Source organism: Ornithinibacillus halotolerans (genome assembly GCF_014637405.1).
Taxonomy (GTDB): domain Bacteria; phylum Bacillota; class Bacilli; order Bacillales; family Amphibacillaceae; genus Ornithinibacillus; species Ornithinibacillus halotolerans.
Map to the genome: position 1 here is coordinate 173015 of NZ_BMEY01000002.1, position 57671 is coordinate 230685.

Here is a 57671-nt window from a genome sequence, read left to right on the forward strand (position 1 = left end):
CTTGAGCAGTCTAACGTAGATGCCGTGCAGACGATGACCCAAATGATGGATGCATATCGTTCATTTGAATTAAATCAACGTGTATTAAAAGCATATGATGAAAGTTTAGGGAAAGCGGTCAGTGAAATAGGCCGTATTGGATAAAATTCATAAGGAGGGATCGTCATGTCGAGAGCAATGATTCAAGCAGCAGTTACGATGAATCAACTTCAACAAAAGATGGACTTAATTGGAAATAACTTAGCCAATAGCCAAACAACAGGCTATAAAGCAAAAAACGCTGAGTTTGCCTCGCTTTTATTCCAACAAATTAATAACATGAACGATCCTAACAATGATGTTGGAAGATTAACACCTGGTGGAGTTCGAGTTGGTTCAGGTGCAAAACTTGGGTCAACAAATATCGACCTGACCCCAGGGGCATTGAAAGAAACAGGACGTGCACTCGATCTTGCACTGCTGGAGCCGAATCATTTATTCCAAGTATCTGTAACCGAGAATAATGTGACGGAAACACGCTATACGAGAGATGGGGCTTTTTATTTAAGCCCACTGGAAAATAATCAAGTAATGCTGACGACAAGTGATGGTCATCCAGTACTTGGAGTGAATGGACAAATTACTTTTGCAGATGGATTTGATTCACTGCATGTTGCTGATAATGGTTTCATTACTGTACAGCGTGGAAATAACACGGAAGTTGTTGGGCAATTAGCAGTTATCGAAGCAGTCCGTCCTAGAGTTCTGGAAGCAGCCGGTGCGAATCAATATCGTTTACCGAATTTAGCAGACCTTGGGTTGAACCAGGCAGATGTTATTCAAGCGGTTCCAGCTTCACTGACTAGTGGTACTCTTGAAATGTCTAACGTGAATATGGGGAAAGAACTAACCGATTTGATCACTGCACAACGGGCATATCAGTTTAATGCTCGAACCATTTCGATGGGTGACCAAATGATGGGGTTAGTTAACCAATTGCGTACATAATGGTAAAAGGTAATTGACGGATGCATTTCGATAAATTATAGTAGAAACAGAAACGAATGTATGGAAATAGGTGAACGATGTTATGTCCACGACAAACCAATACACAAAAACGAACGAAGAAACGGTTCCAACGGAGGAACGTATCAATAATACACCTGAAAATAAACAGGTAGAAGTTGAAGTGAAGAAAGCTATTAGCCCCGTGCCAAAATTGAAAAAAGACGAGGAAAAACGTTCGGTGAAAGAAGAGTCCTTAGAAAAGGAAACAGCAAGTGAAACACCAAAAACTACACCGGAAGTTTCTGAAGAAAAACAACGCCGCAGAAAAAGGTCCGAGCAAGCTGAATTGGAAATGACTGAGTCCATGAAGCTGACGAGAAGACAACAAAAGAAAAAGCAAAAAGCAGAAAAGCGGAAAAATAAAAAGCCTAGATTACGAATTTTTCCAATCTGGCTACGTATTATCGTTGTTAGTGCCCTGTCTATTGCGGCATTAGCACTTGGGTTAATGTTTGGTTTTGGTGGACTAGGTGATGGCGAACCACGTGATGCACTCGAATGGGAAACGTGGCAACATGTTATTGATATTATATTTAAAGAGAGATAAACCTGTTGTTCTGAAAAGAAGGCGGGTTTTTTATTTGACTATAAATTTATATCAGATATTAAGAGCAAATACTAATATGTAACGCTATTTTCTGATATAATAAAAAAATAAAAGAAAAAGGAGTGTATACTCTTGGATATCAATGAAATTAAAAGTACAATTCCTCACCGTTACCCATTTCTATTAGTGGACAAAGTATTAGAAATGGATGAAGGTAAGCGTGTTGTTGGGCTGAAAAACGTATCTGCCAATGAACCGTTCTTCCAAGGGCATTTTCCAGAATATCCGGTCATGCCAGGAGTGTTAATTGTAGAAGCATTAGCACAAACTGGTGCCATTGCGATGCTTGGAAAAGAAGAAAACAAAGGGAAGATTGGCTTTTTAGCTGGTATTGATAAATGCCGATTTAAGCGCCAAGTAAAACCAGGAGATCAATTAAAGCTAGAAGTAGAAATCATCCGAGTAAAAGGTCCTGTTGGTAAAGGAAAAGGAATCGCTACCGTAGATGGTGAACTAGCTTGTGAAGCAGAAATTACTTTTGCGATAAAATAATGAATGACAAATATGCTGCCATGATAAATGGTGGCATTTTTTTGTTGCATGAGCGTAAATCTATTTCACTACACCTTATAAATTATCCACGAACATATTAAAATTATCCCTTCCAGAATCATCCAATACCGTCTCCATCTTATCCCAAAACAATTTTCTACAAAAAATTAGTATTACATGGATTACAAACGGGTAAGCTAATTGCGAAATATATTATTTTAAGGAGGATTTCTTATGAATAAGAAATGGCTTATAAAGATTGGTACATCCGTACTTGCCTTATCACTAATGGCAGCTTGTGGAGACGATGATCAAGAAGATCCGATCGAAGACCCAGCTGGTGATGAAGCGCCATTAAATCAAGAAGATGATAATGGTGTGGAAAACGATTTAGAAAACGGAAATAATGGTGATGATGGGCTAATGGATGACCTTGAAGAGGATCTAGAAGATGATCTAGATGATGACGATGGAAATGATGCCGATAATAATGATGGATTAATGGATGACGAAGATAACAAATAATAAAGAAGAATGGCCCCCCTGTAATATAACAGGGGATTTTTTTATAAGTAGGGATGTTCCATGAAATGAGTTGAAAATTGTCGAATTGCAATTTTAACCTTATAATTACTTTTAAACGAATCGCCATTCTATCGTATAAGAACGAACAGAAGAGCGAAAGTTAGATGTAATGAGTTTTATAATAAAAGGAATGGTGAGACAACTTGGACATCCCACTGGTATCGATCAGTATTGTTCTTATTTTAATTATAGCGAATGGTATTTTTGCCATGACAGAAATTGCAATTGTCACCTCGAGAAAAGGTCGATTAGAAAAGATTGCTGAGAATGGAGATAATCGTGCTACGTTTGCTTTAAAACTTGCAGAAGAGCCAAATCAACTTTTATCAACGATCCAAATCGGTATAACGTTAATTGGGGTTGTAACTGGTGCATTTGGTGGTGCGACCATTGCGAGTGATTTAACCCCTGTTATTGCAAAAATAGAAATACTTGCTCCATTTAGTTCGCAAATTAGTTTATTTATTGTCATTGCAATGACGACGTATTTATCATTAATTATTGGTGAGTTAGTTCCGAAACGAATCGGGTTAAATGATCCGGAAAAAACGGCGCTAAAAGTAGCAAAACCGATGTACTATTTCTCCAAAGTAGGAAAGCCACTTATCTGGGTATTAAGTAAATCAACTGAATTTGTTCTGAAACTATTTGGAATTAAGAAAAGCAACGAACCAGATGTGACAGAAGAGGAGATAACTCAACTAATTGAACAAGGTGTATACAGTGGGGTTGTGGATGAAATAGAACATGAGATGGTCGAGCAGATTTTTTATATGGGAGACCAACGATTAGGAGATATTTTAACACCACGAACGTATTTAGAGTGGATTGACTTAGAAGATCCACTGGAAGAAAATTTACAGTTGATGAGCGAAAGTATTCATTCTGCATTTCCGGTTGGAGCAGGGAGTCTCGATAATTTTCGTGGCATTATTCATAAGAAAAATGTTTTTACTAGACTCATTAAAGGTGAGTCATTCCAATTAAATGATTGTGTGGAAAAAGCGCTCGTGTTACCAGAAGCAATGATGGCGTTTCAAGCGTTAGAGAAAGTAAAGGATTCTGGTATGCATCAAGCAGTCGTTATCGATGAATATGGTGGAATTGAAGGATTTGTAACGTTACATGACTTTATTGAAAGTATCGTAGGGGAAATGCCATCACTAGAAGATATTGACCCACAAATCGTGCAACGAGATGATAACTCTTGGTTAGCCGACGGATTAATTGGAGTAGAAACGTTTAAACGATATTTTGATATTGATGAATTAGAAGAATTAAGAAGTGAAGCACATACACTTGGTGGATACATTACGACCTATTTAGGAGATATTCCAAAAGTCGGTGATAAGATCCTAATAGAAGAATTCATTGTTGAAGTCGTAGACATGGACCGTGTCCGTGTGGATAAAGTAATGATTACAAGAGAAGTGAAAGAGGAAGAGGAGAAGGAGTAAACAAGCTCCTTTCCTTCACCTGATGGACTATAATTGTGTCCGTTTCTTTTTCCCAGTTGTTTTTATAATAATTTGATTAATGACTTCCGAAAACATAAGCCCCATCGCAATGCCTCCTGCAAGTAACATGACTTTCGCAGAGTACTGAACCGCGTTTATATAATCATGTTGAACAAAACTCCGCATCGCATTATATGCCATTCCACCAGGTACGAGTGGAATAATTCCCGACACATTAAAAATGATAATTGGTGTTTTATATCGTTTAGAAAAGAAACGACTAATGATAGCTACTAGCATGGCTGCAAGTATCGTTGCTGGAACGGAATCCATTCCTTCTTGCACAAGCAAAAAGTAGACAATCCACCCAGCCATTCCATTAAATCCACATTGGATAAGTACATTTTTTGGTGCATTGAATAAAATACCGAAAGCTGCTGACGCGATAAAACTAGTAACGAGCTGAGCGGCAATCTCCATGTCGAAAACCTCCAATTCACGTTCACCATTAATGAATCCTATTGTATACGAAATCTATCGACTCCTGCAATTGCAAATCAGTTTTTCATGACAAAATAGGCTAAATCCGAATATTCTTACCAAATACTGGAATATAGTTCCTTTTTTGATATTTCGAATAACGAAATAAAGCCGAAAAATTACGAAAACTGTTTGAAATAAAATGCCTTTATACTATAATTTAGATAGAAATGTATACTCTTTCATTTACTGTTCAAAGGAGAGCTATCATGGTTAAGACCGAAACGAATCTATTAAGATTGCTTTTTCAGCAGAATAGCTCCAGAAACGACATTAGTCGCGACGATGCTATGAATCTATTGAATTATTACGCGTCACTAGGCAATAACACTCCGCATATTCTCATCGTGTTGTCTCTAGAGGGAGAACGATTAGCAACAAACACAACGCGACTTCATGCGATGGCAGATTTTTCGAATCTAGTAGAGTTAAAAGAAATCGTACATAAAAATTCATATGATAACATACAAAAAGCATTTCAAAAGAGTGTCCAAGGAAGCCAAGCCCACTGTGAGGTTGAATTTATTCATAACAAAACATATGTTAATATGCAGTTTATCCCAATAAAAGGGGAACATGAGCAAGTCAATGGGGTTGGGCTAATTATTCAGGATCAGACGATTCAAAGATTAGAACAATTAGCAATGAAAAGTGAAAACAAAGGATTTAAATTAATCTTTGATCATTTACATATTGGTGTTTGGGTAAGTGAAGTGAAAAGTGGCAAGCTCGTGTATGCTTCTAAGGGATTAGCAGACCTCTATGAATATCCATTTGAAACTTTTCACGAAGATCAGCTAGACATTAAACAAGTTATTAATCAATTCGTACATCAAGAAGATCGAAAAACAGTCTTAAAATCTGCAGTAGAAGCATTAAATAAATTGGAGCCAGTCTATATTCGCTACCGAATTACGTGCAACAATGGAACAGTTAAATGGCTGACATGCCACACCGCACCATACACAGATGAACATGGGGAAATTACCCATATTTTTGGTATGCAAACAGAGATTACTGATGAAGTAATGATGCAAGAGCAACTGAAGTATTCTGCTAACCATGATATTTTAACGACATTACCGAATCAACGAAGCTTAGATGAAAAGTTAGCTCATCTTTTCCGAGAGAAAAATCGTTTTGCATTACTGTTCTTAAATTTAGATCGTTTTTCCGTTATCAATGGTTCATTAGGGTATCAAGTAGGAGATGAAGTTTTAAAAACGATTGCAACAAGACTATCATTGATTCTACCTGATAATAGCTTTATTGCCCGGTTACGAAGCAATGATTTTATCATTCTTCTAGAAGATTATGAATCAAAAGATGCCATTATTTCGATAACAGAGAATTTAATTCATGATATTAAACAACCGTTACTAATTGATGAATACGAAATTAATATGACGACAAGTGTCGGAGTAAGTCTTTATCCAGAAGACGGGGATACCCGTGAAGTATTAATGGAAAAGGCACACACCGCATTAAGTCATGCGAAAAAAATTGGAAGAAATACATTCCGATTATACTCCTATTCCAAAGATACAGCCTTTCAACGGAAACTAGCACTTGAAAAAGATATGATAGCCGCATTGGAAAAGGAAGAATTTGAATTATATTACCAGCCACTTGTTGAAACAAAAACAGGAACCATCGTTGGTGCCGAGGCACTAATTCGCTGGAACCATAAAGAATGGGGCTTAATTTCGCCAGGGGAGTTCATCCCAATCGCGGAAGAAAATCACCTCATTAGTGAAATCAGTGATTGGGTCGTCCAAAAAGCATGCTGGCAAATAAGACAATGGTTAGATAAAGGATTAAACATAGCAACTGTTTCAGTTAATATCTCTCCAATTCGGTTAATGAAAAAGGGATTTACCGAATATGTGAAACGACAATTGGACCGATTCCATGTTTCCGCTAACTACTTAGGGGTTGAGATCACAGAAGGCTCTTTATTAAAAAGTGAAAAAGGTGTCCTCACCACATTAGCCGAATTGAAAGAGCTTGGGGTACGTGTCGCAATTGATGATTTTGGAACAGGCTTTGCTTCATTAAATTATTTACGTGAGTACCAAGCAGATACATTAAAAATTGATCAAGTATTCATTCAAAGTCGAGATGGTCAAGTGGAAAAAGATAATATCATTGTTGGTTCCGTCATGGAAATGGCAAAAGGACTAAGGATGAAAATCATCGCAGAAGGGGTAGAAGAATACGGCCAATACCGTTTCTTAAGAAACCGCCACTGTGACTTTATCCAAGGATACTTATTCTCTAAACCAGTTCCAGTTGCTGACTTTGAGAAATTACTTGTAACAGGTGTACTAGAGCCAGATCCAGTGAAGGTCGAGCAAGATCGGTTAATCAAAGGAAATAAAGTGAAATAAAGGAGAAATCCCAAGGGAAGGGGTTTCTCTTTTTTTGTTGGGTGTGGCTGGGGGCGAGGGAAGAGCGTGGATGTTGCTGATTGAGGTTATGAGTGCCGGTATGGAGGAGGAAAAGAGAAGTAACGGTCACTCATCGCGTTTATGATTGCCGGTAGGAGAAGGAAAAGAAGAGCAACGGTCACTCATTAGTGGTATGAGTGACGGTGGGAAGGAGAAAAGAGAAGTAACGGTCACTCATCAGCCCCATGAGTGCCCGTAGGAGAGAGAGAAGAAGAGCAACGGTCACTCATTAGTAGTATGAGTGACGGTAGGAAGCAGAAAAGAGAAGTAACGGTCACTCATCGCGTTTATGAGTGCCCGTAGAAGAGAGAAAAGAAGAGCAACGGTCACTCATTAGTAGTATGAGTGACGGTAGGAAGCAGAAAAGAGAAGTAACGGTCACTCATCGCGTTTATGAGTGCCCGTAGCAGAGAGAAAAGAAGAGCAACCGTCACTCATCAGCCTCATGAGTGCCCGTAGCAGAGAGAAAAGAAGAGCAACCGTCAGTCATCAGCTTCATGAGTGCCCGTAGCAGAGAAAAAAGAAGAGCAACCGTCACTCATCAGCCTCATGAGTGCCCGTAGAAGAGAGAAAAGAAGAACAACGGTCACTCATCATCCCTATGAGTGACCGTTGCAGAGATAAAAGAAGAGTAACCGTCACTCATCATCCCTATGAGTGCCCGTAGGAGAGAAAAAAGAAGAACAACCGTCACTCATCACCCCCATGAGTGCCCGTAGCAGAGAAAAAAGAAGAGCAACCGTCACTCATCAGCCTCATGAGTGCCCGTAGAAGAGAGAAAAGAAGAGCAACGGTCACTAATTAGTAGTATGAGTGACGGTAGGAAGCAGAAAAGAGAAGTAACGGTCACTCATCGCGTTTATGAGTGCCCGTAGCAGAGAGAAAAGAAGAACAACCGTCACTCATCAGCCCCATGAGTGCCCTTAGGCTAGAGAAAACAAGAACATCCGTCACTCATCACACAAATAAGTAACCAAAGGATAGAAAAACCAAGTCCGAATGCCTTTCATTCCTCCCCAACAACCACCAAATGCACGAAGACACCATATTAATAGCTCCGATTCTCTTCTACCCCATTAAAATATCCCTAACACAACCGCAATTCCAGCACCTATGGCAAAGGCGGTGAGTACGGCTTCTACGCCTTTGGAAACTCCAGCAAGTAAATGTCCGGCTAATAAATCTCGGACTGCATTTGTAATATGAAGCCCTGGCACAAGTGGCATAACGGCGCCAATAATAATCTTATCCTGTTCGACGCCAAGACCTGTTTCGATAAATAATACAGAAAGAAGGCCAACAATTAAAGCTGCAACAAACTCGGAAATGAACCTGATCTCCACTAATTTATCAAACCATAAAAAGCCGATAAACCCAATGCCACCAGCAACAAGAGAAGGAAGGAAATCTGCCCATAGTCCACCAAACATAATCGTAAAGCAACCACTAGCAATTGCTGCAATTAGGATCATAAGTGAGTTCGAGTAGAGCATTTTTTGCTTCTCCAGTTTTCTAAGGGAAGTAATAGCTTCCGTAATTGATAAATTTCCTGTAGCGATATTTCTCGAAATACTATTCACTTCTGCAATTTTATTCAAATCGGTTGTACGCTTTTCAATTCGCATCATACTGGCAGGCTCTGCTTGATCAATCGCAAAGGTGATACCAGTAGGTGTTACGTAACTTTGGGAGTTGGAAATTCCATAGGACCGCGCAATCCGATTCATCGTATCTTCCACTCGATACGTTTCTGCACTACTTTCCAACATAATTTTTCCTGCTAGCATACATACTTTAGTAACTTGTGCGTGTATATCCAACTTACATTCACTCCGAACATGTATTATCTTACTTATTATAGTAGGGTTTGTGTGAAGATGGAAGGGGGAGTTTTTAGGAGGATTTGCTATGCCAATATTTGAGTACAGCCTTGTGTGAGGAGTTCTTATGACAAACGACTCGTCCCACCAATAGAAAAAAACCTCCCCAAAAGGAAGGCTTCACTTATTACGGCATCATTAAAAATAAACAAGCTAAAGAAATAATTGGAATGGCATTTGCCATGGCGATACCGATGAACGAAAACGTGTTGATTGTTTGTTTTGCTTCTTCGGGAACTCCAACTGACTTTTGTAGCATAATGAAAAATGGTGCAAAAATCATCGAAAAGATAACAATAGCTCCTGGGATGTATAATTCCTCTATGGATGAGACGGTTTCAAGTCCCAGGAATCCGAGAATGATTAATACAATTGGAATAGATTCAGCGACAGCTACTCCGATGAAAAATCTTGTTTGTACTTGGCCGATTTGCTGAGGGTTTTCTTTCAGTTTTTCTACATTCAATTTAAAGACTAATAGAATTGCAAGGACTGCTAGAATGGCAGCAAGGGCAAAATAATATGCACTGGACATAAGTGTATTCCTCCATTCTGAAGATTTAATATCTTAAAAAAGCATAGCATAGTGATGGTAGTTCATCAAACAAAAAAAAGAGGATTCTAGAGAACCCTCTTTTTCACACAAACTTAATTTTCGATGAACCAATCGTACAATGCATTGGACTCGATTGACAAGTATGGTCCAAGCGTCTTGTTCAAACGAACGATTCCTTCTACTGATGTATCTACACTACTTGCTTTTACTCTCCACATTTGTGATTCGCTAGCGAAATATTCATGTTCGGTGTAGACTCTTAACCATCCATCGGCATCTTCTACTACTCGAATATCACCAACTTTTTCCTCAAATACACCATCAGCTTCACCCATGTAAATTTCAATTACTTTATAACCATCATCATTTACATAGAAATTCACTTCTTTATCGGTAGTTGTTCTTGTGGAGCCATTTGGTGTTGCTTTGAAAATGACTTCACCAGTGTAGTATGGTGGGCCCTCGGGCTCTTCTTCTGGATCTACTTGAGTAGCTACTACTTCTAGTGCGATATTTCCGGTTGCGCCTTGGAAGTCAATATCATTTTCAGAATGCTCCCAACCAACTAGTATTCTAAATTTCTCTGAGTCATAATCAGGTCTAAAATTCGTATCAAAATCAACCGGTACCCAATCGCCATCTACATTTCTTTCTAATTTTAATTGGATTGGTGAACTACCATCCGCTGGGAATAGGGCACCAGATGGATTTAATTTCACACTGTATGCTACAGGTAATTCGGTATTGTTTTTATTAATTTGGAAACTATATACTTCTTTTGGATCCATTCCAGGGTATAAGTCTTCTTCTAAATCAAAATCAGCATTACCAATCGTTTGTCCATTCGAATTGACTACATCGACATCAAATGTTGCGGCTGTCACAATATTATTATCACTTGTAAATTTCTTTGTAAAATAAGCTACCGTCATAGACACACTGAATGTTAATACTGCCGTAATTAGTACAATAAGTATCGTTTTTTTCTTCAATGTATATTCCTCCTAATAGATTGATAGATAAATATTTATTTGGGGATAAGTTGTTCGATTTCACCCCCCTCCAATCGACTTTCCCCAGCTTGTCCACCTGGGCTAAAAGACCTATAAAAGTGGACGGATTAATAGATTCGTTAAAAAGAATAAATTCTTAATAGAGAACATTCTAATCCATTATATTTCACTATTAAGAACTAGTCAATGACTAAAGTGCTATATAACGAACGAAGAGGTCGAGTATCCAAAACCATCTCCCTACAATTCGTTACGAACTTCGAAATAATTCGACATGAAGTAAGCAAATTCGAACCTTTTTACCTATGACTTTCGAATCTTGTCTGATTTTTAAGAACTATCTATTATTAGACTATTAAGTTTTTTTAAACTAAATTGATAGTTTAGTAGAAAAGACTTAAACCTACATACTAGAGGAGGCAGTTTATGAGTAAGATGTGGAAGAAAGTTTCGGTTTTATCGATCATTTTTTTATTAGTATTTAGTACAGTTATCCATGCTCAAGCTGGCGATATTGTCGTTAATAGTGAGCTGGAAAAAGGAACACTTTCTACAACAGATACAATTGAGCGATATGATGCGGATGAAGTAGTACGTGTCACTGTTGAAGTAGAAGGGGATGCACCGATCGAAGTAGCTACGAAAAAAGGAGTTAAGTTCGGTGACTTAAGTGTTTCAGAGAAAAAGAAATTATTAAATGAAGCGAAGGCAAAGAAAAAAGCTGCCAAAGCTGCAATAAAGAATAAGAAAATTGATGCAGAGGTTATTCAAGAATTTGATGCCGTTATGAATGGATTTAGTGCCGAAGTAAAATACGGTGATATTGAAGAAATCAAAGAATTACCTCAGGTAAAGAATGTTGTTATTTCTACATTATATGAAAAACCTATTGCTGAACCTGATATGGCTTATAGTAAAGAGCTAGTCGAAGCGCAATTAGCTTGGAACGAATATGGCTACAAAGGGGAAGGCATGGTTATTGGGGTAATTGACTCTGGTGTGGACCATGATCACCAAGATTTCGTACTTTCTGAAGGGACAGAAGTAGCGCTAACAGAAGCGGAAGTGAATGATTATATCGCTAAAGGAGAACTACCTGGTAAATACTATACCGAAAAAGTTCCTTATGGTTATAACTATTACGATCAAAACGATGAGTATACAGACTTTAACGGTTCTTCCGGTGCTCATGGAATGCACGTAGCAGGTACTGTTGGAGCGAATGGTGATGAGGAAAATGGTGGAATTACAGGAATTGCTCCAGAAGCACAAATTTTAAACTTAAAAGTATTTAGTAATAACCCTGCCAATGGCGGAACATATAGTGATATTTATGTCGCAGCAATTGATGATGCGATTAAATTAAATGCTGATGTGTTAAACATGAGTTTAGGTGCACCTGCTGGGTTTGTTGCACATGATTCACCAGACCAAGTAGCTGTTTCCCGTGCAGTGGAAAATGGAATTATGATGGCTATTTCAGCTGGTAACTCAAATATGCTTGGTGACGGATTCTTTTATCCATATGCATCTAATCCAGATTATGGGGTAAACGGATCTCCAGGGGTTTCTTATGACTCCCTACAAGTAGCATCTTTTGAAAACGCATTTAGTTCTGTTGATGAACTAGAATACTCTATTGATGGACAAGCTAGCGTACCTGCAGGCTTTATGTCAGCAAGCACAGTTGCTCCAACAGTAGGTACAACAGTTGAGCTAGTAGAAGCAGGACTTGGCTTCCCAGAGGATTTTGAAGGAAAAGATGTAGAAGGAAAATATGCACTAGTTCAACGTGGAGAATTAGACTTTATCTCCAAAGCATTAAATGCTCAAAATGCTGGAGCTGCTGGGGTCATCGTTTATAACAATACAGATGGTATGGTTAACATGCAAAGTGATCCAGCGATCCAAATTCCACAACTATTTTTAGCAAAAGTGGATGGAGATGTACTAAAAGAAGCATTAGTACAAGGTCAAACTGCAACGGTAACATTTAACGGTGGAAAAACATCCGTACCGAATACAGAAGCAGGTAAAATGAGTAGTTTCACTTCTTGGGGATTAACACCAAACCTAGATTTCAAACCGGAGATTACTGCTCCTGGTGGACAAATTTATTCGACGATTAATAATGGGGAATATGGAATTAAAAATGGTACATCGATGGCAGCACCACATGTAGCAGGTGGTAGTGCATTAGTGATGCAACGTGTTGATGAAGAGTTTGGCCTAGATGGACGTGACCGAGTAGAACTAGCTAAGAAACTACTAATGAATACTGCTAGTCCAGTAGAATTTGAAGGTGCTCCAGTTTCACCTCGTCGTCAAGGTGCTGGTCTGATGCAGCTTCATGCCGCATTATCAACACCAGTTGTTGTGACGGATTCTACAACAGATGAATCAAAGGTAGCGTTAAAAGAAGTAACAGATAATACTGTTACATTTGAATTAACGGCAACAAACTTCTCAGATGAAGCGGTTAACTATGAAGTAAGTGCGAATGCAATGTCAGATGTTCCAGTTAATGCAGGTGGATTTTTCGTAAACGTACCAAATCAATTTGGTTCACTTCCACTAGACGGAACAACAACCGTTGATGGACAAGCAGTAAGTACGATTGAAGTACCAGCGAACGGTTCGGTGACATTTGAAGTTACTGTAGATGTGAGCGCATGGGATGCAACATTAAACAGTTACTATGAAAATGGCTATTGGTTAGATGGATTCGTTACGTTAGAAGACCCAACAGATAATAATCCAACATTAACCGTTCCATATGCTGGTTTCAAAGGGGAGTGGGATAGTGCACCGATCTTTGATTTACCAAGATGGGATGAGATGTCTTATTACGGATTTACTGGTCTATGGACTGCAGTAGATGATGTGAACCTTCGTAGTTATGGAGAAACTGGTATCTTCTCTCCAAACGGTGATGGTAATTCAGATGAGATCGTTCCTATCATTTCGTTCTTAAGAAATGCACTTGAAGTAAATGTAAGTGTGTTAGATGAAAATGGGAATGTACTAGATGAAATCTATGAATATGATTATGTTCGTAAAGATTACTATGATAATGGTAGAGGTACTGCTTATAAAGAACTGGATAGTTGGGATGGAACGGTGAATGGTCAAGTTGTAGAAGATGGCCTATACTACATCCAACTCGATGCTGTCATTGATTGGGATGATGCGCGAGTGAATTCTATCCAATTCCCAGTCTTAGTAGACAATACAGCTCCAACAGTAGAAGCGGAAATTAACCGTGGGCAGCGTAAAGTGGCATTAGCGGTTGCGGATGAAGTTGGAGTAGCAGAGTGGGAAGTATACGTAAATGGGGAAAGAACGACAGAAGAACCAATTGTTGGTGAATACGAAGTGAACTTAACAGGAATTCACCCAAGTTCTGCTGTAAGAGTAGTTGTTACAGACGTAGCAGGTAACGTGACAGAAAAAGTTGTCATGGGACCACAAGGAAAAGCAAAAGGCAAGAAGAAGTAATAGGGGGACAGTCCCCACTTTAGTCCGCTAAAGTGGGGAGTCTCTCTATTTTTTATTTTTATTTTCATAAGCGGCTTTTAATTCTTTTTCAATCGTCTTTAAATCTTTTCCTTCTATATTAATGCCTAATTCTTTTGCCTTCTTTTTCAGTAAATCATTTAAAATATCCTCTTGAATTGCTTCCGTATCCTCACTGTCGGTTGAAACACCAAATTCCTTTGCTTTATCTTTTAATGAAGCTTCTCGGTTTCCGATGGAAAAGCGGAGCTCATTTTTGTCCATGGATTCAGCTTTCTTTTCTTCTGTTTCGAATTCTCCAATGGCTGCTTTAAATTCTGCCTCTAATTCAGCAGCGGTTTTTCCTTCTGTGGAGATCCCTAATTCATCTGCTTTTTCTTGGAGCAGTTTTTCACGTAGCTCCGATTGCACTTCATCGAGACTTTTTCCTTCGGTAGAAATGCCATGTTCTTTTGCTAGAGATTCAATTTGTTCGTTATTCCGGTCATCGTTTAGTTCCGCTCGTAAGTCATTCGTAGAAGTAGTTTCCTTCTCTTCTTTCTGTTCTGCCTCGTTAAATTCGGAAGCAATAACAGGGGCTATGCGTATTAACCCAACTACGACTAAAATCGCAACGATACTTATTACTATTTTCTTCATAATTTACCTCCTCCCAATATAATATTCGCTAATCTATCTTCATTATAACCGTTCTCTAAAAAGAATGTTGTCGAATGAAAATATTTTTTTCATTTTCTTCCATATTTACCTAGAATGGAATTTGATATACATGTGAGGGAGGAAGTGAGGGAGATTGGTGGCGGATGTATGATAGTGTGAAAAAGTAATTCGCTATGAGTATGTTAATGAACAAGTATTTTTATGTATAAAAGGAGAGGGGAGAGGAGATCTATTATTCTACAGGGATGGTAAAATACAACCACCTCATCAGCCCCGGAAATATACGGAGACTCCTGTGGGAGGAAAGGCATAGGTAAGACCCCGCAGTGCGAAGCACGAGGAGGCTTACCAGCCGCCCACGGCGAGGTAGACACTGCGATGGTACTTTCGAGCAGATGTCGCCCCGGTACTGGAAGTGAAAGCGAAGTATATTTCCGGGGCGGGTCATATGCACTTATAAAGTGCTTTAGCCCCCACCTTTACTCCACTTCATTCCTCAACTGTTGAACTCTCTGCTGAACTTCCGGATCTTCTCTCCTATTAAGTACTTTTTCATAAAGCAAAATCCCTTCCTGTTTCTTCCCTAAATTAATATGATCTTCCGCATCTTGTTTTAATTGATCAATAACTTCATCCTCACTAGCACAAGCGGAAAGCATCATAGCTGTCAGTAGCAAAATCAATAGCCGATATCGCATGAGTCCGTCTCCTTTATGTAGTATCTGTTCTTAGGATTACCATCGATAAGGAGGTCATACATGTTTTAAATAGAAACTTAGTTGAGTATGCGAACTAGTACACACATTTGCCAGCGTGTCGTTACTTCGATATAATTTTACATAGTAAATTTATCAAATTATATGGAGAATGCTATGTTTAATTATATCGATTTTGCAATTGCGTTTATCATAGCACTAATATCTACATTCTTATTGACATTTGTCGTGAAAAAATTTGCCATAAAAATTGGTGCCGTTGATTTCCCAAATAGTAGGAAAATCCATAAGAAGGTGACTCCTAGACTAGGGGGCCTAGCAATCTTTTTCGGTGCTTTTCTTGGTTTACTTTATTTACAACCACAGCATGAGCATTTAACTGAAATATTTTGTGGTGCTATCGTCATCTTAATTACAGGAGCACTCGATGATAAACTGACGATAAGGCCGATTGCTAAATTAACTGGACAACTTATTGCTGCCTCTTTCTTAATATCGGGAGGACTAATAATTGAACGCATCACATTACCGTTTATTGGACAAGTTGAATTAGGATTCTTTAGTGTACTTGTTACGGTATTATGGGTCGTTGGTATAACGAATGCGATCAATCTCATTGATGGGTTGGATGGATTAGCTACAGGTGTAACGACAATTGCTTTGATTAGTATTTTTATTATGGCTATTATTGATGCTCGTTTAATTGTTGCTTACTTTTGTATCGTACTGATTGGGGCTAATCTCGGGTTCTTATACCATAATTTTTATCCAGCGAAGATTTATATGGGGGATGCAGGGTCTAACTTTTTAGGCTATGTTATTGCGGTTATATCTATTTTAGGTTTATTTAAAAATATTGCATTACTAAGCTTTGTTATCCCAATTATTGTACTAGCTGTACCGATATTTGATACGCTATTTGCGATGTTAAGGCGATTGTTAAATAAACAGAATATCATGACGGCAGATAATAAGCATATTCACTATCAACTATTAAATGCTGGCTATAGTCACCGAAAAACAGTGCTTATTTTATATGGTATTAGTGCGATATTTGGTACATTAGCAATTATCTTTAATGAAGCGTCTATCACGACTAACTTGTTTGTTGTCATCATACTACTTTTCTTGCTACATATTTTAGCGGAGATTGTTGGTTTAGTCTTTGGCGGAAAGCGTCCGGTACTAGATTTGTTAGGTAAAATATTTAAGCGAAAAGTACGAGAACAAGAGTAGAATAACAAAAAGTCCCTTCAATCTGTTGGAGGGGCTTTTTTAATCTAGTATATCTAACACTTTTTTATTTGAGTTTTCTATAATATAATTTTTATAGAGGTGAGAGAGCCGATGGCACTAGATTATGTAAGTTCAATTCCTTTACATGTTCAATTAAAGCATAAAATAGAGGAAAAGATTATCAAAGGTGAATACACGAATAAAATTCCTAGTGAAAGAGAATTAATGGAAGAATATTACGTTAGTAGGAGCACGGTAAGGGAAGGAATCTCTCAGTTAGTGCGAGAAGGCGTTCTGGAGAAACGGCCAGGTAAAGGCACCTTTGTCAAACTGAAACCAATTAATGATTGGCTAGGGAGCTTAAGCAGCACCTCAGAGACCATTGAGCGAATGGGGATGGCCCCAGGTGCAAAACTTATCGAACATGAAATTATAAAACTAGATAATAGACTGAAAGAAGTAACTGGATTAGAAAATGCCTATTATTTTAAAAGAGTTCGTTACGCGAATAAAATCCCTATTGGTATTGAAAGGCACTATTACCCAATTCACATTGGGAAAGAATTAATTAAATATGACCTAAATAAAGAAGCGTTCTATGATCTACTTGAAAGAGAAGTAGGAGTTAAAACATTTGCTGCGGAACAAATAATCAAATCAAGTAAAGTATTAAAAGAAGATGCAAGCTTACTAGGTGTTTCTTCGACATTTAGTATGTTAAATGCAGAACGAAAAATAACCGATATCAATAATAATTTCATTGAATTCGAAGATGCCTATTATCGTTCGGATATGTATTCCTTTAAAATTAACTTATCTAGAAAGAGTAATTAGTATGGAGTTTGAGACATAACTCTATTCTAAATGGTCAAAATCGAACAAGTACTACACTAGCCCCGGAAATATACGGAGACTCCAGCAGGAGGAAAGGCTTAGGTGAGACCCCGTTGATGCACCTGCGTCTGCAAGTAACGCTACGAAGAAAGATTCCTCGGTGCAAGGCAGCAAGGAAGCTTATTCAAGTAGTAGCCTGGCTCATCGGCCGCCTGCGGCAAAGAAGACACCGCGATGGTTCTATCGAGCGGATGTCGCACTTGTACTCGAAAGTGCGAGGTAGACACTGCGATAGTACTTTCGAGCAGATGTCGCCCCGGTACTGGAAGTAAAAGCGAAGTATATTTCCGGGGCGGGTTTTATGCACCTACATTTCCTTCTAATTCTTCTTCAAGCTCTATCAAAAAATCCACTCTATCTTACATGAAAATTAACAAAAACCAACTCCAACAACCAATGGTACTAACTGGTACGGACGTTCGAACGTTCTTGTACCTATAAAATAAATAACTTAACATATAATATGTAAGAATTTATTCATCGAAGGAGAATGCTTATGGAGGAGAGAGCTTCATTAAATAGGACTCTTAAGCCGCATTGGGTTTGGGCGATCGCATTAGGGTCAGCAATTGGTTGGGGTGCTTTTGTTCAACCAGTTAACTGGATGTCTACTGCAGGTCCATTAGGGGTTATATTAGGATTTGTTATTGGTGCATTATTAATGATATTAATAGCTGTAAGTTATGGGTTTTTGATTAAATCCTTCCCAGTTTCTGGTGGAGAATTTGCGTATGCTTTTGCAAGTTTAGGTAGAACACATGCCTTTATTTGTGGTTGGTTTTTAACATTAGGATACATATGTATTGTGGCATTAAATGCTTCGGCACTAGCACTAATGTTTAAGTTTGTATTTCCAAAGTTCGTTGAGAACGTTCAACTTTACCAGGTTGCGAGTTGGAATGTATATTTACCAGAGATCATTATTGCAACGGTAGCATTAGCGATATTTGGTTACTTTAATGTTAAAGCTGCCTCGTTTTCGGGAAGATTACAGTTTATTTTTTGCTGTGTAATGATTGGGGCTATTGTCTTCTTAACATTCATGGTAGGTGCACAGCCTGGCGCAGGATTGTCGAACATTACACCACTTTTCCCTACAGATACAACTGCTTTTGCTGCGATTATTTCTATTGTTGCCATTGCACCATGGGCATATGTAGGGTTTGATAACGTTCCACAAGCTGCGGAAGAGTTTAATTTTTCCACTAAAAAAGCTTTTGGTTTAATTGTTTTTGCAATTATTGCTGCTGCAGCATTATACAGCTTGATGATTATTGCTACTGCAATGGCTGCTCCTTGGACAGGGTTAGTTGATGCAGGGTATATTTGGGGAACAGGAACTGCGATCCAGGAATTACTTGGAACGACTGGATTATTAGTATTAGTTATTGCACTTTCGATGGGGATATTTACTGGATTAAACGGATTTATTTTATCTTCCAGTCGATTATTATTTGCAATGGCTCGTGCGAAGTTTATTCCGGAGGCATTTGCTAAAGTGCACCCGAAATATAAAACACCATATTGGGGAATTATTTTTACGGTTATTATTGCTTTATTTGCCCCTTGGTTTGGGCGTGAAGCGTTACTTTGGGTAGTAGATATGTCTTCTGTTGGAGTAACGATTGCTTACTTTTATGCTTGTTATGCAGCTTTTTCATTCTTTAGAAGTAAAAATAGTAGTGGTTTTAATCCTGATATTCATACAGATTCACCGTTTAAGAAGGTTTTTGCTTTGTTAGGTATGGTTGCTAGCTTAGTATTCTTAGTTTTATTACTATTCCCTGGTTCACCAGCATTCTTAGGTGTTGAATCACGTATTGCACTTGTTGCTTGGATTGTCTTAGGTTTAATTTTCTATCTTATGAAGAGAAAACAAATTAATAATCTGTCACAAGAAGAATTGAACTATCTAATCCTAGGCGATAAAGAATTAAAAGCGAAAAAAGATTAATAAAAAACCTGTATGGAGATTTCCATACAGGTTTTCTGTTAGCTTTAAAGACTCCAGTAATGCATTCCTCTTGCTTGACATTCCTTCCGATCTAACACGCTCTTAATGTCTACTAATACTTTCTTATCATTACGGAATAGGCTTTCCAGTTTATCTAAATCGTATGTTTCCATATACACTTTATGTGGTACAGCGAATACAACACAATCTAGATCTTTTAACTCTTCTTCATTAATAAGTTCAATTTGGTATTCATGATATACTTCATCAGCTTCTGCCATTGGATCATGAACTAATACGTTTACCCCATATTCTTTTAACTCGTCCACAATGTCGATAATCTTCGTGTTACGAACATCTCCGACATTTTCTTTGAACGTTAGTCCAAGAATGGCCACTCGTGCTCCATCAATATCTTGTTTTGCTTTGATCATTTGTTTAATGATGTTACTTGCAACATATTTACCCATATCATCATTAATTTTACGGCCGGATAAAATAATCTGAGAATGGTATCCAAGTTGTTCCGCCTTGTATGTGAAATAATATGGATCGACTCCGATACAATGTCCGCCAACTAATCCAGGCGTGAATTTTAAGAAGTTCCATTTTGTACCAGCAGCTTCAAGAACGGCTTTCGTATTAATATCCATTTTATTGAACACCATGGAAAGTTCGTTCATAAATGCGATATTAATATCACGTTGTGAGTTTTCAATAACTTTAGCAGCCTCTGCTACTTTAATCGATTCTGCTTCATGTACACCAGCTTCGATAATGGAACTATACACATTGGAAATTTCCTTTAGTGATTCTTCATCAGAGCCAGAAACAATTTTAATAATTTTCGTTAATGTGTTTACTTTATCCCCTGGGTTAATACGCTCTGGGGAATATCCAACTTTAAAGTCCGTACCAAATTTTAAGCCAGATTCTTTTTCTAAAATTGGAATACAAACTTCTTCCGTTGTACCAGGATAAACAGTAGATTCGTATACAACGATAGAACCTTTTGTTAGGTTTCGTCCAACTGTTTCACTCGCACCAATGACAGGAGCTAAGTTTGGCGTTTTATCAATATTAATTGGTGTTGGAACAGCGACAATATGAAATTTACAATCTTTCAAGTCTTCTTCGTTACTTGTAAATTTCATCGTTGTATTTTTAACAGCTTCATCGCCAACTTCGTCTGTCACATCAATACCGCTTAGATATTTATCTAGCTTTGCTTGATTAACATCTAGTCCAACCACATCATATTTTTTTGCGAATTCGATTGCTAAAGGTAATCCTACATATCCTAAACCAATAACAGAGATTTTTTCTTCTTTTGCTTTAATTTTCTCATATAAACTCATTGTTTAGCCTACCTTTTTTATAGAGATTATAGTCATATAACTTTATAGTGACCATTCCACCTATATAATATTATACATTGTTTGAAAGGAGATTGCATTGTTAATCATTTCACGTAAAAATTGGACGGTCTTTCCGCTTATGATAAACTATATATATAGAAACTATAGCAGAGGAGTGCACGGAAATGAAAGTAAAAAAAGCGATAATTCCTGCAGCTGGATTAGGGACACGCTTCCTACCCGCAACGAAAGCACAACCAAAAGAAATGCTCCCAATTGTCGATAAACCGACAATTCAATATATTGTCGAAGAAGCGGTTGCTTCTGGAATTGAAGATATCATTATTATTTCTGGTAGAGGAAAACGAGCCATTGAAGATCATTTTGATATTTCGTATGAACTAGAGGAAAAGCTCCTAGCTAAAGGAGACGAAGAGACTTTAGAAATGGTACGTTCCATATCCGATTTAGCAAACATCCACTACATTAGACAAAAAGAACCAAAAGGACTTGGTCATGCGATCTATTGTGCACATACCTTTGTAGGCAATGAACCTTTTGCTGTTTTATTAGGGGATGATATCGTCGAGTCTTCAGAACCTACATTAAGACAATTAATTAATGTATATGAACAACATCAAAGCTCTGTCATTGGTGTCCATGATGTACCACTTGAGGAAATCTCCAAGTATGGTGTCATCAAACCGTTAGAACGGGAAAATAATGATCAATCAAGAATTACCCCAGTGGAAACGTTAATTGAAAAACCAGCGAAAGAGGAAGCACCATCTAACCTTGCCATTATGGGTAGATATGTTCTCTCACCAGCAATCTTTCCGATTTTGGAAGATCTTCCACCAGGAAAAGATAATGAAATTCAGCTAACAGATGCATTAGTTAAACTAAACGAAATCGAACAAGTATTAGCATATAACTTCGAAGGAAAACGATACGACGTCGGAAACAAACTAGGCTTCGTCCAAGCAACCATCGACTTCGCCCTAAACCGCCCCGACCTCCACAACGAAGTAAAAAAATATATGCAATGGAAGTTAGAGAATTTAGATAAGTAAATAAATGTGTAGTTAAAGAGGTTAGGACAAAAATAAATTTCTATTAGACGAACTAGCGAACACTAGCCCCGGAAATATACGGAGACTCCTGCGGGAGGATAGGCTTAGGTGAGACCCCACAGTGCGCCAGCACGAGGAGGCTCACCAGCCGCCCGCGGAAAGCGCAGTATATTTCCGGGGCGGGGTTAAAGCACCCAAATTCAAAGTTTAGTTCTTACTAATTTAAAAATGTTTTTTGTACTAGTCTCTTTTCTTTTCCCTTACAATAATTTATAAAATTCCCACCCTATGGTATAATTCCATGAGTATTCGCTATTATAAGCGACAAGAAACAGAAAGGCTGTTACTAATGAAAAAGAAAAAAGTCTTATTTTTCATTTACCAAATGGGAGCTGGTGGCGCAGCAAGAACGATATTAAATATCGTAAACCATCTAGATAGGAAACAATTCGAACCAATTCTAGTAACATTAAATTATAATGGAAGCTATGAAAGCTATCTCCATGACGATATAAAATTTATTAAATTACATACGAAAAGACTAAGATCCGCCATTATTCCATTAGCAAAACTAATTCGGAAAGAAAAAATAGACCTAGTGTTTAGTACGATTCCGAATTACAATATCGTAGCCATACTAGCAAGACTCCTTTCCTTTTCAAAAGCGAAAAATATTGTAAGGGAAGCAGCTTTTTTAGGTGGAACAACTCGTTCGAATCTGAAATTGAGATTCGTCGGTTGGATATATAAGTTTTCGAGTAGGGTTATCTCTTTATCAAAAGGGGTAAAAGAAAATATTATTGCCCGATATCATGTACCTGAAGAAAAAATAACCGTAATCTATAATCCTGTCGATATCGGTGTTATCGAGAAAAACATCGAAAACGGGCAAATTCATGACGACCATAAACATATTTTTGATGGTCAATCGAAAGTTATTATTACGGCAGGACGACTTGTTAACGATAAAGATCATCAAACATTAATCGAAGCATTTGCAAACGTTCAACCAAAACTAAATACGAAATTAGTCATTTTAGGTGAAGGTGAATTAGAAGCACAGCTGAAAAAACAAGTACAAGCATTAAACATAGAAGACCATGTATACTTCTTAGGGTTTATGGAAAATCCATATGTCTATTTTGCCCATGCAGATTTATTCGTCCTTTCATCCTTAAAAGAAGGGTTTGGGCATGTGTTAGCGGAAGCATTGGCAACCGGTGTGCCAATTGTATCGACAGCGTGTAGACCAGGTGCCGTCGAAGTATTAAATGATGGAGAATACGGTAAGTTATGTGAAATTGGAAATGCTAATGATATGGCAGAAAAAATGTATGACGTACTATCACTCACTAATGACGAGAGATTTGCGATGATTAATAAAGGACTAAGTAGAGCTAATCAATTTGCAGCGAGTGAGATCGTGAAACAATACGAGGAAGTATTCCGTCAAACATTAATGATGGAAAAAGAGATAGTAGCTAGGAGCTGATAAGATGAGTACTCCTAAACGAGTAGTACACTTAACAACAGTACACCATCCATATGATCCAAGGATTTTTCATAAAGAATGTAAGTCCTTAGCGAATGCGGGATTTGATGTGACATTAATCGCTCAAGAAGCAGATGAGCCGAAAAATAACAGCAATGTGAACCATGTACCGGTTAAGAAATATAACAGTCGATTAAAACGGATGACACTTGGTGTTTGGGATGCCTATCAAAAGGCAAAGAAATTACAAGCCGATGTCTATCATTTTCATGATCCAGAACTTTTACCCGTTGGCTGGTTACTAAAAAAAAAGAACAATATCGTTATTTATGATATACACGAGGACTATATTACCAGCATTTTACAGAAGGATTACTTAAGTAAGCCTGTCAAAAAGATAATTGCTAAAACGTATAAACTGATAGAGGGTATATTTAGTCGAAGATTAGAATTATGTTTAGCGGAAAAATATTATAAGGATATTTATCCAAGCGGGAAATGTATCTTAAATTACCCAACGATAAATGAGAATATTATCCAACACCGTAGGGATCATTCTACCCCGGTGAATGAGTTTATATATACAGGAAATGTCACCCATGTAAGAGGAGCACTGATCCACGCGAAATTACCATTAATTGATGAAACTGTTTCAGTTCAGTTTGTTGGGAAATGCTCTAGTGCCATAGCGAACGAAATGTATGAAGTGGCCAAGGATAAAAAAGACAACCTTCTCATCGAAGGATTGGATCAATTTGTCCAAAAGGAAAGAATAGAAGAACAGTATGTGAGTAAAAACTGGCTAGCTGGAATCGCATTATTTCCACCGACAGAACATTATATGAAAAAAGAGCTAACGAAGTTTTTTGAATATATGAGTGCCGGCCTTCCAATTTTATGCTCTGATTTTCCAGTGTGGAAGGCGTTTATGGAAAAATATCAATGTGGTATCGCAGTGAACCCATATGATAATGACGAAATTAAAGAAGCGATTGATTATTTAAAAACCCATCCAGAAGAAGCGAGAAAGATGGGAGAAAACGGAAAAAAAGCCGTTCTTGAACATTTGAACTGGAATGTAGAAGAAAGAAAGCTCATTAATTGGTATAATGAGTTATTGGATTAGTATTTATTTTTTTTCTTAATGAATCTAAATATAATAAAGAAAGAGAAAAGACTATCATGTAGGTAATAGAAATGAGGGGAGAAAATGTCTACTAAACGTAACCCTTTAATCTCTGTCATAACACCTGCTTATAATGCAGAAAGATTTATCCAAGAAACAATCCAATCCGTACTGGACCAGACTTATTCCAACTGGGAAATGATTATTGTCGACGACTGTTCCACCGACCGAACGGTGGAATTGGCGAAAAGCTATTCCGAGAAGGATAACCGTATTAAAGTCATTCAATTGGAAGAAAATAGTGGTTCAGCTGTTGCGAGAAATGTGGCGATGGAAAATGCATCAGGAACATATATTGCTTTTTTAGATAGTGATGATTTATGGTTTCCGGACAAGCTAGAAAAGCAACTTCACTTTATGCAAGAGAAAGATATTGCTTTCTCGTTTACGAAATATGTCCGTATGGAAGAAGATGGTACCGTTAAGGATGCGATTTCAAGAGCTCCTGAATCAGTCGGTTACCATGACTTAATGAAACATTGTGTTATTGGTTGTTTAACGGTGATGATTGACCGCGAGAAAGTTGGCAACTTGAAGATGGTTAACATTCGAACGCGACAAGATTATGCGTATTGGTTAGCCATTACGAAAATGGGCTTTAGAGCATATGGATTACCAGAAGTCCTTGCAAAGTATCGTAGCGTGGAAAATTCCATATCGAGTAATAAAGTAAAAGCGGCCAAGCGTCAATGGTATGTCTACCGTCATGTGGAAAAACAACCATTACTGAAAAGTGTGTATTACTTCTTGCATTATGCAACGAAAGGAATTCGTAACTTACTTAAATTTAAACTTTCTAAAAGGACAAATTAGTGTAGTTAGTTAGAAGAAAGGTGTCAAATTCTAATGAAATCCTATTTAAAGGAATTACTAAGCAGAAAAGATTTATTGTTGTATTTAGTAAAGTCAGGGTTAAAAGCAGAGCATCGAAATAGTTATTTAGGATATTTTTGGTGGCTCTTAGACCCGTTATTAAACGTACTTGTTTATTATTTTGTTGTTGTAATTGTATTAGGTCGTGGTGGTCCCAATTATGCAACCTATTTAGTAATTGGTTTAGTCGTTTGGAGATGGATCAGTTCATCGATTAATTCATCCGCACGAGCGATATTAAAATACAGGTCCATCATTAACCAAGTATATTTACCGAAATCTATTTTCCCACTTGCTTTTACACTGACACAGCTCTTTAACTTTGCGTTTGGCTTAGTTGTAATTGGTGTGTTTTTAGCTGTTTCAGGTGTTGTACCGGGGTGGGAATTGGCGTATTTGCCGCTAATCGTATTTATTACGTTAATTTTCTTACTTGCAATTGGTTTAGTACTCGGGTATTTCACTGTATTTATCCGTGATATTGATAACTTATTAACGTATATTACACGTATATTCTTCTACGCATCACCGATTATTTGGATGGATAGGGACCTTCCAGAAGGATATCAATGGGCAGTGGATTATAATCCGATTGGGATGATTGTAGAATCATACCGAGACATCCTCATGAGGAATACGAGCCCGAATATGATGGAACTTGGAATCATCTTTCTCATCTCCATCGTTGTAGTCGTCTTTATGCTTTATTATTTCTATAAAAATGAACATAAGATAATCAAAGCACTATAGAAGGACAATCTTGAATAAAGAGGGTTTTTAATTTGGAAAAGAACATTTCCATGCAACAAAACAAGGAAACAATCGTAAAGGCTAAAAATATAGGCGTCTCCTTTGAAACAGGTAAAAGAGATGATATTAAATCGATGGTCTTTGGTGCGATAAAAAATAAAGACAAAAAAGAAAAGAAAAATAAAAAAGTGTGGTCACTGAAAGATATAAGCTTTGATGGGCATCAAGGAGAAATTCTTGGCATCATCGGTTCCAATGGCGCAGGTAAAACAACGCTAAGTAAGATCATTGCTGGTATTTTGAGAGAAGATAAAGGAACAATCCATGTTAATGGAAAAGTGACAGCATTATTCTCTTTCGGTATGGGCTTTAATAAAGAACTTACTGGTCGTGAGAATGTCTATTTAAATGGCATGATGCTTGGAATCGACCGAAAAGTGATTAACGAGTACATCGAAGATATTCATGAGTTCTCTGAAATTGGTGACTTTATTGATCAACCGATGAAATATTATTCTAGTGGGATGCGTGCAAGACTAGGGTTTAGTGTTGCTGCCCATTTAGAACCAGAAGTTCTCATTTTAGATGAAGCATTAAATACTGGGGATGCCCGTTTTAGTAGAAAAGCTGCTGAAAAAATGAAAGACCTCGTGACGAAAGCCAAAATGGTCATTATTGTTACACATGGCCTGCGTTATGCTGAGCGTAATTGTGACCGTCTCATGTGGTTAGAAAAAGGGAAAGTCCGTGAAATTGGTGATCCGAAAGAGATTGTAGCGAAATATCGCGCAACCGTACCACCAAGACCATTACGTAAAAATCGAAATCTCCAGTTAAGTAAAACGGAGACGAAAATAGAAGACAATGTCATTATTGAGGCGAACAATGTTGGTGTTTCCTATCAATTAAATACGGGCGAATTTTGGGCGCTGAAAGATGTTAGCTTTGAAGTGAAAGAAGGAGAAGTAATCGGGATCATTGGCCATAACGGTGCTGGGAAAAGTACGTTATGTAAAGTGTTAACGAATATACTTGCACCTGATTCTGGAACGTTACAAGTTAATGGAAAAACTTCAGCATTACTTGGCTATGGAACCGGATTTAACGCGCAACTTACAGGTGAAGATAATATTTATCTAAATGCGATGTTATTAGGAATCTCCAAGAAAAAGGTAGAAGAAAAATTCGATAAAATTGTCGAGTTCTCCGAAATTGGTGATGCCATTCATAAACCAGTGAAGAACTATTCAGCTGGCATGAAATCGAGACTTGGTTTCAGTATTGCTGCTATTTTACAGCCGGATATTTTCATTATCGATGAAGCTCTTTCGACTGGGGATATCGCCTTCCAACAAAAGGCGAGTGAACGAATTCAAGATATGATGGAACAGGCAAAAGCTGTAATCATCGTGTCTCATAGTATGGGCTTTATTGAGAAAGTATGTACGAGAGCAATCTGGATGGAAAAAGGTCAAATTCGTTTCGATGGTAGTGCAGAAGAAGCAGTTGCGAAATACCGAGAAGTAAACGGAGCGAAGCGGAAGATTCAGTTAAAAGAGAATCAAAAGAAGAATAAGAACAATACAGGTAATCAAGCATAAGGCAAGTTAATTAGGTGGTGGAGGAATTGGGAATGAAAAAGGTAATAACGGGCCCGATCGATTGGTTTATATTTAATATAATGAACGAAAAGCAACGGAAGCGATTAGGCGACATCTTTTCAGATGAACAAAAAGAAAAATTAAAGCAAATTATTTTAGGTAAGCAACAATTAGAAAGACAACGATTAAAACAAATTCGCCACCATCTATATAGTTTAGGTTTTACAGATAAAGGGTTAACAGAGCTTAATCAGTTCTACGAAAATACGAAATATCCTTATTTGAAAAAGCTAGCAGCATGGGAATTAGCGCTTTGGTATGCCAATGATTACTCGGAAGAAGGCGCGAAGAAAGCATTACAGTACATTGCAGTTGCGAAAGAGAAAGAAAAGAATCTGGATCAAACGAGAAGATATGCGATTGTCGAAGCGGAATGTTATGACATTTTAGGAGAAAAGGATAAAGGGAAAGACGTATTACAGCAAGTGATAGAGCAACAACGTCATCCAGATTTATTTTTAGGTATGGCTAATCTCCATGAGTCCATCGAAGAACGAGTGACATGGATCAATAAGGCGATGACAAGTTATAATCTTGCTCCAATCTATTTTGAGAATGGAAATGACAGTACGTATGATGACCTTCGAACCGAGTCCATCAAAAACGTAATTACAGATGGTCCGAAAGTTTCAGTTATTTTACCAGCATTTAAAGCAGGGGACGGTATTCGAATTGCGATTGAATCGATTCTTTCCCAAACATGGACAAATTTAGAATTAATTGTTGTCGATGATTGTAGTCCGGACAATACGGCCGATGTGATTAAGGAATACGTGGAGAAAGATCCGAGAGTTACGTTGTTATCGACACCGGTGAACAGTGGCCCATATGTCGCTCGAAATATCGGATTAAAGCATGCAACAGGAGATTTTGTTACGGTCAATGATTCCGATGACTGGTCCCATGCCGAAAAGATTGCGATTCAAGCACGTCATCTTATGCAACATGATTCCATCATCGCCAATACTTCCGAACATGCCAGACTGACGGAAGAAATTAAATTATACCGTCGAGGAACTCCAGGGAAGTATATATTCCCGAATATGTCCTCGTTAATGTTCCGCCGTGAGCCCGTTCTTGAAAAAATCGGTAACTGGGATAGTGTTCGCTTCGCAGCTGACGGTGAATTTAAACGAAGATTGATTAAAGTGTTCGGTAAGAATAAATATGTAGATTTACATTCTGGTCCATTGTCCTTACCAAGACAATCGGTTAATTCTTTAACTGGAAGTTCCGCTTTCGGGTATAATGGATTCTTTATGGGCGTACGGAAAGAATATGTGGAAAGTCTGTCATTCTACCATCAATCCGGGAACACTCTATATTATCCGTATCCAATGGAGAAACGACCATATCCAGTACCAGAACCAATGTGGCCGAAACGAGAAGATAAACCGATGGGAAGTAGACAGTTTGATATTGTCATAGCTACTGATTTTCGTAACGTCTCTCAAGATTTAGTAACGAAAATAAAAGCATTAGCTGAAAATGATTCTACAATTGGACTTGTACAGATGAATACATTTAATTTGAAACTATCGAATGAAAAAGTCGATATTCGAATTCGCGAGCTAATTGATGGGGAACAGATTCAAATGCTTGTTTTCGGGGAGAACATTATGGCGCAAGAACTCATTATCCCGCATAGTGCCGTATTACAAGATAAGCAGCGCTATGTTCCGAAAGTGACGGCAGATCGTATAAAAGTAATTATCGATGATGTAGAGAACGTGGAATTAGATACCTTTAAGAACCATGCTACAGACTACTTCTCAGGAAGACAAGAGTGGTTTGGCGCGGATGATGATATCGTAAATTATGTGAAGAAACAGTACCCTGAAGTTGATTTCCATCTAATAGATGAGGATTGGAAGATGCGGAATGAGCAGTGAAATAGATAAGCTAATGAAACAAAATGAAATACTTCAAGATACATTACGCCAACTCGATCAGACTTGGCGAGAAAAGAAATCCCTTAGGGAGGAAGTAAGCAAAAAGCGTACGATGTTGGAAACAGAACTTCACATCATTAAACATAGTACAGCTTATAAATTGATGAAAACTCCTCAGAAAATGAAGTCCTTTGCCAAAGAATCAGGGGCTTATGTTCTTGGTAGAAGAGATAAGCGTCAATTATATAGTAAAGCTTATCGCCAAAAGAAAGCATCGAATGCATTAAAAAATGAAAAATACCATCTATATACACTTGGGTTTATAGAGAAGAGCCTTCAAAATTTAGAAGAGATCTATCGACAAACAGAGAGTAGTTATTTGAAGCAAGCGGCCGCATGGGAGCTTGCTCTTTGGTATGCGAATAAATATACCGTAATGGATGCAGCAATTGCTTTACGTTATTTGAAGTCCATCGCAAACTTACGTGACAAAGATGGGCAAAGAAAGCTAACGATTCTGTTAGCGGAATGTTTAGAGCGATGCGGCGAACGATTCGAAGCTAAAGAAGTCATTCATAAACAGTTGGCAAACGAGAAACATCCAGATTTATATGCAGCATTAGCCAATACAGAAACAAACGATACGGAAAAGTTACAGTGGATTAATCACGTACTTTCCCATTATGGACTAGAAAGAGTTGGCTTACATAACAATGAGGAAACAGTTCCTTACAATAATTTATATACCATTTCTACTAAAGAAAAAATCATGGATGGTCCAAAAGTATCAATCATTATCCCAGCTTATAATGCAGCGGATGGAATTCATATTGCGATTGATTCAATGCTTACGCAAACATGGCAACAAGTAGAAGTCATTGTTGTTGACGATTGTAGTACAGATGATACAGTGAGAGTAGTAAAGGACATCATGAAGAAAGACCCAAGAGTGAAACTATTCTCAACGGGTAAAAATAGTGGTCCATATGTAGCTCGAAATATAGGATTAATGCAAGCAACGGGAGAATTTGTTACCGTCAATGATTCCGATGACTGGTCCCATGCAGAAAAAATAGAAATACAAGTGAAGCATTTAATAGAACATCCTTCTATCATAGCAAACACGTCCCAATTAGCTCGAATGACGGAAGATCTAACGTTCTACCGTCGAGGCAATCCAGGGGAATATGTATTTACGAACATGTCCTCGTTAATGTTTCGGAAAGAACCGATTCAAGAGCAACTCGGAGCGTGGGATAGTGTCCGTTTTGCAGCAGATAGTGAGTTTATCCAACGAATCATAAAAGTATTTGGTAAAAATAGTATCGTCAATCTATCAACTGGTCCATTATCGTTGGCGAGACAATCGGCTTCTTCGCTAACAGGTAGCTCGGTCTTCGGTTATAATGGCTTTTTAATGGGGATTCGAAAGGAATACCGTGATAGTTATCGTTATTATCATCAGCATGCATCATCACTTTACTATGATTTCCCGATGAAGAAACGTCCCTATCCGGTGCCAGAACCATTACGTTTAGAAAGAGAAAGCCGTCCAAGACAATTTGATGTCGTAATCGCTGCCGATTTCCGTTCAACAGGGCAACTGATCGAGTCTATTATCGAGGAAATTCAAGTTCATCAAGAACGTGGTCTTCGAACTGGGCTTATCCAAATGAACGAATATAACCGTACAGGGCCGAAAGACATCCATAACAAAATAAGAGAATGTATCAATGGGGATGATGTTCAATTTCTTGTTTACGGGGAAGAAATTCATTGTACCGTCTTATTAGTGAAAGACCCGACTGCTTTATCCGAAAAACAGAAATATATACCGAATGTGAAGGCTGATACGATTAAAGTCGTCATATATACCGATCCAATTCAACATAATAAGAAAACATATTCTTTACGAAAATGTTCTCAACACCTCGTTTCCTACTTTGATAACTTAGGCAGATGGTATCCTTACAGTCAAAAGGTGAGGGATAACTTGAAGAGACAAGCAAACAATGAACTTAAATATGTGAAGTTAACGAAAGAAAATTGGCAAGGTAAGTCGTATGACGAACGGTTAAATGACTGGCTAGTGGAGGACAATCCGTTTAATTTAGGAAAAGAAAAAGGGGACGGTTTCGTTGAGTAAACATGAACAACATCCAAGCATAAAAGAAAACACATCTGATGTTCAAAAACTAGAGCAGGAAAATGAACAATTGCTTCAGTCGATCATTCAAAAAGAGGCCTTGATTGAAAAAGAGACGAACGAAATGAAAAGAGATAAAAAGAAGATAAACCAAATCACAAACAGTAATACATATAAAATCTTTAAACCACTAGCTAAGACGAATCAGAAGGACAAAAGAATTGCGGAATTAGAAGAAAAGTTAACATTAGCACAGAATGAATTATATGAAACGAAGGAACAACTACAGGAGCTAATGCTTCATGACCGGAAGCTAAATAGTTTTAACATGAAAGATAGATTAAAGGAAATGAAAGCAGACGGCGACCTCCTACCATATATCGACAAAATCGTTGAACATAAAAAACAGCATGAAGCAAACTATAATAATGCATTAACCTATTCGGCAAGATTATTCATGAAAGAAAAAGAAACGTATCGTGATTATGTTTATCAAAAAGTTTTATCTGCTTTAAAAAATGAAGACATCCCAGAATTCATCGTACGAGAAGGAGTAAGGGAAGAACCGTTACAATTAAGACAAGTTTCCTCATTTAGAGGAAGTTTAAATACTCGAATGAGAAAAATGCAATTGAACGGTAATCTCCCAGAATGGAAACTGGATGATAAACGAGTTGCCTATTCGTTTCTAAATGAATTAGAAGTTCCGGTACCGTGGTTCTCTGAAGAAGTTTACACGACAAGTACCGTACCAAAGAAAGACGGAATCGTTATTAAACCGACTGATGGAGCAGGTTCTCGAGGAGTGTATCTCGTCTATTCGACGACCGATATATTTGATATTAAACGTTCGAAAACTCTTAAAAGTTGGGATGAATTAATCGAATCCATGAACCAAGATTTACACTCAGGATGGGTCGATAAGGATGAATGGTTCGTAGAGGAATTATTACTCGAGAATCGGGAAGAAAAAGTTCCTGCCCGTGATATAAAATTCTATTGCTTTTATGGTAAGGTTGGTCTTATATTGGAGATATCTCGCTATCCAGAATTGAAGTACTGCTGGTGGACAGCATCAGGTGAGCGAGTGGATACTGGTAAGTATAATAATGACTTATTTAAAGGGAAGGGATGTACAGAGGAGGAAATTAAGCTAGCTGAAACAATTAGTTTAACGATTCCTGCTCCATTTATTAGAATTGACTTCCTCCGTTCAAATAATGGTCTAGTCTTTGGTGAATTCACACCAAAACCAGGAAATTATGATGAATTTGATGAAGCCACTGATAAGTGGTTAGGAGATTATTTCTTGGAAGCAGAGGGGCGATTAGTTCAAGACTTATTAGATGGCAAGAAATTTAATCTTTTTGAGAAATTATAAATGGAAAATATAATGATGGTTTCATAAGGGAATTTTAGGAGGATATCTTGATGGAAGAAGACAAACAGTGGCTACCACACCTATCGAGTAAATTTGTTTCAGATGCACATGGTCATCTTTTAGATGCATATGCAGTTGCACTAGAAGGTTGGAGACGGGGATTAAAGCTAAGATGGCATGTGAAGGATTCGGAGAAATTTAAAGAAATGACGACTTGGTTTGTCGATAAACCGGGTCAACTATTTTCACTTAGCTCTGCCGATAAAACCCATTATTTCTTTAGAACTAGAGGAGATCTAGTAACTAATGAAGCAGTGGCAATTGGTAGAGATAAAGAAAAAACAAAAGAAGTATTGTCCAAGGCTGGGATCCCAATCCCAGAGGGGAAACAATTCACAGAAGATGTAGCAGATGAAGAGATTATTAATTATGCGAATGCTTTAGGCTATCCAGTTGTCGTAAAACCAACAGACGGGAGCTTCGGTAGAGGGGTCATTGCGAATATTACGAGTTCCGGTGAATTAGCATTCTCGCTTGAATATGTGCGCTCTGATTTAGGATTTAAAGATGTCATCGTCGAGCGATTTGTTTCCGGTGACGATTACCGAATTTATGTAGTGGATGATGCAGTAGTTGGTGCCATTAAACGTATTCCAGCAAACATAACTGGGGATGGAATGAATTCGATAAAAGCATTGATCGAATTGAAAAATGAGGAACGTAGTCTGAATCCTCGTTTGGTTAGTTGTCCAATTGAAATTAACCAAGAGTTAGCTGACTTTATTGGAAGAAAAGGCTATACCGTAGATACGGTCTTAGAACAAGGGGAGCAATTAATTCTTAGCTCGAAAAGTAATATCTCCTTAGGTGGGGACCCAGTCGACGTATTGGATGAACTGCCAGAACAAGTGAAAACAAATGCGGTAAATGCGATTAAAGCAGTTCCAGGTCTAATCCATGCTGCTGTTGATATTATGTACGATGAGAATGATTCGAGTAATCCAGCAGGTGTGGTGTTAGAAATTAACCCAACAGCACAATTAGGTGGAATCCTTTATCCGGTAAAAGGGGAATCGAGGGATGTACCTGCAGCTATTATTGATTATTACTTCCCAGAAACAAAAGATATTATCGAAAATAAAGGGAAAGTTTATTTTGATTTGCATGATGTGTTAGATCCATTAAATTCAAGACAAGCATTCATTACTACTGTAACACCACCTCCAAAAGGAAAAATAATAGCGAAGAAATATATCGTCTCTGGTGAAGTTCAAGATATTGGTTATCATCGTGGTCTTCGTAAGCAAGCATTTGAACGATACTTGCACGGATTCGTAAGTAATCTGGAAGATGGAGATATTGAAGTGGTTGTAGCTGGAACAGATGAAGAGATGGTCAATGATTTTAGAAATGCGTTATTAGAAGACCCTGAACGGTCTCATGTATTGGACATCCAAGAAGAAGTTTATGATGAACCGATTAAAGTAGGCTTTGATATTAAAGCAGATTTAAAAACGCAATTAGAGGAAATGAAGATAATCTTACAGGAAATGGAAGTAACGGAACTAGCACTGAAGAAGGCGGAAGTTCAAAACCGTAAATTTGAACAAAGCTTATCTTGGAGAATTTCCAAACCAATTCGTGTAGCAGGAGCTTTATTAAAGAAAATTAGATAATTTAACGGTGTTATAGGAGGAATACATCCATGAAAGAGGAACGGGGTATCAGCTTACCTCAACTACCAAATGAAATAGTAGTACATGCCCAAAAAACAAGACTTGACTCATTTGCCATCGCACTGGAAGGTTGGAGAAGAGGGCTTAAATTAAAATGGTATACGAAGGATTCGGAATATTTTCAGGATATGATTATATTCGGTGTAAATCCACCAGGACGATTATATTCGCTTAGCTCTGATGAGCGTACACATTACTTCTTCCGTTCACGAGGAGATAAAGTACCTAATTCAGCAGTTGAAATCGGTTCGGAAAAAGATGATACAAAAATCTGGCTAGAAAAAGCGGGAGTACCTGTACCGAGAGGGAAAGGCTTTGACGAAGATGCTACAGATGACGAAATCATTGAATTTAGTAGGACTATTCCTTACCCACAAGTACTGAAACCAACGAATGCTAGTTTAGGTAATGGGGTTGTCACGAATATAAGAAATGAAGCTGAGTTCCGAAAAGCTCTACATTATGTCCGAGTAGAACTTGGATACCCAGAAGTAATTGTTGAACAGCATGTTGCAGGAAAAGAGTATCGTGTATACGTTGTTGGTGATCAAGTAATCGCAGCATACAACCGAGTTCCTGCCAATATTATGGGAGACGGTACGCATACAATTGAAGAACTAATTGAATTGAAGAACTACGAACGAAGAAAAAATGCTCGTCTGAAAAGCTGTTTAATCGAAATGGATAAAGAGATTTTAGAATTTGTCCAAGAAGCTGGCTATACAATGCAAGATGTTCCAGAAAAAGGGAAATTAATTTATTTAAGAGAGAAGACAAATGTTTCTTCTGGTGGGGACCCAATCGATGTTACCGATACAATGCCTGACCATATTAAACAAATTGCAATTGATGCATTGAAAGCTGTTCCTGGATTATATCATGGTGGGGTTGATATAATTGTAAATGAAGATAAATCCATCAAAGATCCTGCCGTTGTTATCGAATTAAATCCGACTGCTCAAATTGGTGGAGCTCTATACCCGTTAAGAGGAAAAGCGCGAAATATACCTGCTGCAATTATCGATTATTACTTCCCAGAAACAAAAGGGATCGATACGACCAATTCGAAAGTGTATTTTGACATGACTACTGTATTGGAACCGTTAGAGAATCGCGCAGCACTAGAAGTAGAAGTAGCTCCAGCACCAATGGGAGAATTCTTTGCGAAGCGTTATGTCGTTTCTGGAGATGTGCAACGCCATAGTTATCACAAATGGTTGAAGAAACAAGCACTTGATAATGATTTACATGGCTATGTGAAAAATATGGTCTTTGATGAAGTAGAAATTATCGTTGGTGGCACAGATAAAGCTAAGATAAATGAATTTAAATCAATCATTAGTCAGTACAAAAATATTCATATTAAGAAAATTAAAGAAGAGATCTGGAAAGAACCAGTAATCGTAGGTTTTGAAATCGCTGAGAGATATAATACAAATAGCTTAAAATCAGTGAATTATGCATTAAGGAAAATGGATAAAGAACTACAATATTTAACTAAACGTAAGAATAGACTGGAAAAGGATAATAAGCATATTCTTAACAGTAGTTCTTGGAAATTAACTGCCCCAATTAGAAAAGTGAAAGAAATCGTAGTTGGTAAAAGATAAAGACCCAATAAGCAAATGATAATGTTCTTATGGAAGGTTGATAATTGATGTCTAGGTTAGAAAAAGAATGGTTGCCCCATCTGGAAGATAGTATACCTGATGAAGTGAATGGCGATAAATTAAGTATGTATTCAATCGCCTTAGAAGGTTGGAGAAGAGGGCTAACTACTAAATTCTATAATACGAAATATGGGAAAAAATATGAAATTAATTATTCCTTATCCAACAAGGAAAAAGAACTAAAATTTGCTGTGTCAAAAGGTCCTAACGTTTCAAAAGAAGCCATGAAAATATGTAAAAATAAAGTTCTAACGAAAGAGTATTTAAGTGAAGCTAATGTTTCTGTACCAAAGGGTAGAAATTTTAATAAAAACCACCCAAATGAAGAAATCATTGAATATGCAAAAACATTAGGCTTCCCAGTAGTTATTAAGCCTGTCGGAGCTAACCTAGGAAAGGGAGTAATCCCTAATATCAATAATATAAAAGAATTTAAAACGTCTCTTATTCAAGTAAGAGACGTTTTAGGATATCGAGATATTATTGTGGAACAACATATTTTTGGCGAAGAATATCGGGTTTACGTGGTTAATGATATGGTAATTGGAGCGATCAATAGATTACCGGCCAATGTCATTGGAGACGGCAAAAGTACAATTAACCAATTAATTAGGAAGAAAAATTACGAACGTAAGCAGAATCCTAATTTACGCGGAAGATCAATTAAAATTGACACAGAAGTAAAAAAGAATATTAAACAAGCGAATTACACATTAGATAGTATATTGAAAAAAGATGAATTACTTTATTTAAGACAAAACAGTAATGTATCTACAGGTGGAGAACCAATCGATGTAACGGGGCTGTTAACGGAAGAAATGAAAGAACTCGCTGTAAATGCTTGTCGTGCTGTCCCTGGACTATCCCAAGCTGGAGTAGATATATTATTTGATATAAATAGAAACCATGGAGTTGTTATTGAGTTAAATACACGTCCTGGAATTGGTAGCCATCTTTTCCCAGTAAAAGGACAAGCTCGAGATATTCCTAAAGCAGTTATCGATTACTATTTTCCTGAAACCATCGATTATGATAGAAAAACGCATAAAAATAAGATTTTCTATGATTATAAAGCTATTACAGAGCTATTAAGTAGTGGCATTGCTCAGGAAGTCGTTTTACCAGATTGTCCGCAATACGATATGGTGAAAAAACGATATACAGTGTCTGGACAAGTACAAAAAGTGGGCTATAGAAGATGGGTTCAACGCATGGCACTTAATAATCGACTAATAGGTACGGTGGAAAATCTGGATGATGGTACAGTATTAATCCATGTTGCTGGTAAAGAGTCTGATATAGATAACTTCCATTCTACATTGAATATTGATAAACCAAAGCGTGCCAAAGTGGATAAAGTAGTGGAAGAAGCTGATAATAGACCAATTTCTGCAATTGGTTTTGAAATCATCACGAAGAAAAAAGAAGCATCTGTATCATTAAAGAAAACAGATAGAAAAGCGATCACGAAATATGAGAATGAAATTCAAGAATTAAAGAAACAAAGAAGAGAAATTGAAAAGAAACATAACAACATCCTTCAAAGTAATTGGTGGAAGTATACTACTAAAGTGAAACAGCTTATTAAAAAGTAGAATTAAACGATTGTAGGTGGAAGAATGTCTTTGCACAGGCTAATGAACATAAGCGATGCCATTCCTAAAAGGGCACATGGAAATAACCTTAGCATGTACTCCATAGCTCTTGAAGGCTGGAGAAGAGGACTTACACTAAAATTTTACAACGCCTATCATAATGGGAATTTAGAAATTCAATATTCCCTAAGTGATCAGGAAGTTGTACATAAATTCCAAATATCCAAAGGGGATCAAGTTTCAGAACAAGCGGTAGAAATTTGTAAAGATAAAGATTTAACCAAGAAGTATCTCCTTGAAGCTGGAGTAACGGTTCCAGAAGGGAAAAGTTTTACAGAAGAAGTAAACAATGACACCATCCTTGCCTATGCATTGTCAATCGGTTTTCCTATTGTCATAAAGCCTTTAGATGGAAAGCTAGGTAGAGGTGTCATGTTAAACATTCAAACGAAGAATGAACTATTAGAGAAGCTACAACATGTACGAAATGAGTTAGGGTTCCATGCAGTGATAATAGAAAAATATGTCACTGGTGATGATTACCGAGTATATGTCGTAGATAACCGAGTAATTGGCGCAGTGAAACGGATTCCAGCACATGTGGTAGGCGATGGAGAAAGTACCATTGAATCGTTAATTAATGAAAAGAATAAAGAAAGAAAAAACAACCCGAACTTAAGTACAAGATTAATAACGGTCGACAATCATGCTCTATCTATATTAAAAGAAAAAGGATATACGCTTGATAGTGTCCTAACTAAGGGTGAGTATTTATTCTTAAAAGATACGGCTAATATATCTAGTGGTGGGGAACCAGTAGATGTTACGAACCAATTAACAGAGGAAATGAAACAACAAGCAATTAATAGTTTAAAAGCAATACCAGGATTGCCGCAAGCTGGTGTAGATATGATCGTAGATGAAATGAAGGGAACTTCTTATGTCATCGAGGTGAATACGAGAGCGGGAATTGGCTCACACTTATTCCCGGTGACTGGTGAAGCTAGAAATATTCCCAAGGCGATCATTGATTATTACTTTCCAAACTCAATGCAAACGAATGAAGAACAAGCCAATGTTAATTATTTGTTCGATTTCAAAAAAGTAACTGATCATCTTCGTGCTGGAAAGGTAAATGAAGTCGTTATTCCTACGTTAAACATAGAGGAAAAACACATTACAGACGCTTACGAAGTTTATGGAGATGTCCAAACGACAACCTATAAAAATTGGGTGCAAAAACAAGCACTTGCAAATAAAATAAGTGGTTACACCATCGACTTAGAAAATGGAAATGCATTGATAGTAGCAGCCGGTGAGGAAAACAATTTAAATACTTTTAAACAAGTCATACAATCAGGCAGTGCTATCATGAAGAATAGTACGATCATGGATCTGAATCCATATACAAATGGACCGATAGAATATGGCTTTAAAATAAATGTTCAAGTTCAGCCTAAAAAAAGAAACAAAAAACAAGCCAACAAACAAGGAAACCAATATTTACGTCAAAAGAAAGCAGAAGTAGAAAAAGAACGGAAGAAGTTAGAAACAGCGAAAAAGAAATATTCTAATTTACTTAATAGTAAATCTTGGCGATATACAGAACCTATGAGAAAAGTGATTAAAAAAATGAAGAATAGAAGTTAAGCTACAATCTATTAGGAGGTGTATAGCAATGAGCGAATCAAGAAAAATTACGCTAGCTGCCACAGGTGATATTCTACTACATGCACGATTATATAAAACGGCTCGCAAGAAATATGGATATGATTTTAACGAGAAGATCGAGAATGTTAGACATTTATTCCAAACAAGTGATTTAACGATTGTTAATCAGGAATCAATCATTGCTGGGAAGGAATTAGGTCTATCCTCCTTTCCACAATTTAATAGTCCGGAAGAAATTGGATATTTACTGAAAGATTTAGATGTGGATATGGTGACGATTGCCAATAACCATGTGCTAGATAAAGGGGAAGAAGGACTATTAAAGTCAATTAGTAACTTGAAAAAAATAGGACTTCCATATGTCGGTGCCTACGAATCAGAGGAAGATCAACAGACACTAAGAATCATTCATAAAAATGGCTTAAGAATATGTTTCCTTTCGTATACAAAAGGTACAGGGGTAGGGAAAGTCCCTACAGATAAACCTTACCTTGTCGATAAGTACCACCCTACAAAACTGAAACCAATTAAGGACAAAATAAAGCGAATTCGAAATAAAGACATGGCAGATATTATTGTCGTCTCTCTTCATTTTGGCAAAGAATATCACCTTTATCCAACTTCAGAGCAAAAAGAGGTTTCCAGAGATTTATCAGATGCAGGCGCAGATATTATTATCGGACACCATCCTCATGTCCTACAGCCAGTGGAATGGATTCTTAACTCCAGAGGAAAAAGAACATTTACGGCCTATTCGTTAGGTAATTTCTTTACGGGCCAAGAAGGCTTATATCGACAAATAGGTGGTTTCCAAACAATTGATATTGAGAAAAAAGATCCAAACAGTACGATGTTAGATATTAGTAATCCAAAGTTAAAGCTGACATTTGTCGATAGTACAAACAAAAAAGATTTTAAAATGTACTTATTGGAGGATTATTTGAAGGAAAATGAATATATCAAAACAGATATGGGTATATTCAAGTCTAGTGAAGTCTATGATGAAATAACAAGTCGTATGAGAACCTGGATGCCGGAATTAGATATCACTTAAATTAGTAAACCATAACAACACTGAGGTGACATTCTTAAATGAGTTTTAATGTAGAAGTAATCGAAGAAAAAAAGAGAATTCTCAAAGTAGGGAAAAACGTAGCAGAAAAACTAGGAATCCTTCACCTTCAACATTCCAATATTAGATTTGGATTGAAAGTGGCTGATGTAAATATCGAAATTGATGCTAATTTGGGTGATGATATTCATTTAGCACAGTCTATCGTTCATAGACTGAATCTACCTGTTGACTGTACGTATAATATTGCTGTATCAAATAATGAATTAGTTATTGGTCCCTTTATTGGAATCTATATGGGAAGAAAAGAAACGACCTTAATTAAGAAACTAAGAATCTTCCATACGTATGTTGCGAATTACAAAGATCTAAATGGTGTGATTTTTGCCTTTACATTAGATACCGTGAATAAAGCAGATTTAACAATGAGTGGATACTATTACAATCCGAAGAGAGATGTTTGGGAAAAAGCTACTCTACCATATCCTGCTTCTATTTTCAGAAAGAATACGTATAACACGGATTGGAAAGAACATTTTGGTTCGTTATATGGTGATAGAATCTATAACTACAAATCCATTAACAAGTGGGAAATGTATGATCGATTGAAACAATTCCCTGAAGTGATCAAATATTTGCCTCATACTAGTCTCTATCAAACAGTAGATGATGTTACAGAAATGTTAGACAAACATGGAAATGTGTATGTGAAACCGATTGAAGGGAAAAAAGGAAAAGGAATCTATAACATTATTTCTTCAAATAACGTTATTACGGTCAAAACTAGGGAGAAAAATGAAAATGTCGAGTGGACATTTACGAATAAAGATGATTTCTCATCCTTTTTATCCGTACATTTAACGAAAAGAAAATATATCATTCAAAAGACGGTAGAACTACAAATTGATAATAAAGTGGTAGACTTTAGAGTTGGCATGGACAAGGACCGACTAGGTAATTGGCAAAATTTTATGTTTGTCTCTAGAGTGAGTGGAGATAACAGTATCGTAAGTAATAGAGATATTAGTGGTGGAGAAACAAAATTAATTCCAGATGTGTTAAGAGACATATACTTCATGGATGAAGAAATGATTGAAAAACATACGAAAGAATTTGTTTCTGTAGCCCATACGATATCCAAAAGATTAGAAGAAACAGGTCTTAGTCTTGGAAAACTTGCATTTGATTTTGCTATTGATAAGAATAAAGATCTTTGGTTAATTGAAGTAAATAGTAAATTCCCAGACGATTCATTAATGGATGAGATTGATAATAAGGAAACATATTTCAAAATAAGACATACCAACATGGAATATGCCAAGATGTTAGCTGGCTTTAAACATGAAAATTATCATACACTATCCATTACAGACAATGTTCGTTTGGAACTGGATGAAAAAATCAAATTATATATTGCGATGCCTAAGAATGAGATAACAAACTATAGAGAGAACATTCTCGAAAAAACTAAAGTCAATGGATTGCATGTAACTAGCACGTATAACGAGAAATTGAAAAAATTTGTTGTCGAACTCGTGGGACAACGTGAACAAATTGATACGTACCTAGAAAACATAAAACAATATGACAAAATAAAACCAGTCGTTGGCTTGGTAAATATGACTGAAGAAGGTTAATATATATTACCTACTCTGGCTGGATGAAGACTGAGGTTGGGACATCATTCTATCAATAAAGGTAAAATACGAGCATGTAACATAAGCGCAGGAAAAGCTAATATTAATGTTCGGTTTTACCATAGATAGAAATACTTTTGTCCTAACCTCAGTTTATTTGTCCTCTATGTCAATTGGTAGAAATTTGCCATTTGAAAAACAGTACTTTTTATTAGATACTAATATAGAATTATATGAATTTAGAGGAGGTGAACGGATAGTGAAAATGATTAGAAGTATCCTCTTTGTAACGATTCTATTAATCTATTCTTTCATTATTAGCCCACAAATTATTGAAACAGAAGCAGCAACAAATGATACTGTCGATGATAACGTAGAAGGATTGGACGTTCTTGTAGACGAGGTAGAGGATCATGCTGACGATCAGGAAGTAGATATGACTACTGATGTTGAACTTGTTCAAGAAACTACAGAGGTAGAAGTAGGGTTGAATGATAATAACACGGATACTGTTATCGAGGAACAAGAAGTACCTTTAGTGGATACGTCTAAAGAGCAAGTAAATGAAATACATAACAATGAGATCCAAAATGAAGAAGAGGAAGAGCTATCCGAAGAACCGGAAAGTGATGAAGAAGAGGAAGAAACCTACTTTTCAAGAGGAATGACAGATCCTAGATTAATAGAGGTAAAGAAAGACCTCGCGGAATTAGGATTTGTAAGTTGGAAGAATGAACCAAATGGTTATTTCGGAGGTTCTACGGAAGAGGCAGTAATCGCCTTTCAACAAACGTTTGGTTTAGAGCCATCTGGAATAATTGACGATGTTACTTTAAATAAACTAAGTGAAGTGAAGGATAATCCTTTTCGAACAGGGAAAAAGCATGAAGAAACGATTGTGCTTAAGGAACATCTAGCTATTTTAGGTTATGTAAAGTGGAATAATCCACCAAATAATTATTACGGTTCCCAAACAGCAAGTGCAGTTTCAAAGTTTCAAAAGGATAATAGTTTACTAGTAACAGGTGTTGTTGACTCGATTACGAAAACAAAACTATCCGAAATGGCTACTGGCCCACTTCAGAATGGGATGTACCGAGAAGATGCAGTAGCATTTAAAGAAAACCTTGAAACATTAGGTTTTATAAAATGGAAAAACACGCCGAATGATTTCTTCGGTAGTTCAACGGAGAAAGCACTATTAAAACTTCAAGCCTATTATCGTATTCCAGAAACAGGAGTAGTTGATCAAGCTACATTAACTACAATTAATGAAGTTTTAGCTTCACCATTGCAAGTAGGTAATAGAGCGGATGCTGCCGTCCAATTGAAACTAGATTTAGAGACTTTAGGCTATGTAACGTGGAAAAATGCGCCAAATACGTATTATGGCTCAAGTACTAAAAAAGCAGTCGAGGCTTTCCAACGTGCTTATAAACTTCCAGTAAGTGGGATAGCAGAAGAATTTACATTAAATAAAGTCAACGAAATCCTACATTCTCCTAATCGATTTGGAACGAGAGAGAAGAGCAATATCCAACTGAAGAAAAACTTGGAAAGACTAGGTTTTGTAAAGTGGAAAAATGAGCCGAATAACTATTATGGTTCCAGTACCGAACAAGCCGTGGAACGTTTTCAAAAACATTTCGGTCTACCCGTGAGTGGAATTGCAGAAATATTAACATTGGATAAAATGGACAATGTACTGAATAGCCCTTTACAAAAAGGAATAAGACATGCCGATGCGAAACAATTAAAAAAGGACTTAGACATATTAGGCTATGCTAATTGGAAAAACACGCCTAATAATTACTTTGGAGATTCAACAGAGCAAGCAGTCAAACGTTTTCAAAAAGATAAGGGACTTCCGATTAGTGGTATTGTTGATGAAATAACATTAAAAGCGTTAAACAAAGCCAAAAAAGGGATTGTTAAAATCTTTCTAGATCCAGGTCACGGTGGGAAAGATCCAGGTGGACAAGGATTTGGATTAAAGGAAAAGAATATTGTGTTAGATATAGCATTACAAACCTTATCCTATCTAACGAGTAAGTATGTAGGTGTGGATGTGAAGATTTCACGATCAACAGATACATTTATTGAGTTAGAAGATAGAAGTAAAATGGCCAATAAATGGGGAGCAGATTATTTTGTAAGCTTCCACACGAATGCTTATTTAGGACTGTCCAAAGGATTTGAAACATATATCTATAACGGGAAAGTCTCGAACGAAACAAAAAATAGACAAAAAGATATTCACAATTATTTAGCTAAACGCATCGATGTGAACGATAGAGGAATGAAAACAGCGAACTTCAACGTCTTACGTAATACTAATATGCCAGCAATCTTATTAGAATATATGTATATTGATAATAAGGCGGAGAACAAGTTGTTAGCATCTAAAAGCTATCGAGCATACTTAGGTCGAATTACCGCCGATGCGATTGCACATTCATTTGGTTTGAAGAAAAGATAATAATCGATTAAAAAAACGGAAGAATTCTAGTTGATAGAATCTCCGTTTTTTTTTTGTAGTAAGCGTTGTCTAAGGATGAATACCTAATTTTTCACGTTATCGACATATTCTATTGAAAAATACTATAATTTATCAGATACTAGATTTGTGTGTAATTTTAATAGAGGAGGTGAAACTAAAGTGAAGATTAGACTTTTTATGGCCCTCTTGCTATTAATATCTGTTTTCCACTTTAGTCCACTTATCGTAGGAGCAACATCGAGTGGAGAGGAAGAAACAGAGGAACCTGTGGAAGAACAGGATCAAGAGAGTGAGGAGCCAGTTGAAGCCTTAAATCAATTGAAGGTAGCAAAAGCGGAAGACTATAGTGAATTGCAAAGTAATCTAGTAACACTTGGTTTTCTTACTGAGGACGGTGTCACTGGATCTCTTGATAATCAAACGAAAGAAGCACTAAGAAATTTCCAACAGTATTATGGATTAACAGTAACGGGCTTAGTAGATGAAGCCACTACAGCTAAAATAGATGAAATTTTAGCAAGTCCATTTCAAGATGGAAAAAGAGATTCAGAAACCATTATTCTAAAAGAATACTTAGTTATATTAGGCTATGCAACATTTGAAAATCCAACAAACTATTACGGAAGCCAAACAGCAGCTGCTGTTAGAGCATTCCAAAGTGATGAAGGATTAGCAGTTTCTGGTATCATCGAGCCTGTTACAAAAGCTAGATTAGTAGAATTGGCAACTGGTCCTTTACAAAAAGGGATGTATCGTGATGATGCAGTGCAATTTAAGCTTGATCTAGAGAAATTAGGCTTTATTAACTGGAAGAATATACCGAATAATTACTTTGGGCCTTCTACAGAAAGAGCAGTAATTAAATTGCAAAAATACTACGGTATTCAGCAATCAGGTAAGGCAGATCAAGACACATTAGATACGATTGCTGATGTGTTAGCGAGCCCATTCCAAAACGGTAAGAATCATAAAGAGACGGTGACTCTAAAAGAGCATCTGACACTTTTAGATTTTGCTAATTTCAACAATCCAACAACATTCTTTGGTTCTCAAACAGAAGCAGCTGTAAAAGCATTCCAAAAGGACCGAGGGTTACCGGTTTCAGGAATTATTGAACCGATTACGAAAGCTGAATTAATAGATTTAGCAACGAAACCATTGGAAAATGGGATGCGTCGTAATGATGCTATCGAGCTGAAGAAGAATCTAGAAAAATTAGGATTTGTAAATTGGAAGAATACTCCTAATAATTTCTACGGGCCTTCAACAGCAAGTGCTGTAATGGAACTTCAAAAGTATTACAGTGTTTATGGGCTAACTCCGTCAGGTAAAGCAGATCAAAAAACGCTAGATGCAATAGCAAATGTATTAGCACAACCACTTCAAAATGGAAATAGACATGAGGATGTAGTAGTCCTTAAAGAGATTCTGACTCTATTAGACTATGCTAATTTTGAAAACCCAACAACATTCTTTGGTCCACAGACAGAGGCTGCTGTTAAAGCCTTTCAAAGAGATCAAAGTTTACCAGTTTCAGGGATTGTAGAAATTGTAACAGAACTTAGAATGTCAGAATTAGCAACTAAACCATTAGAAAATGGTATGAGACGTAATGATGCTATTGAATTTAAGGAGAATTTGGAGAAATTAGGCTTTGTTTCTTGGAAGAACACTCCAACTAACTTTTATGGTCCATCAACAGAGCAGGCTGTTATTAAATTACAGAAATATTATGGACTTCCTCAAACTGGTAAAGGGGACGAAGCAACCATAAATAAAATGGAAGAAGTATTAGCTAGCCCTTACCAAAAAGGTAAAAGTAATGAAGGTTCTATCATCATCAAGCAGCAATTAGTCGATTTAGGATATTTAGATCTTAAAAATCCAACACCTCTATATGGATCACAAACAGAAAAAGCTGTGAAAGCCTTCCAAAGAGATTACGATTTAGTAGTATCCGGAATTGCTGAAGAAGTTACACTAACGAAACTGGATGAAGTTCTATCCAATTCCTTAAAAGTTGGCGACAAAGGTTCAGCAGTTATCGAACTAAAAGAACAGATGAACCGTCTTGGTTTTCCAATCAACAATACGACGAATACATTTGGGGTTGAAACAGAAAAAGCTGTTAATAATTTCCAAAAACATTATGGATTAATTGCTAGTGGTGTTGTCAATCCAAAAACGGTTAATAAGATTGAGTCGATATTAGCTAGTCCGTTTCAATACGGCGTTACGCATGAAGATTCCATTCAGCTTAAGAAGTATTTAGAGAAATTAGGCTATGTGAATTGGAAAAATGAACCGAATGGATATTATGGTCGCTCAACAGAAAATGCTGTGAAACGATTCCAAGAAGATAACGGTCTTCCGGTTAGTGGTATTATTGATGAAATCACACTAGAATTGCTCGTAGAAATGGCAAGTGTCAAAGAACTATTCCTTACCACTGAATATAATCTAACTTTACAAAAAGCTTTAGATATACAGATGAAGGTAAAACCACAGTCAGATCAATACTATTCCGGCTATGTAAGCAATACGTATTTAAAATTGTATGATGGTGGTTCGATTACTGGTTACTCTGTTAACTTACGTAAATCTCCATATTTATTATCAAACAATATATATGGTTCTGTCGTTGGCGGAACTACATTTAAAGTTTTAGATGATAATGTAGAAGGGGATATGGTTAGTCATAGTAAGAGATGGTTTAAAATTGAGTACCAAGGAGAAATTCTCTATGTCCATAGTTCTCTTGCTAATGCTAATATTAAGCTAGGTGAGACTACAGCAAGAGTGAATGTACGTTCTGGACAAGGAACAAGTTATCATATTTATGAAACGGTGGATAAAGGGACAGTATTTACCGTATCAAGTGTAGGGAATAACTGGCATAAAGTTAAATTGACCTACAAATGGAGAAATGCAACTTCAGCGGATACGAAAAAATATTTAGATCCGAGAAGTTATGTAGATGATGTAAATCAAAAATATCAATTTTTAGATTTACGTTACTTTACAGGTGCACCTGCTTCTGAATTGGATAAACTTCTAGAAGGCGCAGGTAAACTAGAAGGTAAAGGCGCAGTATTTAGAGAAGCAGCAAGATTAGCAAACATCAATGAAATTTATTTAGTATCCCATGCGATGTTAGAAACAGGTAGAGGAAAATCCCCTCTTTCTGATGGTAGTATTAAACATAATGGTAAATCAGTTTATAACTTCTTCGGAATCGGTGCTAACGATCATTGTGCAAAAGAGTGTGGCACACAAAGAGCGATTGAAGAAGGATGGTTTACAGTCGATGATGCGATAATCGGTGGGGCACAGTTTGCCGGTGAGAAGTATATTCATGTCGGACAACACACCCTATATAACATGCGCTGGAATCCATTAAATATGGAAGAAAGAGGCAAAGCAGAGCATCAATATGCAACAGATATCGGTTGGGCTTATAAACAAGTATATAATTACCAACGCATCTATGAAAAAGGAAACTACAACTTAATCTTTGATGTTCCTGTTTATAAATAATCTATGAGTCTAGTTCTTCATTTTATTGAAGAACTAGACTTTTTTGTATGAAAATGATGGATTACACTATAAAAATCGAGAATCATTTCGTATAATATGGTAAAATATCAATGATTATAAAAAAATGAAAATGAAGGTGCATTATGACTAATGTAGCGGATTTGTTAATTGCATTTTGTATAGCAGGTCTTACGACTCTTTTTGTTACACCATTAATTAAAAAAATAGCATTTAAAGTTGGAGCAGTAGATAAACCAGATGGTAATAGAAAAATGCATGATGAGGTAAAAGCAGGTCTTGGCGGACTCGCCGTCTTTATTGGAGTTGCAGCTGGATTTATTTATCTACAACCCTTTGAACAACATATGAATGCAATTATCATCGGGGCACTTATTATGCTTGTCACTGGGGTAGTCGACGATATCTTTAACATTAAACCGTTGTATAAATTAGCTGGTCAACTTGCAGCTGCAGGTGTAGTTGTCTCATCTGGATTAGTTATTGAAAAGTTATCCATTCCTTTTATGGGCTCGGTCTATATTGACAACTTTGGAATATTTCTAACGATCCTTTGGATTGTTGCGGCTTCCAATGCAATTAATTTAATCGATGGCCTAGATGGGTTGGCAACTGGTGTGTCGACCATTGGATTAATTAGTATATTAATTATGGGGATTATGGATGGACGAATGATCGTCGTAGCACTTTGTATGATTTTGATTGGAAGTTGTATTGGGTTCCTATTCCATAATTTCTATCCAGCGAAAATATTTTTAGGTGATACAGGTGCATTGTTTTTAGGCTATTCAATCGCCATTATATCCATGTTAGGTCTCTTTAAAAATGTGGCGTTCTTTAGTTTCATCATTCCAATTATTGTCATTGCTGTTCCTGTGTTTGATACGATTCAAGCGATGATTAGACGAATAATGAACAAGCAAGGGATTGCGACGGCTGATAGAAAACATATTCATTATCAGCTGATGGAGATGGGGTTTTCTCATCGAAATGCGGTGTTAGTCTTATATGGATTTAGTGCGTTCTTTGGTAGTATGGCGATTATATTCAATAGTATTCGATTACTAAGTTCGTTAGTTATCTTCTTGCTTATTATATTAGCTATACAATTAATCTCTGAATTAGCTGGGATTACGTGGAATAAGCGCCAGCCATTACTAAATAGTATGCGAAAAATTAGTGTTCGAGGAAGAATACACAAATAAAAAAACTGCTAATCTCTGAATGGGATTAGCAGTTTTTTTCTAGATTAATAATTTTTAACTAATTAATTGCATTAACTACTTCAGCACTATCTAGTTCTAGATGGTTTTTGAGTAGGTTGATGACTTCGGCTAGTTTGATTTCATCGAGTTTCCAGTAATATACTTTTCCTGGTTGATAGTTGGCGCCTTCTAATGTCATCGATTCGATATCTAATCCGCCACCATTTAGTCCATAGGATACTAAGCTTTTCATTTCATCAAAGGTCATATTCGTTGTCATATTGGATCCAACTGCATCGATTACATCACCGAGCTTGAATACTGAGCCGACAGATAACGATTTCTTAATCACTGCTTTAATGACTTCCATTTGACGTTTTCCACGTTCAATGTCATTGTCGAGCTTTCTCGTACGGGCGAATGCTAGTGCTTCTTCACCGTTTAATAATTGTTCACCAGGTAGTAGGTGAATGGAGTTCTTCTTATCATCCGAGTTCGATTCCCAGAATTCGTAAGGAACATCCACTTCAATTCCACCAATTGCCTCAACGACTTCAATAAATGCGTGGAAGTTTACTTTCACATAATAGTCCACAGGGATATTTAGTAAGTTCTCCACCGTTTCAATAGTTGCTTGTGGGCCACCAAAGAAGTGCGCGTGGTTAATCTTATCTTCATAACCAACCTCAGGGATATACACTAATGAATCACGTGGAATGCTAACGAGTTTAATACTTTTTTCTTCTTTATTTAATGTTGCAAGAATAAGTGTATCAGACCTCGAATTCCCTTCGTTGCCACGATGATTACTTTCATCTACACCGATAATAAGAATCGAGATATTGTCCACATTTGGATCAACCATTGCTTCTCTCAGCTTAGACTTTTCTCTGCCGTCATCTTCATAGGAATTACTAATTGCTGAATCAGCTTTAATATATAAGGATGCTGCATAGCCTAAACCAGCAAATACGATTATCAACGGAATTAATATAAAATAGACACGTCTGCGTAGCTTTCTTTTTTTCTTTCTTTTAACCATTCGTGACTGTTCAGAATGATTTTTAACCATTTTCTGTTTCCCCTTTAATGTTTAAAATATGAACGGAAATGCAAGTTTAATTTTACTACTAAATGGGTACATTCGCATATTAAGTCTTCATGACAATGACATAGGAATGTAAACACATATAGTTATTTTAGCATAGAAATGTATGGATAACCACTAGAGTCTAAGAGTACTAGATACGAAAAAATCCCTAATAAAAAGTTTATAAAGTAATTATTAGTATATAATGAAAATAAAGAATTCGAATCTGTCTAAGAAGGGACTTATACTGTGGTATTTAGTAACTTAGTATTTTTATTCGTATTTTTACCGATTGTACTTCTTGTTTACTATATCGTCGGTAACTCTGTTAAAAATTACGTTCTACTTCTCGCAAGTTTACTATTTTATGCATGGGGAGAACCAAAGTATGTGTTCTTAATGCTCTTTTCCATTGCGTTAAATTATATTTTTGGATTATTAATTGATACATATCGTAAAAATCTATCCCTAAAAAAGCTATTTTTAACAATTGCGATTCTCGGGAATGTATTGATTCTCGGGATATTTAAATATGCTAACTTTTTTGTTGATAATATCAATAATATATTCCACACATCACTGGAACTAGAACCGATTCCTTTGCCAATCGGTATTTCTTTTTTTACATTCCAGGCGATGAGTTATGTCATTGATGTATACCGAAAAGATGCAGAAGTACAGAAGAATTTATTTTCTTTATCACTATACATATCTTTATTTCCACAATTAGTGGCCGGGCCAATCGTTCGATATAATACGGTTGCAGAACAAATTAAGAAACGAATGGTCCATTTAGATAAATTTACAGAAGGTGTGAAGCGGTTCATCGTTGGACTAGCTAAAAAGGTCATCCTAGCGAATTCATTTGGCGAAGTAGCTGATGGAATCTTCAGCACCCCAGCAGGTGAGCTAAGTGTTGCGACTGCTTGGATTGGCATTATCGCTTATTCCCTACAAATCTATTTTGACTTCTCTGGATATAGTGATATGGCAATTGGTTTAGGGAAGATGTTTGGCTTTGATTTCTTAGAAAACTTTAATTACCCATATATCGCAAGATCGGTCTCTGAATTTTGGCGTAGATGGCATATATCATTAAGTACATGGTTTAAAGATTATGTCTATATCCCACTAGGTGGTAACCGAAAAGGACCAAATCGAACCATCATTAATTTGCTCATTGTCTGGACGATTACCGGATTCTGGCATGGTGCGAGTTGGACGTTCATGGCGTGGGGCTTTTATTTTGGAATCTTAATTGTGCTCGAGCGAATTGGACTAGCGAAAATTTTAGCAAAACTAAGCACCCCACTACAACATGTCTACTTAATTATTATTGTAATGATTGGTTGGGTATTCTTCCGGGCAGATAGTTTTTCCTATTCGTTTGCCTACTTAAAGACGATGTTCGGGATGAACGCTACAAGGTTTGTTGATGGACAAGCACTTATTTACGTGAATGATTACTGGATGATTTTTGCGCTCGGTATTATTTTTTCCATTCCGATCATCCCTTGGTTGAGGAAAAAGATAATATCGTTAACGAACTATGAAAAGGCCATCGTACCGGTCTTGTCTATTACGTTACCTGTTGTGTATATGATGTTAATGGTTGTTTGTATGATTCTATTAGTAAACTCAACCTATAATCCGTTTATTTATTTTAGATTTTAATGGAGTTGTTTTTGGATGAATCGATTTGGAAAAATCATGCTATCTGGGCTATTTATTCTATTTCTATTTATTTTTGGTATCTATATGATCCTGACGGAGGACCATCAAATTTCCCATATCGAAAATAGAACATTAGCTCAAACACCAGACTTATCTACCGAAAATATTATTACAGGCCAATATATGAAGGATGTCGAAACATATATTACCGATCAATTTCCTGGTAGAGATGTTTGGTTAAAAACGTACACGAATTACCAAGTGTTATCAGGTAAAACGTATGTGAATGATTACTATATTGGGGCCGAAGATTGGATTATGCCAAAACCGAGCCAGACGTTGAAGGAAAAGGGGATTAACAGTTCGTCGGAAACTATAAATGAATTGGCGCAGTTCCTACAAGAAGAGGAAATTGAATTTTACTATTTTATGGTTCCACATAAAGTGACGTTGTTTCAATCCATTTTTCCTGATTATATAAATGAAAGTAAGTCGGAGGAGAATAAGGACTACTTTTTGTCTAAGTTAGATGAGGACATCGTTACGGTTGATATGGCAAATGTCTTTCGTGATGAATTTACAAAAGAGGAAATCGAAAGCATGTACTTTAAAACAGACCACCATTGGAATGGGAAAGGGGCATTAGAAGCTTATAAACTAATGTCTAATACATTTAAAAAGCATTCCGATTCCATTCAAGTGAATGAAGAAAGTTTGAAGGAAACGTACTATCAAAAGGAATGTCTCTCCCCACCAACTGAATTTGTCGGCAGTTATAATCGGCAAATATATATGACCGTGAATTCAAATGATCATGAAAAGATGTGTGTCTACTTACAAGAAGCTTTTACCGAATATAAGGTCTATGCGAATGGGGAAAAGAAGAAACCGGAGCATATTTATTTTAATGTAAGTGCAAAGGATGAAGTATCGTACTCGGATTTATATACTCGGGATTTTAGTGAACTGACAATAATCAATCCCAATGTGAAAGCGGGCAAAATGCTAGTTATCAAAGATTCCTACGCGAATGCCTTAGTGTACCACCTTGCCCAAAACTTTCACCAAACAACTTTTTACGATGTCAGACATAATGAAGGTGAATCGGTGAGAGATTATATTTTGGAAAATGATTTTGATTATGTAGCGGTTATATATAATAGTGAGAATTTGAGTGGGAGTATATTTGAGTTTGGTAAAAGTAATTAATAAGTGACTGGGACAATTCACAATACAAAGTAGTAAAAAAAGAACAATCACTACATCAGCCCCGGAAATATACGGAGACTCCTTGAAAAAGAAGAACGCTTTTTCTACGTGCGATGTATCGCTGACGAAGCGTTCCTTGTCCTGTGGGAGGAAAGGCATCGGTGAGACCCCGTTGATGCACCTGCGTCTGCAAGTAACGCTACGAAGAAAGCTTCCTCGGTGCAAGGCAGCGAAGAAGCTTATCCAAGTAGTAGCCTGGCTCACCAGCCGCCCGCGGCGAGGTAGACACTGCGATGGTACTGATCTGAGCAGATGTCGCCCCGGTACTGGAAGTGAAAGCGCAGTATATTTCCGGGGCGGGGTAAATGCACTAACTTAAATGTTTAGTTTGTCCCAATCTCTAATTTATGAAATACCTTCAATAGTAAACGTGTTGGATTTTAGTTTATCGGAACCAATTTTAGATCGGAACTCTGACCCAGTCACTGTAATTGAATCATCTTCTCCAATGATACTAATTTCCGTTGGACGATTATACTTCGTTTCTTCCACTCGAACATCGATAATTTTACCTACAGACGGATACAATTCTTCCAAATCCTGTTTGGTAATCGTGTAGTTCCACCAGTTATTAGAATAGACAAATGTATCGTACGGATCCTCTTTACCAACTAAGTAAGGAACACTATTTCCCCATACATCTGCAGCATCTACGGTATGGCCTCCGGAAGATGCGGAATAAACGGCATCAATAAGGGTACCGTTATATACGATAACTTGTCCTTTCGTTTCAGCAATCGCTTGATTAATTTTATTCACATATACTTCAGGAATACTCGTTGGAACACCATGATAAACTTGAGAACGGACCGTATCATAAACATCGAAATTTCTATCATAATCTCTCTGGATTTCTTTCAATACATACGTGCGGGCTGCTAATGTTTGTGTTTTATACAAGTCCATATTATTCCAACTTGGGATGATTTCATATGGGACCACACCCTTTAAATAACTCTCCACATTGATGTGATTAACGAGATCCAGCTTTCCAGCATCTTCTGAAATATAAAATATCCCCTCATATTGCTGGTCTTTAAAATGTAACAATCCACCTTGTGTAGATGAAATTTGCAGCTGGGATTCACGTGTATACGTATTGCCACTATTTTTAATGACATATTCTCCATTCTCATATTGAATAGAAGTTACCGTATGAGCTGGAAATTCTTTATCACCGACTTGGTAAGGTTGGTCACTAGAAATGGTTATAGTACTTGCATTTTGTGCTAACAGGACTCTTACTAGTTGATTCTCTGTATCACGAGTACTTAACTCTACACCAGTATAGTAATATTTAATAATTTCCTCGTAGGAATGTCCTGCTTTTGCCATACCATAAGCACCGTATTGTGTCATTCCAACCGCATGGCCATAGCCTTTACCAGTAATGTAAAAGCTATTAATTTCAACAACGGCTTCACGTACTTCTGCGATTTTCTGTAATGTTCTTGCGTCGGCAATCCCACTAACAGGTAGATTGTATTGTCGTTGAAAATCTTCCACGGCTCTTTTCGTACTGGAACCAAAATAATTGGTCGGTGAATTCTTCCATTTGACGATACCGATTTTTTCTAAATCCTTTTTTAACTGAATCGCATCTTCATGCCGATTTCCATCTTGAAGTGGACTCGCTAATATGTCGTCTATCTTTTGTAATGTTGCTTGATCAGCAATTCCCGTCGCTTCTAGCCCGTAATAGGATTGGAAGTTTTGTAAGGCATTTGCAGAAGAAGGGCCAAAAAAATTATTCGGTGTATTCTTCCACGAAATAAACCCTAATTGTTCCAAATTTATTTTTAAATCAATGGCGTCTGAACGGTACATTCCTTCACGCATTGGGGCATTAGCCGCATCCTCCAATGTGGACATGGTTACCGAATCGACGACACCAGTTGCTGGTAGACCATAATCGGATTGAAACGATATAACTGCTGCTTTCGTTTGCGAACCATAATAGCCAGTTGGTTCATTTTTCCATTTCACATATCCTAATATTTCGAGATTCTTTTTCATATCGACTGCATCGGGACGATTCATTCCAACGTGAAGCGGTTGCTGTGCCAATTCTTGTAGCTTGGAGAAAGTTAGTTGGTCTGCAATCCCTGAAACAGGGAGATTATTATCTTGTTGAAAACGTTGAACCGCTTCTTTCGTACTGGAACCGAAGAAGTTGTTCGGTGGGTTCTTCCAACTCACATAGCCTAATATTTCTAAATTTATCTTTAATTGAATGGCATCATCATGTCGATTCCCATCCTGGAGTGGACTAGATAATATGTTATCGATTTTTGCTAATGTATCCTGGTCAGCAACTCCCGTTTCATTGAGTCCGTAAAAAGCTTGAAAGTCTAATAAAGCCTGTTCAGATGACCTACCGAAGTAATCAGTCGGTGGGTTCTTCCACTCCACAAACCCTAACGTATCTAAATTTTCTTTTAAGATGACAACATCATCTCGGTGCATTCCGAATTGAATGGGCTCATTCTCTAATTCAGGTGCTTCTGGTTCTTGAACGGTATCCGTAGGCTCAGGATTGGCTTGTTCACCCTCAACCAAGTCGGATTCAGTGGTATCTGTATTTGGAATAATTAATTGTTGGCCAACATAAATGACATCACTAGTTAAGTTGTTTGCTTCCTTAATTTCATCGATGGTGACATGATGTTGATTAGAGATTCGTGTTAACGTATCTCCAGCCATAACAATGTACGTCGTTTCTTGTGGCGTATCTTGTGTTGTATCGGATGGTTCATCTGTATCCGGACTAGGAACTGGTTCTTCGGTATCATCTATCGTAGGGGGCTCGGGTTCTGGAACTGGCTCTACAGTATCATCTTCCGTAGAGGGCTCCGGTTCTGGAACGGGCTCTTGAATGTTTTCATTACCATCATCGGTTTGAGTAGTAGTTGTATCGTCCAATGGTACGGTATCTTCTGCTTGGATGACATATTCAATATTTTCCCCCGAAGGATCAGTTGCTAAATCTTGAGCAAATGTTTGGATTGGTAATACTGTTAAAATCATCGTACCAAATGCTATTTTTACGATTCCGGATTTAATATTTGGTAGATGTGTTTTGAAATAGTTTTTTACTTCACTCTCTAAGGACTTTTTATTTCCTTTACTAAAAAACTCCTTACTAAACTCCTCATGTCCAAATCGCTTATCTAAGTATAACGTAACGATGAGTTCATCATTATTTGTTTCGACTGAATGGTTAATAAAAAGACTCACAATACCACTCCTAAAATATAACTTAGGATTAGCATGAGCAATTTAGCGGAGTAAATACCTAGAACTATCATAGATGCTTCTACTAAGAAAAAAGTCGTAAATAGTAGAATTTTGCATCATTTACACGAAGAAAACATGGGAAATTATTCACATGATGGGGAATTTATACTATAGTTAAACTAGAGATAGGATTAGGGGGGATAACTTGGAAGTTAAAAGAGAGACGATTGGCCTAATCGCATCAGTCTTATTAGTACTGCCTTTACTTGGCGGAGGGTTCTGGGTAATTAACAGTTTAACGAACCAGCCTGAAGAAACTATGGTAAGTAAACAGTCTGATCAAAT

At 37.1% G+C, this 57671-nt stretch carries 41 protein-coding genes (2 of these 41 running past the window's edge); 32 read left to right on the plus strand and 9 right to left on the minus strand.

The genetic code is table 11. From position 1 onward, the window contains the following. From IEV35_RS02705 to IEV35_RS02730, 6 genes are all read left to right on the plus strand, one after another. Window positions 1-144: the 3' end of a flagellar hook-basal body protein gene (locus IEV35_RS02705; protein ID WP_188383156.1), read on the plus strand. It extends 651 nt beyond the left edge of the window; only the last 144 of its 795 coding nucleotides appear in the window; its start codon lies beyond the left edge, outside the window; its stop codon occupies window positions 142-144. A 21-nt stretch (window positions 145-165) separates the two neighbouring features. Next, a complete protein-coding gene (locus IEV35_RS02710) occupies window positions 166-987 on the plus strand; it encodes a flagellar hook-basal body protein (RefSeq protein ID WP_188383157.1) in 822 nt (273 codons plus the stop codon). An 82-nt stretch (window positions 988-1069) separates the two neighbouring features. Then, window positions 1070-1594 carry a DNA-directed RNA polymerase subunit beta gene (locus IEV35_RS20375; protein WP_308419757.1) on the plus strand — a complete coding sequence of 175 codons (525 nt, stop codon included), beginning with the start codon at window positions 1070-1072 and terminating at the stop codon, window positions 1592-1594. Between the two features lie 132 nt (window positions 1595-1726). Further along, complete coding sequence (gene fabZ / locus IEV35_RS02720) at window positions 1727-2146, plus strand: 3-hydroxyacyl-ACP dehydratase FabZ (protein WP_188383158.1); 420 nt, start codon at window positions 1727-1729, stop codon at window positions 2144-2146. A gap of 234 nt (window positions 2147-2380) precedes the next feature. Continuing rightward, window positions 2381-2671 (plus strand): hypothetical protein, encoded by a 291-nt coding sequence (locus tag IEV35_RS02725; protein WP_188383159.1) that lies wholly within the window; start codon window positions 2381-2383, stop codon window positions 2669-2671. Between the two features lie 203 nt (window positions 2672-2874). Continuing rightward, window positions 2875-4188, plus strand: a complete 1314-nt coding sequence (locus IEV35_RS02730) for a hemolysin family protein (protein WP_188383160.1) — start codon at window positions 2875-2877, stop codon at window positions 4186-4188. Between the two features lie 27 nt (window positions 4189-4215). Here IEV35_RS02730 and IEV35_RS02735 read toward each other — a convergent pair whose 3' ends face one another. Continuing rightward, window positions 4216-4668 carry a threonine/serine exporter family protein gene (locus tag IEV35_RS02735; RefSeq protein WP_188383161.1) on the minus strand — a complete coding sequence of 151 codons (453 nt, stop codon included), beginning with the start codon at window positions 4666-4668 and terminating at the stop codon, window positions 4216-4218. Window positions 4669-4937: 269 nt separating this feature from the next. Here IEV35_RS02735 and IEV35_RS02740 point away from each other — a divergent pair, with 269 nt between their 5' ends. Further along, window positions 4938-7118 carry a GGDEF and EAL domain-containing protein gene (locus IEV35_RS02740; protein ID WP_188383162.1) on the plus strand — a complete coding sequence of 727 codons (2181 nt, stop codon included), beginning with the start codon at window positions 4938-4940 and terminating at the stop codon, window positions 7116-7118. A gap of 1136 nt (window positions 7119-8254) precedes the next feature. On the opposite strand, the gene IEV35_RS02745 is transcribed toward IEV35_RS02740, so the two are convergent. The 3 genes from IEV35_RS02745 to IEV35_RS02755 all read right to left on the minus strand — a co-directional run bounded on the left by IEV35_RS02745 (window position 8255) and on the right by IEV35_RS02755 (window position 10606). Then, the gene (locus IEV35_RS02745; RefSeq protein WP_188383258.1) at window positions 8255-8965 is read right to left on the minus strand and encodes a threonine/serine exporter family protein; all 711 of its coding nucleotides are present in this window, start codon (window positions 8963-8965) and stop codon (window positions 8255-8257) included. Between the two features lie 220 nt (window positions 8966-9185). Continuing rightward, window positions 9186-9593, minus strand: coding sequence for a hypothetical protein (locus tag IEV35_RS02750; protein ID WP_188383163.1), 408 nt, complete (start codon window positions 9591-9593; stop codon window positions 9186-9188). A 113-nt stretch (window positions 9594-9706) separates the two neighbouring features. Beyond that, window positions 9707-10606, minus strand: a complete 900-nt coding sequence (locus IEV35_RS02755) for a hypothetical protein (RefSeq protein WP_188383164.1) — start codon at window positions 10604-10606, stop codon at window positions 9707-9709. Between the two features lie 447 nt (window positions 10607-11053). Here IEV35_RS02755 and IEV35_RS02760 point away from each other — a divergent pair, with 447 nt between their 5' ends. Continuing rightward, the gene (locus IEV35_RS02760; protein ID WP_229740616.1) at window positions 11054-14125 is read left to right on the plus strand and encodes a S8 family serine peptidase; all 3072 of its coding nucleotides are present in this window, start codon (window positions 11054-11056) and stop codon (window positions 14123-14125) included. A gap of 45 nt (window positions 14126-14170) precedes the next feature. Here IEV35_RS02760 and IEV35_RS02765 read toward each other — a convergent pair whose 3' ends face one another. Together IEV35_RS02765 and IEV35_RS02770 are read right to left on the minus strand one after the other, a co-directional pair. Next, window positions 14171-14782, minus strand: coding sequence for a hypothetical protein (locus tag IEV35_RS02765; protein WP_188383165.1), 612 nt, complete (start codon window positions 14780-14782; stop codon window positions 14171-14173). Between the two features lie 500 nt (window positions 14783-15282). Beyond that, complete coding sequence (locus IEV35_RS02770) at window positions 15283-15501, minus strand: outer membrane protein assembly factor BamD (RefSeq protein WP_188383166.1); 219 nt, start codon at window positions 15499-15501, stop codon at window positions 15283-15285. A 174-nt stretch (window positions 15502-15675) separates the two neighbouring features. Here IEV35_RS02770 and IEV35_RS02775 point away from each other — a divergent pair, with 174 nt between their 5' ends. From IEV35_RS02775 to IEV35_RS02785, 3 genes are all read left to right on the plus strand, one after another. After that, the gene (locus tag IEV35_RS02775; RefSeq protein ID WP_188383167.1) at window positions 15676-16755 is read left to right on the plus strand and encodes a glycosyltransferase family 4 protein; all 1080 of its coding nucleotides are present in this window, start codon (window positions 15676-15678) and stop codon (window positions 16753-16755) included. Window positions 16756-16866: 111 nt separating this feature from the next. Then, window positions 16867-17589, plus strand: a complete 723-nt coding sequence (locus IEV35_RS02780; RefSeq protein WP_188383168.1) for a GntR family transcriptional regulator — start codon at window positions 16867-16869, stop codon at window positions 17587-17589. Window positions 17590-18145: 556 nt separating this feature from the next. Further along, complete coding sequence (locus tag IEV35_RS02785) at window positions 18146-19603, plus strand: APC family permease (RefSeq protein WP_188383169.1); 1458 nt, start codon at window positions 18146-18148, stop codon at window positions 19601-19603. A 44-nt stretch (window positions 19604-19647) separates the two neighbouring features. Here the strand turns inward: IEV35_RS02785 and IEV35_RS02790 are convergent, their stop codons facing one another. Continuing rightward, window positions 19648-20961, minus strand: coding sequence for a nucleotide sugar dehydrogenase (locus tag IEV35_RS02790; protein ID WP_188383170.1), 1314 nt, complete (start codon window positions 20959-20961; stop codon window positions 19648-19650). Between the two features lie 185 nt (window positions 20962-21146). On the opposite strand from IEV35_RS02790, the gene galU reads away from it, so the two are divergent. From galU to IEV35_RS02880, 18 genes are all read left to right on the plus strand, one after another. After that, complete coding sequence (galU, locus tag IEV35_RS02795; RefSeq protein WP_188383171.1) at window positions 21147-22034, plus strand: UTP--glucose-1-phosphate uridylyltransferase GalU; 888 nt, start codon at window positions 21147-21149, stop codon at window positions 22032-22034. Window positions 22035-22335: 301 nt separating this feature from the next. Beyond that, window positions 22336-23526 carry a glycosyltransferase gene (locus IEV35_RS02800; RefSeq protein WP_308419758.1) on the plus strand — a complete coding sequence of 397 codons (1191 nt, stop codon included), beginning with the start codon at window positions 22336-22338 and terminating at the stop codon, window positions 23524-23526. Window positions 23527-23530: 4 nt separating this feature from the next. Next, the gene (locus tag IEV35_RS02805; protein WP_188383172.1) at window positions 23531-24652 is read left to right on the plus strand and encodes a glycosyltransferase family protein; all 1122 of its coding nucleotides are present in this window, start codon (window positions 23531-23533) and stop codon (window positions 24650-24652) included. Between the two features lie 84 nt (window positions 24653-24736). Next, a complete protein-coding gene (locus IEV35_RS02810; RefSeq protein ID WP_188383173.1) occupies window positions 24737-25525 on the plus strand; it encodes a glycosyltransferase family 2 protein in 789 nt (262 codons plus the stop codon). 33 nt (window positions 25526-25558) lie between these two features. Beyond that, window positions 25559-26335, plus strand: a complete 777-nt coding sequence (locus IEV35_RS02815) for an ABC transporter permease (protein WP_188383174.1) — start codon at window positions 25559-25561, stop codon at window positions 26333-26335. Window positions 26336-26385: 50 nt separating this feature from the next. After that, window positions 26386-27936, plus strand: a complete 1551-nt coding sequence (locus IEV35_RS02820; protein WP_188383261.1) for an ABC transporter ATP-binding protein — start codon at window positions 26386-26388, stop codon at window positions 27934-27936. Between the two features lie 32 nt (window positions 27937-27968). After that, window positions 27969-29888, plus strand: coding sequence for a glycosyltransferase family 2 protein (locus IEV35_RS02825; RefSeq protein WP_188383175.1), 1920 nt, complete (start codon window positions 27969-27971; stop codon window positions 29886-29888). Further along, the gene (locus IEV35_RS02830) at window positions 29878-32034 is read left to right on the plus strand and encodes a glycosyltransferase family 2 protein (protein WP_188383176.1); all 2157 of its coding nucleotides are present in this window, start codon (window positions 29878-29880) and stop codon (window positions 32032-32034) included. Before IEV35_RS02825 ends, IEV35_RS02830 begins: the two co-directional genes overlap by 11 nt. After that, window positions 32027-33415 carry an ATP-grasp fold amidoligase family protein gene (locus IEV35_RS02835; protein ID WP_188383177.1) on the plus strand — a complete coding sequence of 463 codons (1389 nt, stop codon included), beginning with the start codon at window positions 32027-32029 and terminating at the stop codon, window positions 33413-33415. The genes IEV35_RS02830 and IEV35_RS02835 overlap by 8 nt, the downstream gene beginning before the upstream one ends. Before the next feature lie 50 nt (window positions 33416-33465). Next, a complete protein-coding gene (locus IEV35_RS02840) occupies window positions 33466-35091 on the plus strand; it encodes an acylphosphatase (protein WP_188383178.1) in 1626 nt (541 codons plus the stop codon). A gap of 29 nt (window positions 35092-35120) precedes the next feature. Then, window positions 35121-36761, plus strand: a complete 1641-nt coding sequence (locus IEV35_RS02845) for an acylphosphatase (RefSeq protein WP_188383179.1) — start codon at window positions 35121-35123, stop codon at window positions 36759-36761. A gap of 47 nt (window positions 36762-36808) precedes the next feature. Then, entirely contained in the window at window positions 36809-38416 is a 1608-nt protein-coding gene (locus IEV35_RS02850) for an acylphosphatase (RefSeq protein ID WP_188383180.1), read from the plus strand. A gap of 42 nt (window positions 38417-38458) precedes the next feature. After that, window positions 38459-40066 carry an ATP-binding protein gene (locus IEV35_RS02855; RefSeq protein ID WP_188383181.1) on the plus strand — a complete coding sequence of 536 codons (1608 nt, stop codon included), beginning with the start codon at window positions 38459-38461 and terminating at the stop codon, window positions 40064-40066. A gap of 28 nt (window positions 40067-40094) precedes the next feature. Further along, window positions 40095-41141, plus strand: coding sequence for a CapA family protein (locus tag IEV35_RS02860; protein ID WP_188383182.1), 1047 nt, complete (start codon window positions 40095-40097; stop codon window positions 41139-41141). Window positions 41142-41179: 38 nt separating this feature from the next. Next, window positions 41180-42796, plus strand: a complete 1617-nt coding sequence (locus IEV35_RS02865; protein WP_188383183.1) for a YheC/YheD family endospore coat-associated protein — start codon at window positions 41180-41182, stop codon at window positions 42794-42796. Between the two features lie 265 nt (window positions 42797-43061). Then, window positions 43062-45275: a peptidoglycan-binding protein gene (locus IEV35_RS02870; protein WP_229740626.1), complete on the plus strand. Its 2214-nt coding sequence runs from the start codon at window positions 43062-43064 to the stop codon at window positions 45273-45275. A 180-nt stretch (window positions 45276-45455) separates the two neighbouring features. Beyond that, on the plus strand, window positions 45456-48833 hold the full coding sequence (locus IEV35_RS02875; RefSeq protein ID WP_188383185.1) for a peptidoglycan-binding protein: 3378 nt from the start codon (window positions 45456-45458) through the stop codon (window positions 48831-48833). Window positions 48834-48976: 143 nt separating this feature from the next. Continuing rightward, window positions 48977-50056, plus strand: a complete 1080-nt coding sequence (locus IEV35_RS02880; protein WP_188383186.1) for a glycosyltransferase family 4 protein — start codon at window positions 48977-48979, stop codon at window positions 50054-50056. Between the two features lie 58 nt (window positions 50057-50114). Here the strand turns inward: IEV35_RS02880 and IEV35_RS02885 are convergent, their stop codons facing one another. Next, window positions 50115-51128 carry an LCP family protein gene (locus IEV35_RS02885; protein ID WP_188383187.1) on the minus strand — a complete coding sequence of 338 codons (1014 nt, stop codon included), beginning with the start codon at window positions 51126-51128 and terminating at the stop codon, window positions 50115-50117. Between the two features lie 267 nt (window positions 51129-51395). Here IEV35_RS02885 and IEV35_RS02890 point away from each other — a divergent pair, with 267 nt between their 5' ends. Beyond that, entirely contained in the window at window positions 51396-52820 is a 1425-nt protein-coding gene (locus IEV35_RS02890) for an MBOAT family O-acyltransferase (RefSeq protein WP_188383188.1), read from the plus strand. Window positions 52821-52835: 15 nt separating this feature from the next. After that, complete coding sequence (locus tag IEV35_RS02895) at window positions 52836-54029, plus strand: DHHW family protein (RefSeq protein ID WP_188383189.1); 1194 nt, start codon at window positions 52836-52838, stop codon at window positions 54027-54029. A 405-nt stretch (window positions 54030-54434) separates the two neighbouring features. On the opposite strand, the gene IEV35_RS02900 is transcribed toward IEV35_RS02895, so the two are convergent. Continuing rightward, window positions 54435-57326, minus strand: coding sequence for a peptidoglycan-binding protein (locus IEV35_RS02900; RefSeq protein ID WP_188383190.1), 2892 nt, complete (start codon window positions 57324-57326; stop codon window positions 54435-54437). A gap of 205 nt (window positions 57327-57531) precedes the next feature. On the opposite strand from IEV35_RS02900, the gene IEV35_RS02905 reads away from it, so the two are divergent. Then, a protein-coding gene (locus IEV35_RS02905; RefSeq protein WP_188383191.1) for a hypothetical protein crosses the window boundary here: on the plus strand, window positions 57532-57671 show its 5' end (the start). 622 nt of this gene lie beyond the right edge of the window; only the first 140 of its 762 coding nucleotides appear in the window; it begins with the start codon at window positions 57532-57534; the stop codon falls past the right edge of the window.

What these genes read in the sequence shown, in the direction of transcription:
- IEV35_RS02800 (WP_308419758.1), top strand. Translation starts at nt 22,336, where the DNA reads ATGAGTATTCGCTATTATAAGCGACAAGAAACAGAAAGGCTGTTACTA.
- IEV35_RS02725 (WP_188383159.1), top strand. Translation starts at nt 2,381, where the DNA reads ATGAATAAGAAATGGCTTATAAAGATTGGTACATCCGTACTTGCCTTA.
- IEV35_RS02820 (WP_188383261.1), top strand. Translation starts at nt 26,386, where the DNA reads ATGCAACAAAACAAGGAAACAATCGTAAAGGCTAAAAATATAGGCGTC.
- IEV35_RS02850 (WP_188383180.1), top strand. Translation starts at nt 36,809, where the DNA reads ATGTCTAGGTTAGAAAAAGAATGGTTGCCCCATCTGGAAGATAGTATA.
- IEV35_RS02775 (WP_188383167.1), top strand. Translation starts at nt 15,676, where the DNA reads ATGTTTAATTATATCGATTTTGCAATTGCGTTTATCATAGCACTAATA.
- IEV35_RS02860 (WP_188383182.1), top strand. Translation starts at nt 40,095, where the DNA reads ATGAGCGAATCAAGAAAAATTACGCTAGCTGCCACAGGTGATATTCTA.
- galU (WP_188383171.1), top strand. Translation starts at nt 21,147, where the DNA reads ATGAAAGTAAAAAAAGCGATAATTCCTGCAGCTGGATTAGGGACACGC.
- IEV35_RS02840 (WP_188383178.1), top strand. Translation starts at nt 33,466, where the DNA reads ATGGAAGAAGACAAACAGTGGCTACCACACCTATCGAGTAAATTTGTT.
- IEV35_RS02870 (WP_229740626.1), top strand. Translation starts at nt 43,062, where the DNA reads ATGATTAGAAGTATCCTCTTTGTAACGATTCTATTAATCTATTCTTTC.
- IEV35_RS02750 (WP_188383163.1), bottom strand. Translation starts at nt 9,593, where the DNA reads ATGTCCAGTGCATATTATTTTGCCCTTGCTGCCATTCTAGCAGTCCTT.
- IEV35_RS02845 (WP_188383179.1), top strand. Translation starts at nt 35,121, where the DNA reads ATGAAAGAGGAACGGGGTATCAGCTTACCTCAACTACCAAATGAAATA.
- IEV35_RS02790 (WP_188383170.1), bottom strand. Translation starts at nt 20,961, where the DNA reads ATGAGTTTATATGAGAAAATTAAAGCAAAAGAAGAAAAAATCTCTGTT.
- IEV35_RS02865 (WP_188383183.1), top strand. Translation starts at nt 41,180, where the DNA reads ATGAGTTTTAATGTAGAAGTAATCGAAGAAAAAAAGAGAATTCTCAAA.
- IEV35_RS02805 (WP_188383172.1), top strand. Translation starts at nt 23,531, where the DNA reads ATGAGTACTCCTAAACGAGTAGTACACTTAACAACAGTACACCATCCA.
- IEV35_RS02740 (WP_188383162.1), top strand. Translation starts at nt 4,938, where the DNA reads ATGGTTAAGACCGAAACGAATCTATTAAGATTGCTTTTTCAGCAGAAT.
- IEV35_RS02825 (WP_188383175.1), top strand. Translation starts at nt 27,969, where the DNA reads ATGAAAAAGGTAATAACGGGCCCGATCGATTGGTTTATATTTAATATA.
- IEV35_RS02830 (WP_188383176.1), top strand. Translation starts at nt 29,878, where the DNA reads ATGAGCAGTGAAATAGATAAGCTAATGAAACAAAATGAAATACTTCAA.
- IEV35_RS02880 (WP_188383186.1), top strand. Translation starts at nt 48,977, where the DNA reads ATGACTAATGTAGCGGATTTGTTAATTGCATTTTGTATAGCAGGTCTT.
- IEV35_RS02895 (WP_188383189.1), top strand. Translation starts at nt 52,836, where the DNA reads ATGAATCGATTTGGAAAAATCATGCTATCTGGGCTATTTATTCTATTT.
- IEV35_RS02885 (WP_188383187.1), bottom strand. Translation starts at nt 51,128, where the DNA reads ATGGTTAAAAATCATTCTGAACAGTCACGAATGGTTAAAAGAAAGAAA.
- IEV35_RS02735 (WP_188383161.1), bottom strand. Translation starts at nt 4,668, where the DNA reads ATGGAGATTGCCGCTCAGCTCGTTACTAGTTTTATCGCGTCAGCAGCT.
- IEV35_RS02760 (WP_229740616.1), top strand. Translation starts at nt 11,054, where the DNA reads ATGAGTAAGATGTGGAAGAAAGTTTCGGTTTTATCGATCATTTTTTTA.
- IEV35_RS02765 (WP_188383165.1), bottom strand. Translation starts at nt 14,782, where the DNA reads ATGAAGAAAATAGTAATAAGTATCGTTGCGATTTTAGTCGTAGTTGGG.
- IEV35_RS02815 (WP_188383174.1), top strand. Translation starts at nt 25,559, where the DNA reads ATGAAATCCTATTTAAAGGAATTACTAAGCAGAAAAGATTTATTGTTG.
- IEV35_RS02710 (WP_188383157.1), top strand. Translation starts at nt 166, where the DNA reads ATGTCGAGAGCAATGATTCAAGCAGCAGTTACGATGAATCAACTTCAA.
- IEV35_RS20375 (WP_308419757.1), top strand. Translation starts at nt 1,070, where the DNA reads ATGTCCACGACAAACCAATACACAAAAACGAACGAAGAAACGGTTCCA.
- IEV35_RS02785 (WP_188383169.1), top strand. Translation starts at nt 18,146, where the DNA reads ATGGAGGAGAGAGCTTCATTAAATAGGACTCTTAAGCCGCATTGGGTT.
- IEV35_RS02810 (WP_188383173.1), top strand. Translation starts at nt 24,737, where the DNA reads ATGTCTACTAAACGTAACCCTTTAATCTCTGTCATAACACCTGCTTAT.
- IEV35_RS02855 (WP_188383181.1), top strand. Translation starts at nt 38,459, where the DNA reads ATGAACATAAGCGATGCCATTCCTAAAAGGGCACATGGAAATAACCTT.
- IEV35_RS02770 (WP_188383166.1), bottom strand. Translation starts at nt 15,501, where the DNA reads ATGCGATATCGGCTATTGATTTTGCTACTGACAGCTATGATGCTTTCC.
- IEV35_RS02780 (WP_188383168.1), top strand. Translation starts at nt 16,867, where the DNA reads ATGGCACTAGATTATGTAAGTTCAATTCCTTTACATGTTCAATTAAAG.
- IEV35_RS02745 (WP_188383258.1), bottom strand. Translation starts at nt 8,965, where the DNA reads ATGCTAGCAGGAAAAATTATGTTGGAAAGTAGTGCAGAAACGTATCGA.